This is a genomic window from Arthrobacter oryzae (assembly GCF_037911235.1).
Taxonomy (GTDB): domain Bacteria; phylum Actinomycetota; class Actinomycetes; order Actinomycetales; family Micrococcaceae; genus Arthrobacter; species Arthrobacter oryzae_E.
Map to the genome: position 1 here is coordinate 1 of NZ_JBBLYW010000024.1, position 56,436 is coordinate 56,436.

The 56,436-nt window shown below is 66.5% G+C and carries 53 protein-coding genes (1 of these 53 only partly in view); 25 read left to right on the forward strand and 28 right to left on the reverse strand.

The annotated features are described in order from the left end of the window. Positions 1-374 (forward strand): DUF3516 domain-containing protein (locus WMN78_RS07755; RefSeq protein ID WP_340533077.1); only part of this gene is annotated, 374 nt, incomplete at its 5' end. A gap of 14 nt (positions 375-388) precedes the next feature. On the opposite strand, the gene WMN78_RS07760 is transcribed toward WMN78_RS07755, so the two are convergent. Beyond that, on the reverse strand, positions 389-1,189 hold the full coding sequence (locus WMN78_RS07760) for an SGNH/GDSL hydrolase family protein (RefSeq protein ID WP_340533078.1): 801 nt from the start codon (positions 1,187-1,189) through the stop codon (positions 389-391). A gap of 145 nt (positions 1,190-1,334) precedes the next feature. Between WMN78_RS07760 and WMN78_RS07765 the strand changes: the two genes are divergently transcribed. Together WMN78_RS07765 and WMN78_RS07770 are read left to right on the forward strand one after the other, a co-directional pair. Next, positions 1,335-1,835 carry a GNAT family N-acetyltransferase gene (locus WMN78_RS07765; RefSeq protein WP_340533079.1) on the forward strand — a complete coding sequence of 167 codons (501 nt, stop codon included), beginning with the start codon at positions 1,335-1,337 and terminating at the stop codon, positions 1,833-1,835. Between the two features lie 31 nt (positions 1,836-1,866). Further along, positions 1,867-3,207 (forward strand): alpha/beta fold hydrolase, encoded by a 1,341-nt coding sequence (locus tag WMN78_RS07770; RefSeq protein WP_340533201.1) that lies wholly within the window; start codon positions 1,867-1,869, stop codon positions 3,205-3,207. On the opposite strand, the gene WMN78_RS07775 is transcribed toward WMN78_RS07770, so the two are convergent. The 4 genes from WMN78_RS07775 to coaE form a co-directional block, all read right to left on the reverse strand. Next, complete coding sequence (locus WMN78_RS07775) at positions 3,193-4,623, reverse strand: MFS transporter (protein ID WP_340533081.1); 1,431 nt, start codon at positions 4,621-4,623, stop codon at positions 3,193-3,195. The genes WMN78_RS07770 and WMN78_RS07775 overlap by 15 nt on opposite strands. 129 nt (positions 4,624-4,752) lie before the next feature. Next, positions 4,753-5,781, reverse strand: coding sequence for a TerC family protein (locus WMN78_RS07780; protein ID WP_340533083.1), 1,029 nt, complete (start codon positions 5,779-5,781; stop codon positions 4,753-4,755). Positions 5,782-5,945: 164 nt separating this feature from the next. Continuing rightward, entirely contained in the window at positions 5,946-8,027 is a 2,082-nt protein-coding gene (gene uvrB / locus WMN78_RS07785) for an excinuclease ABC subunit UvrB (protein WP_340533085.1), read from the reverse strand. A gap of 40 nt (positions 8,028-8,067) precedes the next feature. After that, positions 8,068-9,333 (reverse strand): dephospho-CoA kinase, encoded by a 1,266-nt coding sequence (gene coaE, locus WMN78_RS07790; protein ID WP_340533087.1) that lies wholly within the window; start codon positions 9,331-9,333, stop codon positions 8,068-8,070. 65 nt (positions 9,334-9,398) lie between these two features. On the opposite strand from coaE, the gene WMN78_RS07795 reads away from it, so the two are divergent. From WMN78_RS07795 to WMN78_RS07805, 3 genes are all read left to right on the forward strand, one after another. Beyond that, positions 9,399-10,085 (forward strand): YigZ family protein, encoded by a 687-nt coding sequence (locus WMN78_RS07795; RefSeq protein WP_340533088.1) that lies wholly within the window; start codon positions 9,399-9,401, stop codon positions 10,083-10,085. Beyond that, positions 10,072-10,605 carry a GNAT family N-acetyltransferase gene (locus WMN78_RS07800; protein WP_340533089.1) on the forward strand — a complete coding sequence of 178 codons (534 nt, stop codon included), beginning with the start codon at positions 10,072-10,074 and terminating at the stop codon, positions 10,603-10,605. Before WMN78_RS07795 ends, WMN78_RS07800 begins: the two co-directional genes overlap by 14 nt. 75 nt (positions 10,606-10,680) lie before the next feature. After that, a complete protein-coding gene (locus tag WMN78_RS07805) occupies positions 10,681-11,109 on the forward strand; it encodes a DUF1810 domain-containing protein (protein ID WP_340533091.1) in 429 nt (142 codons plus the stop codon). A 111-nt stretch (positions 11,110-11,220) separates the two neighbouring features. Here WMN78_RS07805 and rpsA read toward each other — a convergent pair whose 3' ends face one another. The 3 genes from rpsA to polA form a co-directional block, all read right to left on the reverse strand. Then, positions 11,221-12,696 carry a 30S ribosomal protein S1 gene (gene rpsA / locus WMN78_RS07810; protein ID WP_011691911.1) on the reverse strand — a complete coding sequence of 492 codons (1,476 nt, stop codon included), beginning with the start codon at positions 12,694-12,696 and terminating at the stop codon, positions 11,221-11,223. 218 nt (positions 12,697-12,914) lie between these two features. Beyond that, entirely contained in the window at positions 12,915-14,204 is a 1,290-nt protein-coding gene (locus WMN78_RS07815; RefSeq protein ID WP_340533093.1) for a GNAT family N-acetyltransferase, read from the reverse strand. A gap of 75 nt (positions 14,205-14,279) precedes the next feature. Continuing rightward, complete coding sequence (gene polA / locus WMN78_RS07820; protein WP_340533095.1) at positions 14,280-17,135, reverse strand: DNA polymerase I; 2,856 nt, start codon at positions 17,133-17,135, stop codon at positions 14,280-14,282. Between polA and WMN78_RS07825 the strand changes: the two genes are divergently transcribed. Next, positions 17,134-17,598, forward strand: a complete 465-nt coding sequence (locus WMN78_RS07825; protein WP_340533097.1) for a hotdog fold thioesterase — start codon at positions 17,134-17,136, stop codon at positions 17,596-17,598. The genes polA and WMN78_RS07825 overlap by 2 nt on opposite strands. A 44-nt stretch (positions 17,599-17,642) precedes the next feature. On the opposite strand, the gene WMN78_RS07830 is transcribed toward WMN78_RS07825, so the two are convergent. From WMN78_RS07830 to WMN78_RS07865, 8 genes are all read right to left on the reverse strand, one after another. Then, positions 17,643-18,185, reverse strand: a complete 543-nt coding sequence (locus tag WMN78_RS07830; protein WP_317781746.1) for a dihydrofolate reductase family protein — start codon at positions 18,183-18,185, stop codon at positions 17,643-17,645. A 13-nt stretch (positions 18,186-18,198) separates the two neighbouring features. Then, complete coding sequence (locus WMN78_RS07835; RefSeq protein WP_305940973.1) at positions 18,199-19,068, reverse strand: hypothetical protein; 870 nt, start codon at positions 19,066-19,068, stop codon at positions 18,199-18,201. Further along, on the reverse strand, positions 19,065-19,847 hold the full coding sequence (locus WMN78_RS07840; RefSeq protein ID WP_340533103.1) for a hypothetical protein: 783 nt from the start codon (positions 19,845-19,847) through the stop codon (positions 19,065-19,067). Before WMN78_RS07840 ends, WMN78_RS07835 begins: the two co-directional genes overlap by 4 nt. Positions 19,848-20,276: 429 nt before the next feature. Continuing rightward, a complete protein-coding gene (locus tag WMN78_RS07845; protein WP_305940971.1) occupies positions 20,277-20,498 on the reverse strand; it encodes a hypothetical protein in 222 nt (73 codons plus the stop codon). Next, positions 20,499-21,707 carry an inorganic phosphate transporter gene (locus WMN78_RS07850; protein WP_340533105.1) on the reverse strand — a complete coding sequence of 403 codons (1,209 nt, stop codon included), beginning with the start codon at positions 21,705-21,707 and terminating at the stop codon, positions 20,499-20,501. Positions 21,708-21,878: 171 nt separating this feature from the next. Next, a complete protein-coding gene (locus tag WMN78_RS07855) occupies positions 21,879-22,373 on the reverse strand; it encodes an HAD domain-containing protein (RefSeq protein ID WP_340533107.1) in 495 nt (164 codons plus the stop codon). 209 nt (positions 22,374-22,582) lie between these two features. Continuing rightward, positions 22,583-23,833 (reverse strand): FAD-dependent oxidoreductase, encoded by a 1,251-nt coding sequence (locus WMN78_RS07860; RefSeq protein WP_340533109.1) that lies wholly within the window; start codon positions 23,831-23,833, stop codon positions 22,583-22,585. Beyond that, complete coding sequence (locus tag WMN78_RS07865; RefSeq protein WP_340533111.1) at positions 23,826-25,166, reverse strand: aromatic acid/H+ symport family MFS transporter; 1,341 nt, start codon at positions 25,164-25,166, stop codon at positions 23,826-23,828. Before WMN78_RS07865 ends, WMN78_RS07860 begins: the two co-directional genes overlap by 8 nt. A 12-nt stretch (positions 25,167-25,178) precedes the next feature. On the opposite strand from WMN78_RS07865, the gene WMN78_RS07870 reads away from it, so the two are divergent. From WMN78_RS07870 to WMN78_RS07885, 4 genes are all read left to right on the forward strand, one after another. Then, on the forward strand, positions 25,179-26,048 hold the full coding sequence (locus tag WMN78_RS07870) for an IclR family transcriptional regulator (protein ID WP_425341133.1): 870 nt from the start codon (positions 25,179-25,181) through the stop codon (positions 26,046-26,048). A 155-nt stretch (positions 26,049-26,203) separates the two neighbouring features. Further along, a complete protein-coding gene (locus WMN78_RS07875) occupies positions 26,204-27,346 on the forward strand; it encodes a cupin domain-containing protein (protein WP_340533115.1) in 1,143 nt (380 codons plus the stop codon). Then, positions 27,346-28,173 carry a fumarylacetoacetate hydrolase family protein gene (locus WMN78_RS07880; RefSeq protein WP_340533116.1) on the forward strand — a complete coding sequence of 276 codons (828 nt, stop codon included), beginning with the start codon at positions 27,346-27,348 and terminating at the stop codon, positions 28,171-28,173. The genes WMN78_RS07875 and WMN78_RS07880 overlap by 1 nt, the downstream gene beginning before the upstream one ends. Then, on the forward strand, positions 28,173-28,976 hold the full coding sequence (locus WMN78_RS07885; RefSeq protein WP_340533118.1) for a maleylpyruvate isomerase family mycothiol-dependent enzyme: 804 nt from the start codon (positions 28,173-28,175) through the stop codon (positions 28,974-28,976). Before WMN78_RS07880 ends, WMN78_RS07885 begins: the two co-directional genes overlap by 1 nt. A gap of 108 nt (positions 28,977-29,084) precedes the next feature. Here the strand turns inward: WMN78_RS07885 and WMN78_RS07890 are convergent, their stop codons facing one another. Next, entirely contained in the window at positions 29,085-29,954 is an 870-nt protein-coding gene (locus WMN78_RS07890; protein ID WP_340533119.1) for a universal stress protein, read from the reverse strand. Positions 29,955-30,097: 143 nt separating this feature from the next. Here WMN78_RS07890 and WMN78_RS07895 point away from each other — a divergent pair, with 143 nt between their 5' ends. Continuing rightward, positions 30,098-30,751: a hypothetical protein gene (locus WMN78_RS07895; protein ID WP_340533121.1), complete on the forward strand. Its 654-nt coding sequence runs from the start codon at positions 30,098-30,100 to the stop codon at positions 30,749-30,751. Next, the gene (locus WMN78_RS07900) at positions 30,748-31,389 is read left to right on the forward strand and encodes a hypothetical protein (RefSeq protein WP_340533123.1); all 642 of its coding nucleotides are present in this window, start codon (positions 30,748-30,750) and stop codon (positions 31,387-31,389) included. The genes WMN78_RS07895 and WMN78_RS07900 overlap by 4 nt, the downstream gene beginning before the upstream one ends. A 96-nt stretch (positions 31,390-31,485) precedes the next feature. Here the strand turns inward: WMN78_RS07900 and WMN78_RS07905 are convergent, their stop codons facing one another. Both WMN78_RS07905 and WMN78_RS07910 read right to left on the reverse strand, forming a co-directional pair. Further along, the gene (locus tag WMN78_RS07905; protein ID WP_340533124.1) at positions 31,486-32,817 is read right to left on the reverse strand and encodes an erythromycin esterase family protein; all 1,332 of its coding nucleotides are present in this window, start codon (positions 32,815-32,817) and stop codon (positions 31,486-31,488) included. Continuing rightward, positions 32,814-34,199, reverse strand: a complete 1,386-nt coding sequence (locus tag WMN78_RS07910) for an MBL fold metallo-hydrolase (RefSeq protein ID WP_340533125.1) — start codon at positions 34,197-34,199, stop codon at positions 32,814-32,816. Before WMN78_RS07910 ends, WMN78_RS07905 begins: the two co-directional genes overlap by 4 nt. Before the next feature lie 216 nt (positions 34,200-34,415). On the opposite strand from WMN78_RS07910, the gene WMN78_RS07915 reads away from it, so the two are divergent. Together WMN78_RS07915 and WMN78_RS07920 are read left to right on the forward strand one after the other, a co-directional pair. Then, on the forward strand, positions 34,416-36,050 hold the full coding sequence (locus WMN78_RS07915) for a helix-turn-helix transcriptional regulator (RefSeq protein ID WP_340533127.1): 1,635 nt from the start codon (positions 34,416-34,418) through the stop codon (positions 36,048-36,050). Positions 36,051-36,250: 200 nt separating this feature from the next. Continuing rightward, positions 36,251-37,360 (forward strand): class I SAM-dependent methyltransferase, encoded by a 1,110-nt coding sequence (locus WMN78_RS07920; RefSeq protein ID WP_340533129.1) that lies wholly within the window; start codon positions 36,251-36,253, stop codon positions 37,358-37,360. Between the two features lie 26 nt (positions 37,361-37,386). On the opposite strand, the gene WMN78_RS07925 is transcribed toward WMN78_RS07920, so the two are convergent. Next, positions 37,387-37,815, reverse strand: coding sequence for a VOC family protein (locus WMN78_RS07925; RefSeq protein ID WP_340533131.1), 429 nt, complete (start codon positions 37,813-37,815; stop codon positions 37,387-37,389). A gap of 189 nt (positions 37,816-38,004) precedes the next feature. On the opposite strand from WMN78_RS07925, the gene WMN78_RS07930 reads away from it, so the two are divergent. Further along, positions 38,005-38,625, forward strand: coding sequence for an L-threonylcarbamoyladenylate synthase (locus WMN78_RS07930; protein WP_305940955.1), 621 nt, complete (start codon positions 38,005-38,007; stop codon positions 38,623-38,625). A 39-nt stretch (positions 38,626-38,664) separates the two neighbouring features. Here WMN78_RS07930 and ligD read toward each other — a convergent pair whose 3' ends face one another. Beyond that, positions 38,665-39,687 carry a non-homologous end-joining DNA ligase gene (ligD, locus tag WMN78_RS07935; protein WP_340533133.1) on the reverse strand — a complete coding sequence of 341 codons (1,023 nt, stop codon included), beginning with the start codon at positions 39,685-39,687 and terminating at the stop codon, positions 38,665-38,667. A 159-nt stretch (positions 39,688-39,846) separates the two neighbouring features. On the opposite strand from ligD, the gene WMN78_RS07940 reads away from it, so the two are divergent. Together WMN78_RS07940 and WMN78_RS07945 are read left to right on the forward strand one after the other, a co-directional pair. Beyond that, complete coding sequence (locus tag WMN78_RS07940) at positions 39,847-41,763, forward strand: alpha-amylase family glycosyl hydrolase (RefSeq protein WP_340533135.1); 1,917 nt, start codon at positions 39,847-39,849, stop codon at positions 41,761-41,763. Positions 41,764-41,791: 28 nt separating this feature from the next. Continuing rightward, positions 41,792-42,469, forward strand: a complete 678-nt coding sequence (locus WMN78_RS07945) for an alpha/beta family hydrolase (protein ID WP_340533137.1) — start codon at positions 41,792-41,794, stop codon at positions 42,467-42,469. 4 nt (positions 42,470-42,473) lie between these two features. Here the strand turns inward: WMN78_RS07945 and WMN78_RS07950 are convergent, their stop codons facing one another. Together WMN78_RS07950 and WMN78_RS07955 are read right to left on the reverse strand one after the other, a co-directional pair. Then, positions 42,474-44,654 (reverse strand): elongation factor G-like protein EF-G2, encoded by a 2,181-nt coding sequence (locus WMN78_RS07950; RefSeq protein ID WP_340533138.1) that lies wholly within the window; start codon positions 44,652-44,654, stop codon positions 42,474-42,476. 403 nt (positions 44,655-45,057) lie between these two features. Next, the gene (locus WMN78_RS07955; protein WP_340533140.1) at positions 45,058-45,672 is read right to left on the reverse strand and encodes a PadR family transcriptional regulator; all 615 of its coding nucleotides are present in this window, start codon (positions 45,670-45,672) and stop codon (positions 45,058-45,060) included. Positions 45,673-45,807: 135 nt separating this feature from the next. Here WMN78_RS07955 and WMN78_RS07960 point away from each other — a divergent pair, with 135 nt between their 5' ends. Together WMN78_RS07960 and WMN78_RS07965 are read left to right on the forward strand one after the other, a co-directional pair. Beyond that, positions 45,808-46,089: a hypothetical protein gene (locus tag WMN78_RS07960; RefSeq protein ID WP_340533142.1), complete on the forward strand. Its 282-nt coding sequence runs from the start codon at positions 45,808-45,810 to the stop codon at positions 46,087-46,089. A gap of 58 nt (positions 46,090-46,147) precedes the next feature. Next, positions 46,148-46,687, forward strand: coding sequence for a hypothetical protein (locus WMN78_RS07965; protein WP_340533144.1), 540 nt, complete (start codon positions 46,148-46,150; stop codon positions 46,685-46,687). 22 nt (positions 46,688-46,709) lie between these two features. On the opposite strand, the gene hrpB is transcribed toward WMN78_RS07965, so the two are convergent. Further along, positions 46,710-49,394 (reverse strand): ATP-dependent helicase HrpB, encoded by a 2,685-nt coding sequence (gene hrpB / locus WMN78_RS07970; protein WP_340533146.1) that lies wholly within the window; start codon positions 49,392-49,394, stop codon positions 46,710-46,712. 56 nt (positions 49,395-49,450) lie between these two features. Between hrpB and WMN78_RS07975 the strand changes: the two genes are divergently transcribed. Beyond that, a complete protein-coding gene (locus WMN78_RS07975; protein WP_340533148.1) occupies positions 49,451-49,915 on the forward strand; it encodes a DUF6278 family protein in 465 nt (154 codons plus the stop codon). A 9-nt stretch (positions 49,916-49,924) separates the two neighbouring features. Here WMN78_RS07975 and WMN78_RS07980 read toward each other — a convergent pair whose 3' ends face one another. Further along, positions 49,925-50,686: a VOC family protein gene (locus WMN78_RS07980; RefSeq protein ID WP_340533150.1), complete on the reverse strand. Its 762-nt coding sequence runs from the start codon at positions 50,684-50,686 to the stop codon at positions 49,925-49,927. A 168-nt stretch (positions 50,687-50,854) separates the two neighbouring features. Between WMN78_RS07980 and WMN78_RS07985 the strand changes: the two genes are divergently transcribed. From WMN78_RS07985 to WMN78_RS07995, 3 genes are all read left to right on the forward strand, one after another. Next, positions 50,855-51,511 carry a class I SAM-dependent DNA methyltransferase gene (locus tag WMN78_RS07985; protein WP_340533152.1) on the forward strand — a complete coding sequence of 219 codons (657 nt, stop codon included), beginning with the start codon at positions 50,855-50,857 and terminating at the stop codon, positions 51,509-51,511. 301 nt (positions 51,512-51,812) lie between these two features. Next, positions 51,813-52,670, forward strand: a complete 858-nt coding sequence (locus WMN78_RS07990; protein WP_340533154.1) for an SDR family oxidoreductase — start codon at positions 51,813-51,815, stop codon at positions 52,668-52,670. Positions 52,671-52,751: 81 nt separating this feature from the next. Further along, positions 52,752-53,336 (forward strand): hypothetical protein, encoded by a 585-nt coding sequence (locus WMN78_RS07995; RefSeq protein ID WP_340533155.1) that lies wholly within the window; start codon positions 52,752-52,754, stop codon positions 53,334-53,336. Positions 53,337-53,349: 13 nt separating this feature from the next. Here the strand turns inward: WMN78_RS07995 and WMN78_RS08000 are convergent, their stop codons facing one another. Beyond that, on the reverse strand, positions 53,350-54,234 hold the full coding sequence (locus tag WMN78_RS08000) for a helix-turn-helix transcriptional regulator (RefSeq protein ID WP_340533157.1): 885 nt from the start codon (positions 54,232-54,234) through the stop codon (positions 53,350-53,352). A gap of 193 nt (positions 54,235-54,427) precedes the next feature. On the opposite strand from WMN78_RS08000, the gene WMN78_RS08005 reads away from it, so the two are divergent. Then, entirely contained in the window at positions 54,428-54,835 is a 408-nt protein-coding gene (locus WMN78_RS08005; RefSeq protein ID WP_340533158.1) for a hypothetical protein, read from the forward strand. Positions 54,836-54,939: 104 nt separating this feature from the next. On the opposite strand, the gene WMN78_RS08010 is transcribed toward WMN78_RS08005, so the two are convergent. Further along, positions 54,940-55,524 carry a dihydrofolate reductase family protein gene (locus tag WMN78_RS08010; RefSeq protein ID WP_340533159.1) on the reverse strand — a complete coding sequence of 195 codons (585 nt, stop codon included), beginning with the start codon at positions 55,522-55,524 and terminating at the stop codon, positions 54,940-54,942. A gap of 63 nt (positions 55,525-55,587) precedes the next feature. Next, on the reverse strand, positions 55,588-56,436 hold the 3' end of the coding sequence (gene ribA / locus WMN78_RS08015; protein ID WP_340533160.1) for a GTP cyclohydrolase II RibA. Its footprint extends 990 nt past the window's final position; the window shows 849 of its 1,839 coding nt (coding positions 991-1,839); its start codon lies beyond the right edge, outside the window — the gene reads right to left on this strand; its stop codon occupies positions 55,588-55,590.

Below are 56,436 nucleotides of genomic sequence, written 5' to 3' on the forward strand. Positions count from 1 at the left end.
CGTCGCTGACCTCCAACATCAGGGCGTTCCGGGTGATGGTCCGGAACGAAATGTTCCGGCGCGTGGAACTTTTCGCCGACGAGGCCGCTACCGAACTTGGAGAGCTCGACGGCGGCACCGGCTGGGATGCGGACCGTTGGGAGGAAGTCCTGGACGACTACTTCGACGAACACAACGACATCGGCACCGGGCCGGGCGCCCGCGGGCCGGGCCTGCTGATCATCACCGAGGAACCAGGGATGTGGAAAGTCCGGCAGATCTTCGACGATCCTGCCGGAAACCACGACTGGGGTATATCGGCGGAGGTGGACCTGGCGGCGTCGGATGAAACCGGCACCGCCGTAGTACGGGTGACCGACGTCAGCAGGCTCTGACCGGAGGCCGGCCGTCAGCCCAGGGCGGCACGGACCGTGTCCGCCCACAGCTGCTGTCCCGCGGAATTCGGATGGACGTCGTCTGCCAGCAGGCCTGGCAGGCCTCCGCGTGCACGAAAGGCCGCGTTGACATCGATCAGCGGGTAGCCGGCGCCCGGCGCCCACCCGCGAAGCGCGGCCACGCTGCCCGCCGTCTGCTCCTCCCACAGCCCCAGCGAAGGGTTCTGCAGCACGATTGCTCCCGGAACCGGCTCGGCCCACGTGGCGTCAGAGGCCGCCAGCAGCTCCGCCGCCCCCTCGTCAGCCCGGTCCGGGGACGGGTTGTGCCCAAAGTTCAGCACCGTGAACGAGGGCCGCACGGGCTGCATCCGGTGCAGGTGCTCGAGCGGATAAGCGTAGGAGGCGCCCGCCCGGGAGCCGTTCCAGACTGTGATGGCGCGGTCCGGGCCCGGGTAAACCGTCGGATGCGCATTCCAGTCGGCTGCGGCACCGTCCCAGAAGTGCAGGGTAACGGTTCCGCGAGCCGCCAACTCCCGGGCCCACAGGTCGACCCATTCGCCCGGTTCATCCCCGGTGGAGTCCCCCAGGACGCTGATGGTCAATGCCTCAGGGCTGCTGACCATCGCCCGGATGTCCGTGAGGGTCGCGGCCATCTCCGGAGCGGGAGCTTCCGGAGCAGCTGTCACGGCTGCCGGTTGTACCGGATCCGGGGGCGCGGCGGTCAATTGAAGAAGCATTCCGCCGGCAAGCGCGGCCGCTCCCACTACCAGCGCAATAATGAGCAGGAGTTTCGCCCGGGTGTGCTGCCCCGTCACGCCGTCCATTGTCCACCGCCGGTCATCTAGTAGGTTGGCACCGCCTGCCTCCCGCCGCATCGAGCAGGGCGGCAGGATTCAGTAGAGTGGACATCAAGCCCGAGCTTCAAAACACCCTCCAGCAGGGAGAGACGAGAACCACATCATGAGTGTAATCCGGCCAGCCACCGTAGACGACGTCCCCGTCATCCTGCAGATGATCCACGACCTGGCCGTCTACGAAAAGGAACCCCACGCCGTCCGGAACACCCCGGAAATGCTCACCGGGGTACTTTTCGGCGAACATCCGCGCGTGTACGCCGCGATGGCGGAGAACGAACCCGGTGACGTCCGGGGCTTCGCACTCTGGTTCCTGAACTATTCCACGTGGGAAGGCGTCCACGGCATCTACCTCGAGGACCTCTACGTGGCTCCGGAAGCACGCGGCGAGGGCCACGGCAAGGCGCTGCTGCAGCACCTCGCCGCCACCGCCGTCGAACACGGCTACGCCCGCGTTGAGTGGAGCGTCCTGGACTGGAATGAACCGTCCATCAACTTCTACAAGAAGCTGGGCGCGTTCCCTATGGAAGAGTGGTCCACGTTCCGGCTGACGGGGGAAGCCCTTCAGTCTTTCGGCACCGCCCGTGAGGCGCAGGTCCTTGGCTGATCTTCCGATGACCGGACTGGCCGCCGTGGGAATGCTGGAGGCCGCCGCCGTGCCGCACAAGGCCGTCCTGCATACTGTCAAGGCGCGGCACGAATACCGCGGAATGCGCACGGCCGAACACTTTTTCGAGGTGCCGCTGGACCACTTCGGTGACGGGTCCGGGGAGACGACCACGGTGTTTGCGCGGGAATACGTCTCCGCCGACCACAGCGAGGAAGAAGCCGCCGAACTCCCGTGGCTGCTCTACCTGCAGGGCGGCCCCGGCGGACGCGGTAACCGGTTCCCCTCGCTCGGCGGCTGGAGCAAGGCGGCGGCCAAGGACTTCCGCATCCTCATGCTGGACCAGCGCGGGACGGGGCTGTCCACCGTGATCGACCGCAACACGCTCCCGCTGCGCGGGAACGAAACGGACCAGCTGGAGTACCTGGCCCACTTCCGCGCGGACTCGATTGTGGCTGACGCCGAAGCCATCCGGCATGCCCTCGGGTCCGCCCCATGGACCATCTACGGACAAAGCTACGGCGGCTTCTGCGCGCTCAGCTACCTCTCCTTCGCCCCGGAGGGCCTGCGCGAGGCGCTGATCACCGGCGGACTCGCGCCGCTGCACGGCCCGGCGGACAGGGTGTACCAGGCCACCTACCGCCGCGTCGCCGCCCGCAACGCCGAATACTTCGCCTGGTACCCCGAGGACCGCGCCGCCGTCAGCCGGATTGCACGGCACCTTCGCGACACGGAGGAACACCTGCCCGACGGCGGGCGGCTCACCGTGGAGCGCTTCCAGATGGTGGGGTCGTTCCTTGGCGGCAACACCCGGGTGGACACCCTGCACCACCTCCTGGAGGACGCCTTTGTGGCCACGCCCGACGGTGAACGCCTCTCGGACGCGTTCCTGGAGCAGGTCCGTGGAATTGTCACGCGCGCCGGAAACCCGTTGTATGCCCTCATGCATGAATCGATCTACGGCCAGGGCGAGGCGACGGACTGGGCCGCGCTGCGGGTGCTCCAGGACTTCCCGGAATTCCGCCCGGACGCCGCCGAGCCGCTGCTGACCGGCGAAATGGTCTACCCCTGGTACTTCGAACAGGACCCGGCCCTGCGTCCGCTGCGGGACGTTGCACAGCTGCTGGCGGAAAAGCCCGACTGGAAACCGCTGTACAACCCGGAACGGCTGGCGTCGAACACCGTTCCCGTTGCCGCGGCGGTGTACAGCGAAGACATTTACGTTGACCGGGACCTCTCGCTCGAAACGGCCTCGGCGGTGCGCGGGCTCCAGGTCTGGGAGACGGCGGACTTCCACCACGACGGCATCGCGGACGACGGCGAAGGCATCTTCGGGCGCCTGCTGGGAATGGTGCGCTCAGTCCGCAAGTGAGCGGCCCCGGGCCGTGCGCGACATCCTGCCCGTGCGGCCGCCCGCCCGTCCGGGCAGTAGCGCGACGACGGCTGCGGCAAGGACGGCTCCAGCAACCAGGCCTCCCGCCAGGTTGAGCCCCGGGTAGCCCGCCCAGCTGAGGATGACGCCCGAGATGGCGCCGCCCGCCGCTCCGGCTGCTCCCATCAGCATGTCCGATACGCCCTGCACCACCACACGGTCTTCCTGGCGGACGCTTTCCGCCAGGAGCGTTGATCCTGCGATCGTTGCTGCGGACCAACCGAGCCCCAGCAGGACGAGTCCAACGGCGACTCCGGCGGTTGACCGCTGTCCCAGGCCGGCCACGGACACTGCCGCGAGCAGCAGGCCGAATCCGACGACCATGGTCTGCTTCCGCCCGGCTTTGTCCGTCAGCCACCCCATGACTGGCGACAACGCGAACATCCCGGCAATGTGCAGCGAGATAGTGAAGCCAATGATCACCAGGACGTCGCCGGAGGCGGTGTGCCCGTCGTGGGCGGCCGTGCCGGGACCGGCCACCAGCTCCTGAAGGTGCAGCGGGGTCACGGACATCACGCCCACCATGACGGCGTGGGCTCCCACGACGGCGGCAAGGGCCAGGACGGCGCCCTGCGAGCTGCGGGCCGCCCGCAAACCCCGGCCAAGGGCCCGCCCGCCGGGTGCGGCGGGCTGTGCTCCGGCTGAACCGCTCCCGGCTGACCCACTCCCGGCCGGCTGGCTCCCGGCCGCTGCGAGTTGCCGTGCGAACAGCAGCGGGTCCGGGCGGAGCCCTGCATGCAGCAAGGCGCAGGCCAGCACGAGTCCTGCGGCCGAAATGATGAACGGGCCCGCGATGGGCGGCAGACCCACCGCCTGGCCCACTACCGCGCCGGGCTGGATGAGGTTGGGTCCTGCCACGGCACCGATGGTGATGGCCCAGACGACGGCAGACAGGGCCCTCCCCCGGTGTTCGTCGTCGGCGAGGTCCACGGCCGCAAAGCGTGACTGCAGGCTTGACGCGGTGCCGACCCCCACGCCGGCCGTGCCCAGGAGCAGTAACACAAAGCTCCCTGACACCACGGAACCCACGATGCACACCATACCGGCGAGGGCTGCCGTGAGACCGGTCACCAGGCCGGCACGGCGGCCGCGGCGCTCGGCCAGCGAAGCGAGCGGCAGCGCCGAGAGGGCGGCGGCGAGTGTCATCACGGTGGCGACGGAGCCGGCCCAGACGCCGGACCCGGAAAGGTCCACTGCCAGCAACGAGCCGATGGCTACGGTGGCACCCGTGCCGATTCCGCTCAATAGCTGCGCGGCCCCCAGGAGGATGACGGTGCGCCGCTGGACGGCATGGCGTTGCAGGAGAAGCCGCTGCACGTGGCTAACTCCGGGCTCCGCCCCGGGAGTGTTTGCCATCTTCAGAGCATAGCCCCGCGTGGTCCGGGCAAACAGGGCCGCTGGACCAAGGATAGCCCGCAGAGGCAAACAACCCCGGCCAACGTCGTGACCGGGGTTGTTTGGTGCTTGTTCGAAGCGGTGCGAGACTTACTCGGCGTCGCTCATGCTCTTGCGGGCGTCCTCTTCGAGGCGGGCGTCCACCTTCGCCTGGGCAGCCTTGGAGCTCACCAGGCTGGCGATCACGGCGACAATGATGGTGCCCACGATGACCGCAAGTGAGACGAACGTGGGGATCTCGGGAGCCCACTCGATGTGCTTGCCGCCGTTAATGAACGGGAGTTCGTTGACGTGCATCGCGTGGAGGACCAGCTTGACGCCGATGAACGCCAGGATGAAGGACAGCGCGTGCTTCAGGTAGATCAGGCGGTTCATCAGGCCGCCGAGCAGGAAGTACAGCTGGCGCAGGCCCATGAGGGCAAAGAGGTTTGCGGTGAAGACGATGAACGGACTCTGCGTCAGGCCGAAGATCGCCGGAATGGAGTCAACGGCGAAGAGCAGGTCGGTCAGGCCGATTGTGACAAAGACGATCAGCATCGGGGTGAAGACCTTCTTGCCGTCAACCGTGGTGCGCAGCTTGCCGCCGTCGAACTTCTCCGACATCGGAATCACCTTGCGGAGCTTCGCGATCAGCGGGTTTTCCTTGTCCTCTTCGTCTTCGCCCTCGTCCTGGGCCTGCTTCCAGGCGGTCCAGAGCAGGAAGGCACCGAAGATGTAGAAGACCCAGCTGAACTGCTCGATCACGATGGCGCCGAGCAGGATGAAGATGCCGCGCAGGATCAGCGCGATGATGATGCCCACCATCAGCACTTCCTGCTGGTACTTACGGGGCACGGAGAAGCGCGCCATGATGATGATGAAGACAAAGAGGTTGTCGATGCTGAGGCTGTATTCCGTCACCCAGCCGGCAACGAATTGCCCGCCGTACTCCGGGCCTGTGAAGGCAAACATGGCGCCCGCAAAGACCAGGGCGAGCGTGACGTAGAACGCCACCCAGAGGCCTGCTTCCTTCATGGAAGGTTCGTGGGGGCGCCGGACAACCAGCAACAGGTCAATCAGGAGGATGAGGCCGAGGACGACGAGTGAGCCGACCTCGAACCAGACGGGTAGTTCGAGCACAGGGATACCTTTCGCAGGGTACAGAGATGCGGTGTAAGTCTCTCCGGCTTGCCTGCGCACTTGGTGCTGAAGCGGCAGCCCGCTACGCCCGGCAGGGCATCTATGCCGTGCGTGTTGACGATCGTAGCGCTTGGGATACTCCCCTACGTGACAACAACTTTACCCTAGGCGTGGCCGGCGGCCTGCATCTGCCGCAGTTCCTTCTTCAATTCCCCTACTTCATCGCGCAGCCGGGCGGCCAGTTCGAACTGCAGTTCGCCGGCCGCGGCATGCATCTGCTCCGTCAGCTGCTCGATCAGGCCCACAAGGTCCTCCGCCGGTGCGGCCGCCAGGCCGTCCTGGCGCACCTTGGAAGCTCCCTTGCCCTTGCCTCGGGTTTTGCCTGCGGTGGCCAGCAGTTCGCGGGTGTCCGCGTCCTCCTTGGCCAGCTGGTCGGTGATGTCCGCGATCTTTTTCCGCAGCGGCTGCGGGTCGATGCCGTTTTCGGTGTTGTAGGCCACCTGGATGGCGCGGCGACGGTTGGTCTCGTCGATGGCGTGCGCCATGGAATCGGTAATGCGGTCGGCGTACATGTGCACTTGTCCCGACACGTTACGGGCGGCGCGGCCGATGGTCTGGATCAGCGAGGTGGAGGACCGCAGGAAGCCTTCCTTGTCCGCGTCCAGGATGCTCACCAGCGAAACCTCGGGGAGGTCGAGGCCTTCCCGGAGCAGGTTGATGCCCACCAGGACGTCGAAGACACCCATGCGGAGTTCCCGCAGCAGCTCCACCCGGCGGAGCGTGTCCACGTCGGAGTGCAGGTACTCCACCTTCACGCCGTGGCCCAGCAGGTAGTCGGTGAGGTCCTCGGCCATCCGTTTGGTGAGCGTGGTGACCAGGACACGTTCGTTCTTCTCCGTGCGGGTCTTGATCTCCCCCAGCAGGTCATCGATCTGGCCCTTCGTGGGTTTGACCACAACCTCGGGGTCAATCAGGCCGGTGGGCCGGATGATCTGCTGCACGAAGCCGTCGGACTTGCCGAGTTCGTATTTGCCGGGCGTGGCGGACAGGTACACGGTTTGGCCCACGCGCTCCTGGAACTCGTCCCACTTAAGCGGCCGGTTGTCCATGGCGGAGGGCAGCCGGAAGCCGAAGTCCACCAGGTTCCGCTTGCGGGACATGTCGCCCTCGTACATGGCGCCGATCTGGGGCACGGTGACATGGGACTCATCGATCACCAGCAGGAAGTCGTCCGGGAAGTAGTCGAGGAGGCAGTGCGGCGCAGTTCCGCGGGCGCGGCCGTCGATGTGCGAGGAATAGTTTTCGATGCCGTTGCAGAAGCCCATCTGCTGCATCATTTCGAGGTCGTAGGTGGTGCGCATGCGGAGCCGCTGGGCTTCCACCAGCTTGTTCTGGCTTTCCAGCACCTGCAGCCGCTCAGCGAGTTCATCCTCGATCCGCTTGATGGCCCGTGCCATGCGTTCCGGTCCGGCAACGTAGTGCGAGGCCGGGAAGACGTACATCTCCTCTTCGTCCCGGATCACCTCGCCGGTCAGGGGATGGAGGGTGTGGATGTTCTCGATCTCATCGCCGAAGAATTCGATCCGGATGGCCAGTTCCTCGTACATCGGAATGATCTCCACGGTGTCGCCGCGGACCCGGAACGTGCCGCGGTGGAAGTCCATGTCGTTGCGGGTGTACTGCATGGAGACGAATTTCCGGAGCAGATCGTCACGGTTCATCTCCGCGCCTTTACGGAGCGTCACCATGCCCGCGATGTACTCTTCCGGCGTGCCCAGGCCGTAGATGCAGGACACGGTGGCCACCACAATCACGTCGCGCCGGGTCAGCAGTGCGTTGGTGGCGGAGTGGCGGAGGCGTTCGACTTCCTCGTTGACGGATGAGTCCTTCTCGATGAAGGTGTCCGTCTGCGCCACATAGGCTTCCGGCTGGTAATAGTCGTAGTAGGACACGAAGTACTCGACGGCATTATTGGGGAGCAGTTCGCGGAATTCGTTGGCCAGCTGCGCGGCGAGGGTCTTGTTCTGCACCATCACCAGGGTGGGGCGCTGGACCTGCTCAATGAGCCAGGCCGTCGTCGCGCTTTTACCGGTACCGGTGGCGCCGAGCAGCACCACGTCTTTTTCGCCGTTCTTGATGCGCTCGGTCAGTTCGGCGATGGCGGCCGGCTGGTCGCCTGCCGGCTTGAACTCACTGATGACCTCGAACGGAGCCACGACACGGTTGATTTCCTGGGCAAGACTCATGAATCTAATCTACCGCCGGGCTCTGACATCGTGACCTGATTCAGCTTTGGGCGGTACTGCCGGCAGGGCCGGCTGTTGGACCGGTGGCTGCCGCCCTCCCGTACGACGGCGGCAGCCAGCCTGTGCGCTGCACCCACGCGTCCATCCGGCCGGCGGCATGCTCCGTGAACCATGCTTCCTTGTCCGCGGCATAGGCCGCCGTCGACTTGTCCACGCTGTGGAGGGCTGCCACCCTCCGCTTTTCCGCCAGGTAGTCGCTTCTGGCCGCAGCGTCGTCACGGAGCCAGTCGCGGAAACACAGGGCAAAACACCAGCCGGGTGAACCCGCAGGACGGACATGCAGGTTGACCGGCCGGCCGGGGTCAGCATTACCATGCAGGCGCTTGGCCCAGTCCGCCGGATCAGGGTGCGACGGTTTGGGGCTGTCAGAAAACACCCCGGGCCAGAGAGGAAAGCCCGCCGCGGCCAGGAGCGGCGCGATCCGGTCCGCCGTCGCCAGGTCCGCCACGGTCAGCTGGAGGTCGATGATGTCTTTGGCGTCAAGCCCCGGTACGGCGGTGGAGCCGATGTGGTCCACCGCCACGATGTCCGCCGGGACCGCAACCTCCAGCCTGGCGGCCAGGCGGGCAGCCTGGGCTTCCCACGTCGGATCGGACGCGGCAAGTACCGGCCCGCCCGTTCGGGGGGCCGCCCGCTGCTTGCTGATGTTGTCCGCAAAAGGTGCCAGCCGACGGGCCCACAGCAGGTCAACGCCAGCTCTTAGTTCATCCACGGTTCCGGAGTTGTCCAGCACCACGTCCGCGGCGGCCAAGCGGTCCTCCCTCGCGGCCTGCGCCGCCATCCGGGACCTGGCCTGTTCCTCGGTCATGTTCCGCTGTTCCACCATGCGCCGCACCCGCACCTCATCGGGCGCATCCACCACCAGCACGAGATGGAAGTTAGGTCCCTGGCCAGTTTCCACCAGCAGCGGAATGTCCTGTACGACGACGGCGCCGGCCGGGGCGGCGTCGATCATCGCGGCGGCCCGCTCCCGGACCAGGGGATGAACGATGCCGTTGAGCATCGCGAGCCTGTCCGGGTCGCCGAACACCAGCGCGCCAAGCCGCGCACGGTCCAGCCCGCCGTCCGCAGCCAGCATGTCCTCCCCGAAAGCTTCCACCACGCGGGCCAGTCCGGGGGTGCCCGGCTCCACCACGTCACGCGCGAGGGCGTCGGCATCGACCAGCACGGCCCCCAGCTCCCGCAAGCGCGAGGCGACAACTGACTTCCCCGAGGCGATGCCGCCCGTCAACCCGATCTTCAGCACCCCACCAGACTAGTCCCCGCCGTCCCCCTGGCAGCGTGGGCCCATGCCCGAACTAGACTTGGGCGGTGCAAGAGCAAGAGAGTCGGGCCACGGCCTACACCACCCTGGCTGCCGGGCCGGACTTTCGCCACGAACTGGAGATCAAACGGTCGAGGTTCATCACCGTGATCCGGCGTACCGGGGACGAAGACGGTGCGAGGGCCCTGGTGGCCGGACTGCGCAAGGAATTCCACGACGCCCGGCACCACTGCTCGGCCTTCGTACTAGGGCCGGACCGTGACATCCAGCGTTCCAGCGACGACGGCGAACCGTCCGGGACCGCCGGCATCCCCATGCTCGAAGCCCTCCTCCGGCGGGAGACAGCGCCCGGGGTGACGGACCTCAGCGACATCACCGCCGTCGTCGTCCGCTATTTTGGCGGTATTCTCCTTGGGGCCGGCGGACTGGTGCGCGCCTATTCCGAATCGGTGTCCTCCGCGCTGGAACTGGCACCCCTGGTCCGGCGCAGCCGGCTGCGGATCTGTTCGGTGGAAGTTCCGCATTCGGCGGCCGGGCGGCTGGAAAACGACCTCCGCACAGCAGGCTATGTGATGGCGGATACCAGCTACGGGGCCAGCAACACTGTCCTCAGGATGGCCCTGGCTGACCAGCCTGACGAACTCGACCGGGCCGCCGCACGGCTTGCGTCCCTGACAGCCGGCAGCGCCGTCCTGCGGCCGGAAGAAACGGAATGGATCGATGTCCCCTTCTGAACAACCACCCCTGACGGGCCGGGTGGAACTGCTCGACGTCACCGGGGAAGTCCTCGAGGCCCTGCTGGACCTCGCCCTGACGGACGCCGCGGCCGACGATGTCACTCCCCCGCTAGGCGCCACTCCCGGCTGGAACGAGGACCGGGTCAGCTGGTTCCGCGACTATCATCGCGCCGCGGCAGCCGGCCTCGACGGGCCGGGCGGCCAGAAGTCCTGGGCAATCAGCTGTGGCGGGCAGGTTGCCGGGTCGATCCGGCTCAAGCGAACCGGAACAGCGCCGTCCGGTATCCCTGCCCTGGAAACGGGCCTGTGGCTGGGCCGGAGCTTCCGGGGACGGGGAATTGGCCGGGAGGCGTTGAAAATTGTCTGTGCTGTGGCGTTAGGCTCAGGCGCTGCGTGGCTGCAGGCAGAAACCACTGCCGGAAATTCGGCAGCGCAGGCACTCCTGCGCTCCGCGGGCGCCGAGCTGGCCCCGAACGGTGCGGGTTCCCAAGTGACTGCGCGGATCAAGCTGCGATGAGGCTGCCCTCGCCACGCGGCCGGGTCCGGTGGTTGGATGGATGGAAAGTGTTGAACTCTATGGAGGAGGCACCCGGTGGAAGATCCCTTCGACCTTGAACGGTTCGTGCAGGCCCAGGACACGAACGGGACATACCAGAGGGCCCTCGAAGAGCTAATAGACGGGGAGAAGCAGAGCCACTGGATGTGGTTCATCTTCCCGCAGATCGCCGGCCTCGGACAGAGCGCCACCTCCCGGAAATATGCCATCACCTCGCTGGCCGAGGCCAACGCCTACCTGCGGCACCCCGTACTTGCTCCGCGGCTCCGCGAGTGTGCAGGGGCTGTTGCCGCCCACACCGGGCTCAGCGCCGTCCGCATCTTCGGCGGGATCGACGCCCGGAAGCTCCAGTCCTCCATGACGCTCTTCCTCCGGGCCGCACCGGACGAGCCCGTGTTCCAGGAGGTCCTTGACCTGTACTTCGACGGTTCCCCGGATCCTGCAACCGACCGGTTACTGGGCTAGACAAAGGCTCCCGGGTAAACAAAAAGGTGGCCGCCCCCTTTCGGGGACGGCCACCTTCAGCTAGCTAACTGCCTGGACCCTAAGGAATTACGTCCTCAGGAAACCGGGAAATTAGTTGCCGGTCAGCTTCTCACGCAGTGCTGCAAGAGCCTCGTCCGAAGCAAGCGTGCCTGCACCGGTCTCGGCTGCAGCAGGCTCGGAGGAGTAGCTGGTGGTGCCGGAATCGCTGTCACCGGACGTTGCAGCTGCAGCGTCGTCGGCAGCGTGCTGGGCAACCTGCTTCTTGTGTGCTTCCCAGCGGGTCTGGGCGTCAGCGTACTGCTGCTCCCAGGCTGCGCGCTGGTTCTCGTAGCCTTCAAGCCACTCGTTGGACTCCGGGTCGAAGCCCTCCGGGTACTTGTAGTTGCCCTCTTCGTCGTACTCAGCGGCCATGCCGTAGAGAGCCGGATCGAATTCGGTGCTGTCGGCGTCAACGCCCTCGTTAGCCTGCTTGAGGGAGAGGGAGATGCGGCGGCGCTCGAGGTCGATGTCGATGACCTTGACGAACAGCTCGTCACCAACGGAGACAACCTGCTCAGCCAGCTCCACGTGGCGGACAGCCAGCTCGGAGATGTGAACGAGGCCCTCGATGCCGTCTTCGACGCGAACGAACGCACCGAACGGAACGAGCTTGGTGACCTTACCCGGAACAACCTGGCCGAGGGCGTGGGTGCGGGCGAAGGTCTGCCACGGATCTTCCTGCGTAGCCTTGAGCGACAGGGAAACACGCTCGCGGTCCAGGTCGACCTCGAGAACCTCGACGGTGACTTCCTGGCCAACTTCGACAACCTCGGACGGGTGGTCGATGTGCTTCCAGGACAGCTCGGAAACGTGAACCAGGCCGTCTACGCCGCCCAGGTCCACGAAGGCACCGAAGTTGACGATGGAGGAAACGACGCCGGGACGAACCTGGCCCTTTTCCAGCTTGTTGAGGAACGTGGAGCGGACCTCGGACTGGGTCTGCTCGAGCCATGCACGGCGGGACAGCACAACGTTGTTGCGGTTCTTGTCCAGCTCGATGATCTTGGCTTCGATCTGCTGACCGATGTACGGAGCAAGGTCGCGCACACGGCGCATCTCGACGAGGGATGCGGGCAGGAAGCCGCGCAGACCGATGTCGAGGATAAGACCACCCTTGACAACCTCGATGACGGTACCGGTGACGACACCGTCTTCTTCCTTGACCTTCTCGATGTCGCCCCAGGCGCGCTCGTACTGAGCACGCTTCTTGGAGAGGATCAGGCGGCCTTCTTTGTCTTCCTTGGTGAGCACCAGGGCTTCGACCTGATCGCCAACGGAGACAACGTCTCCGGGATCAACGTCGTGCTTGATGGACAGCTCGCGGGAGGGGATGACACCTTCGGTCTTGTAACCGATGTCGAGCAGAACTTCGTCGCGGTCGACCTTGACGACGGTACCTTCGACGAGATCTCCGTCGTTGAAGTACTTGATGGTGGCGTCGACAGCTGCGAGGAAGTCCTCAGCGGTACCGATGTCGTTAATCGCGACTACGGGGGTACCGGGCTTCTCGGTGGAGGTGATGGTCATGTAGTAGGGGCTCCGTTGTGGATAGTTAGTCGGTCAGGCGGACCGCCGCCCACCCGTATTGACGAGTGCGCGGATGATGGCAGAACACATGGATCTGCCAGGTTCATCCTGATTTGTGGATTCTAGATACGCGCACGTAGTACACGCCCGTTTATTCTAGTCGTACCCTCCAACGCCGGTCAAAGCGGCGGGCGCGGGAACGACGGCCTGAAACCGCTTTAGAAATGCGTCAGGCAGTGGGGCGCCCGCTCGACTTCGAACATGAGCCTCGCCCGCAGTGCGGCACCGGACGTGTGTTCCCGGATCCGCCCCGCCGCCTTCAACGTCACCGGACACACCGCGCCGAGGTAGATGGAGGCGAGATCAGCCACGTCCATCAACAGGTCCGGGTGCGCCCCTGCCGGTGCCGCCGAAACACTGGCCGCGCCGCCGCTGACGTCGAGGATGTACGTCCCGCCGGCGAATCCCAGGGCGTCCTCAACAGCAAGGACCAGCCTGCCGTCCGCGGAGTAGCGCCGGGCACCCAGCGCCCGGACGCTGTCGAGCATCCGGAGCCAGAGCATATCCCGGTGGTCGGACGCCTCGACGCAGCGCGGATCCTCGAGGGCCCACACCAGCGGATCGTCCACCGGTGCGTCCGCCCAGCTGACGCGCTGGATGAGGTCGATGCTGCCCAGGAACTGCCAGAGCTCCAGGTACGCGTCATCCGTTGCTGCCACCAGGTCCACGACTTCCACTGTGTAGGGCTTGGTGTCCCAGCCGGCGAATTTGTACGAGACGTAGCCGTCCACCGTTCCGGCAGCGTCGTAATGCAGCGCGCACTTGATGGCTTCATCTTCATTGCCGTCGCGGCCCACGGTTCCGGAGATGTTCTGCCGGTAGGCGTCCTGCCGGACGATGGAACCGGGAGTGTGGCGGTGCACGCGCTTGAACACTTCAGGGGCCAGTTCGAGGAGCACCTTCCGGTCTGCGATCTCCACCGTGCCGGAAGGCTGGTGGCGGAGGTTAAACCGTGGTCCGGTATCCACCTTGATGCTGCGCTCAAACGTGGCAACGCCGTAGCCGAACCTGCCGTAAATGGAGCCCTCGGAAGCGGTCAGCGCCGCCATCGCCAGGCCGTCCGCCTTCGCCGCGGCAAGGTCTTCCGTCATCATGCGGCGCAGGAGGCCCTGGCGCCGGTGCGTTCCGCGCACGGTTACCGCCGTCACCATGTGCGCGAGGAGCTGACGGCCGTACCCCACATTCAGGTCCCTGCGAAGGGTGCCGAATGTTGCTACGGGGATGCCGGCGCCCAATGAATGCTGTGCCACCGCACCCGTCTGGTAGACACCGGTCAGCTCGCGTCCGTCCGTCCGGTACATGGCCATGATCTTGTCAACGTAATCGTCGTTCCGGCGGGTGTCGTGGAATCCGAAGCCCACGGCCTGGATCCAAGCGGTTCCCTGCTCATAGCCGGACACACCCTTCTCAGCTGCCCTGAAACGCCGGATCTCATACTTGTCTGCCACGTGCTGCTCCCCCTTGAACCGAATATGTGACCGCGCAGGACGCCGGGTCAGCGGCGTCCTGCGTGTCCTGAACTGCTAGTGCCCGGCGTCGTACCAGCTCGGACCCACACCTATCTGGACGTCCAGCGGAACGCTGAGATCCGCGGCGGAGCCCATCTGCTCGGTGACGAGCTTCTCTACCGCGGCCCGTTCGCCGGCAGCCACTTCAAGCACCAGTTCGTCGTGGACCTGCAGGAGCATGCGCGACTTCAGTCCCTGGGCCTTCAGTTCCGCGTGCACTCCCAGCATGGCGCGCTTGATGATGTCCGCTGCCGATCCCTGGATGGGAGAGTTCAGCGCAATGCGTTCCGCGTTTTCCCGGAGCTGCCGGTCCGTGCTGGTGAGGTCAGGGAGGTACCGGCGGCGGCCCTCGATGGTGGCGGTGTAACCGTCGATCCTTGCCTGGTCCACCACACCGCGGAGGTAGTCGCGCACGGCTCCGAACCGGTCGAAGTACTCCTTCATCAGGGTTCGGGCCTCGTCCACGGAGATCTCCAGCTGCTTGGAGAGCCCGAATGAGGTCAGGCCGTAGGCAAGGCCGTAGGACATCGCCTTGACCTTCGAGCGCATGGCACTGGTGACCTGGTCCGTGGGGACGTGGAAGATGTTGGATCCCACGAACCGGTGGAGGTCTTCGCCGTCCCGGTATGCCTGGATCAGGCCGGCATCACCCGAGAGGTGTGCCATGATGCGCATCTCGATCTGCGAATAGTCCGCGGACAGGAGGCATTCGTAGCCGTCGCTGACCACAAAGATGCCCCGGACGCGCCGGCCTTCTTCGCTGCGGATGGGGATGTTCTGCAGGTTGGGGTTGTTGGAGGAGATCCTGCCGGTGGCCGCCACGTTCTGCGCGTACGTGGTGTGGATCCGGCCGTCCTCGGCGACCGACTTCTTCAGCGATTCCAGCATCTGGCGAAGCTTCGACGATTCCCGGTGCGCCATCAGCTGGACAAGGAATTCGTGCCCCGTCTTTTCGAGCAGGTTCTTCAGCGAAGCAGCGTCAGTGGTGTAACCGGACTTGATCTTCTTGGTCTTCGGCAACTGCAGTTCGTCGAAGAGCACCGTTTGCAGCTGTTTCGGTGATCCCAGGTTGACCTCGTGGCCGATTGCGGCGAAGGCAAGATCCTGGGCGTTGTCGATCACTTTGGCGAGGTCGGCCAGCTGCTCATCCATCCGCGCCATGTCGATGGCGATTCCGGCGAGCTCCATATCGGCCAGCACCCGGCTGACCGGAAGCTCGAGGGTGGAGAGCAGTTCCTCCGCTTTGCGCTCCTTCAGCTCCGCCTCGAAATAGCGGCTGAGGGTCTGGACGACGGCGGCAGCGTGGACGAGTTCGCCGGCGGCGGCGGCGTCATCGCCGTCGAACGCCAGTTCCAGCTGCCCGGCCTTCGCAACGGCGGTGGAGATTTCGATGTTGAGGTGGTGCTGCGCCAGCTCCGCGAGCTCGTAGGTGCGGCGGTCGGGCTGAATGAGGTAGCCGGATATCGACGTATCGTCGACGACGCCTTCCAGTTCCAGGCCGCGGGCAGTCAGGGCCTTAAGTGCCGCCTTGAAGCCATGCATCACCTTGGGCGCTTCCGGGTCGCGCAGCCACGCTGCAAGGACGTTTTCGGCCTCGGCATCCTGGCTGGAAAGATCGATGTAAACCGCGGCTCCGTCCCGGACGATCGCCAGCGCAGCGGCGTCCTCGCCGATGCGCCCCGGAACGAGGTCGACGGCGACGGCGGACCGTTGACCGGCGCCTGCGGCGAGGAAGGCACTGAGCTCGGACGCACCGGCGGGCGTGACGTAGTCAGGAACATCAAGGCTTTCCCGCTCGGCGAGGTCAACGTCTTCGCTGCCGTAGAGGGCAAAGAGGCGGCTGCGGATGGTTTTGAACTCAAGCTCATCGAACAATTGCTCCAGGGCGGCCTGGTCCGGCCGCGGCTCTGCAAGATCGTCCAGTGTCACGGGAAGTTCCAGGTCTGTGTGGAGCCTGTTGAGCCGGCGGTTCCGCTTCACGGCCTCAACGTTCTCCCGGAGGGCGTCGCCAACTTTGCCGCCGATCGCGTCGAGGTGTTCCAGCACGCCTTCCAGACCGCCGTAGAGGTTGATCCACTTGGCGGCTGTCTTGGGACCGACACCGGGCACGCCCGGGAGGTTGTCCGCCGTCTCGCCTACCAGGGCTGCCAGGTCGGAGTACTCGGCCGGGCTGACAAAGTACTTTTCCTGGATGGCGGGGGCATCCAGCCGGGGAATGTCGCTGACGCCCTTCCTGGGGTACAGCACGAACACATTGTCCGTAATCAGCTGGAAGGCATCCCGGTCGCCCGTCACCAGCAGCACTTCGTAGCCTGCCTTTTCCCCCATGGCGGCGAGCGTGGCCAGGATGTCGTCCGCTTCATAGCCGGGCAGCTTGATGGTCTTGATGCCCCAGGCGTTCATGACCTTGTCGATGAGGTCGATCTGGCCGCTCATTTCACGGGGAGTCTCGTTGCGGCCCCCCTTGTACTCGCTGTACTCGGCCTTACGGTGGGTGGTTTCATCGGAAACGTCGAAGGCCACGGCGATGTGGGTGGGCTTCTGCTCCTTGATCAGGTTGATGAGCATGGACGTGAACCCGTGGATCGCGTTGGTGTGCTGTCCCGAGGCAGTGGAGAACTTGTCTGCCGGAAGGGCGAAGAACGCCCGGAACGCCATGGAGTGACCGTCCAGCACCAGGAGTCGGGGCTGGTCGGTGATGGGAATCACGGGGGCCACGGTGGCGGAAACCGGCTCCGCGGTGCGTGTGGTTTTCCGGGCGGGCTTGGCCGCAGTCGCTGATGCGGACTCAGGTGCCGGGAGGATGTCTGCTGCAGATGGGGCAAGGGCCGGTTTGGTAGTTTCGCTCACAGGTGCCAGCCTAGTTCCCATGATGGACAATTTCACGCCCGGGCAGTTCGCTGGCGAACTGGCGGCCGCTGGCGTCCCCGAAGAAATGCACGAGTGGCTTGGCGAATACGGTGTTGGCGCCCTGGTGGTGAAGATGGGCATCCACTTCCTCGAAATGAGCCCGGAACGCACCGTCGCCACCATGCCGGTGGAAGGCAACACACAGGTGGCCGGGATCCTGCACGGCGGCGCCCACGTGGTGCTGGCAGAGACGCTCGGTTCGTTTGCCGCAGGGATGCACGCCGGTCCGGGACGGCAGGCGCTGGGAATTGAGGTGGGAGCCACGCACCACCGTGCCATCACCGCCGGCACGGTGACAGGAACCTGCACGGCCATCCACCTTGGCCGCACGCTCACCACGCACGAGGTCGTGATGACCGACGAGAAGGGCCGCCGCCTTTCGACGGCTCGCATCACCAACCTGATCAGGGACGTCGCTCCCTGACGGAGCTCCTGAGGTGTCAGCGCCCGACGTTCAGCGCCTACGGTTCAGCTGAGCCGGTACCGCAGCTCGACGATCCCCCTGCCCATGGTGGTGGACGCCGCAAGTTCCAGCGGCCGGGTGGGACCTGTCCTGATGGGCAGCACGGGCTTACCTGCGCCGAGCACCACCGGAATGATGGACACGATGATTTCGTCCAGCAGGCCGGCATCGGCGAATTGGGCCGCGAGCTCTCCCCCGCCAACCAGCCAGATGTTCTTGCCGTCCGCCTCGGCCGTAAAGTCATCCATGAATTCACGCACGTCGCCGCGGACGAAAGTGATGTCAGCGCCCCGGGGCGCTGAATGTTCATGGTGGGTGAAAACCCAGCATGGCGTGTCGGGGTACGGCCAGTTGCCGGGCTCGTGCTCCATCAGCCAGGCGTAGGTTTCCCCGCCCATCACGATACAGCCGACGTCTGCCATGAATGATTCGTAGCTTTCGCGTCCGCCCTCGAACCCGTCGAACTGGAGGAGCCAGGCCAGATTGTCATCTGACGTGGCGATGAATCCGTCGAGGGATGCGGCCACGAAGTATTGGAGACTGGACATGGCCACAGCCTAGTCATTTCGACTCAGGGTTCCCATACTCCACACGCATGCCGGGATCGTCACGGAGCACCACTACTTTGCCGCTCCGGAGCGTCCAGCCCTCATTAAGCAGGAAGATCCGTCCGCCGCTGACCACCAAAAGGCGGAGGCCGCTGTACTGGTAGACCGGATTCTCCGCCGTGCCGCTGGACTGTTCATGGACGTTGGGCGCACTGATGCCCAGACGGTCCTTGCTGAAGACAACCGCGGTGGGCAGGAGCGCGGACCGCTCCTCGTAGCTCACCGCCAGTCCCCGTCCCAGCGCCTGGGCGAAGTCCGAGGTGCCCCAGAAAAGCAGCAGGGTGACCAGGCAGAAGATGAGCGTTTTTTCCGATCCCCGCGAAAGTGCGGCCAGGCTGCGGCCTGGCTCTGGCGCGGAGCGCCGCCAGAGGCTCAGGCCCCAGGCGGCCAGCAGGACGCCTCCGGCCATGATGTACGGCACGAACAGTACCGTGCGTTCAGGCTGCAGGATCACTACAAGCCACATCGCTGCTGCACAGGCCAATCCGGCTATCAGGATCACCGCGGCGAGCCGCCGGATGCCTGCGGTGCGGCCGGCGGCCAGGTGCCTTGCCAGGAACCGGTCCAGGGAGAGCCAGCCGACAGCCACAATCAGCAGCCAGACAAGCGGGATGAATAGTGAAGGGATGCTCCGGAGGACGAAGTCCTGCACGGTGTATCCAAAGAGGCTCACGTCCAGCCCCATGGCCTTCGCCTGGGCATCCGTCCGGGCCCAGCCGAAGTAGACCAGCAATGCCGTGGCAATGGTCAGCGGCGGGCCGATGACCGCCAGCATGTCGACGGCGCGTTTCCAGCGGGGATCTGCCTCCGGGTCTCCGCTCATGGCTGCGGCGCCGCCGGCTCTGCGGTCGACTCTGTCTGCGGCGGCGCGGACGTGGCGGGGCCTGACGTTGTCGTTTCGGTCGGCGTGGGCCCGGGACCGGGGGGCGGCGGATCGGAGTAGAACAACACAGCTTCACCGGACACCGGCGGCGTTGCCTCCACCGTGACCCTTACGGAGGAGGCGCCTGCGGCCGGCGGAGCGGAAAAGATAAACGGACCAAACTGCGGCCCGAACTGCTGGCCGCCGTTGTCGACAGGTATGCCCTCCACCAGGATTCTGTCCACGGTCACGAAGAACCCCTCCAGCCGCACCTGGGTGCCGCCGGTGGAGGGAACGGTGGGGGCAGCCGCGCCCGCATGGGGTCCGTCCAGGACCGTCAGGCCGGTCAGCCGCCGCGGGCAGTCATCACCCGCCCCTGCAGCATCCAGACGGAGCTGGACGCCGGGGAATGCGCCCCGGACGTCCTGTGCCTGGCGAAGTGATTCCGTGACTTTGATCTCCCAGCACCGCTGTGGCGGCAGGCCGGTGACACCGGCCAGCGCAGCCTCCGCCCGTTGCCAGTCCTGCGGCAGGTCCGTGGCCAGCGCCTGGCACGTGGCTTCCGCAGCCGCCCACACCTCAGGGAACCCTGTGTTGAGGGTTGACTCGCGCAGACCTGCACAGTCGCGGTTGCGCAGGAGCTCGTAAAGCGCTCCCTCCGGCGGGTCGGAGGGAGCCGCCGGTCCGATGGGGATCCAGCGGATAACGGGGGCGCCGGCCGCGGGCGGGGGGCCGTCCACCGGTCCCGGCAACGGCCCGGCCGTTGGCAGGCCGTTGTTGACATCGGAGGAGGCAGTGGCGGAGGTGTCGGCGGCCGCGGGGGGCGCCGCCGTCGTCGTGCTTGTCCGGGGCTCAGGTGGCGGGGACGGCGGAGCGAAGCATCCACTGGTGAGAAGCAGCAGGCAGACAGCCGCCGCGGTTCCTGGTAGCCGGGCCGCTAGCCGGGCTGCAGCCCCGGTTTGACTGTGCATGACAGACCCACCTGCTCGCGGTTCCCGGCTGGGGAACCGGCCTGGATAGAACCCCTCGGGATGGCTCCCGGAATCGGCCGGCGGCGCCACCGGACCAAACACGCTGAAACAGTGTTAACTATTCCCCCGATGGGCCATATCCGCCAGAGCAGCACCGCGCGTTCCAGAGGTGGCGCCGGCAAGGCGCTGACTGCTGAGCTATTTGCTGAAGTACGGAATGATCAGGTAAAGCCCGAACAGCACCGCCACGCCGCAGAGCCCGAAGCAGGCGTAGGCAAGCGATTTCATCCACCGCGGCGTAGCCTGTTCGGGGTCACCGGCGATCGCGGTAAAGCGGACTCCGATGGAGTACAGGACCACTACCGTCACGGCGGCGAGGAGCGTGGCGCCGGCCACCTGGACCAGTTCCAACCATTTCATTTATTTTCCACCGTTCAGCTTGTGGGCGCGGCTGGCGGCCAATGCCTTTTTCTTGCGGAAGCGGACGGCCTGCCCTGCTTCCTCCACTTCCACGGCGTTGTGGTGGCCCACATGGGACTTGCGGGACTGGAAGAACATGAACAGCACTGCGCCGGTCCCGGCCACGGCGGCAATGACAACACCGACAACGCCTGTCTTGACCAGCAGTGCGGTCAGCGCGCCGACGATCCCGGCGGCGGGCAGCGTGAACAGCCAGCCGACGGCGATCCGGCCGGCCGTGCCCCAGCGCACCGAGGTGCCCTTGCGGCCCAGCCCGGAACCGATCACTGATCCGGAGGCCACCTGGGTGGTGGACAGCGCGAAGCCCAGGTGCGAGGACGCAAGGATCGCTGAGGCCGTGCTGGCTTCCGCAGCGAAGCCCTGCGCGGGCTTGACGTCCGTCAGGCCCGAACCCATGGTGCGGATGATCCGCCAGCCGCCGGCGTAGGTGCCGATCGCAATGGCGAAGGCACAGGCTGCGATCACCCAGAACTGGGGGCCGGAGCCCGGCTGCTGCGTGCCGGCGGCGATCAGCACCAGGGTGATGATGCCCATGGTCTTCTGCGCGTCGTTCGTGCCGTGTGCCAGTGCTACGAGGCTGGAGGTGAAGATCTGGCCCGTGCGGAAACCGCCCCGCTTTTGCGTGAGCTTGCTGCCGGTCTCCGGATCATGCCGGGAAGTGAGTGCATAGGCGAGGCGGGTGCACACGTACGCGACGCCTCCGGCGATGACCGGAGCGAAGATGGCGGGCAGGATGACCTTCTGCATGAGGGACTCGAAGTTCACCGAGTGGATGCCGATGCCGGCGATCGCTGCGCCGATGAGGCCGCCAAAGAGGGCGTGCGATGAACTTGACGGAAGGCCCTTGAGCCAGGTGATCATGTTCCAGAGGATGGCGCCCATCAGTCCGGCAAAGATGATGTCCGGGGTGATCTGGATGCCGTCGGATCCCTCCTTGATGATGCCGCCGGAAACAGTCTTGGCAACTTCAGTGGAAAGGAACGCTCCGATCAGGTTCAGGACTGCTGCCAGGGCAACCGCCGTCTTGGGTTTGATGGCACCGGTGGCGATGGGCGTAGCCATTGCGTTTGCGGTGTCATGAAAGCCATTGGTGAAGTCGAAAAAAAGTGCCAGCGCTATTACCAGCGCCACCATGAAGGTGATTTCCACCTGTTGCCCAATCTGCAGAGTCGACGGTCAGCAGTTCCACTTCCCCGTGCCCCCTGTCCGCACGCAGCGTCACCCGGGCGTTTGCCGGAAATTCACGTGGTGTTGTTCGGAAGGGGCTTGAAACCCTAACGATCGTACGCGTCAACGCCCTGAGGACAAAACAACCGGCGGTCAAAGGAAAGCACGCACGGCCTCCAGTTCAGCGCGGGACAATCCTCGCCTGGGATGCGGTGAAATCAGCAGCAGGCGCGGGCCAAGGATGGATGCCCAGGCGCGGGCCTCGGCTTCGAATTCAAGCTGGTCGTCGATCCACACGGCCCGTTCCGGCGCCGTCGTTTCGAGGTCACGCTGGATGGCCTGCAGTTTCCACCAGCTTTCACCGCCGGCCGGTCCAGCGCTGGCCAGGACGGGCCATTCGCGCCCGGCGAGGCCGATTGCAGGGCACAGGTATTCCGGGGCCATCTCCTCCCAGCTGGTGAGCCACACGCACCGGAGGCCGGGTGTCAGGGACAGCGTGTTGAGGGAGTTCACAAGCTCGCCGGCGTACGTCACCTCGAGGAGTCCGGCGTCGGATATCCGCCACCTGCTCCCCCAGTCCGTAACACCGGTGGCCCCGAACGGGCAGAGGACTCCGTCGACGTCCAGATAGAGGGAGACGTTCCTCACGGCGGCGTCCTTTCCTCCGGGAGTTCCACCAAAAACGTTACCGACGGGCAGTTGCGCAGGCAACAGCGCGGGGGCCGACAGGAAGGGCGGCCGCAGAAGTGGCAGACAGGAAAGTGCCGGACGCAAAAAGTGCCGGACACGGAAACGTGTCCGGCACTTCTCAAGGTGCAGTTCTAGGAACCGGTGCAGCCTCAGGTGAGGGTGCAGCCTCAGGCCGAAACCTTAGCCGCGGCTGCCGGACGGCCCTGGGCCGGCAGTCCCTCGCCGGTCTGGCCGTACAGCCAGTCGTTGTACTGGAAGTCGTTGTCCTTCCGGCTCTTGAAGAGCAGGTTGCGCAGCGTCCGGGCCAGACCGGAGACGTGCCAGGACTCGCCCCACACGCGGGCGGTGCGCTGGACCCGGGCGGTGCGGCCGGCGCGGAGGTTGTTGAATTCCCTGATCGCTCCGTCCCAGGCGTCCGGGTTGACGCCTTCCGCTGTGAAGACGGTTCCGCTGCTGACGTCCTGCAGCACGGCGGCGTCCTCGAGGGCCTGGCAGGCGCCCTGCGCGAGGTACTGGAGCATCGGGTGCGCGGCGTCGCCCATCAGCACCATCCGGCCGGCCACCCAGTTCTCGATCGGGTCGCGGTCGTACATGGGCCAGCGGATGCCGGTGGCCAGGTTCTTGAGCGCATCCTGGACGGCCGGGACGCAGTCCTTGTAGGCGGCCTCGAGCTCGTCGACGCCGCCGTACTGCTCGTCGCCGCGCTCGAAGGAGGGGGACTTGAAGACGGCCACGGTGTTCAGCAGCTCGCCCTTGCGCAGCGGGTACTGCACGAGGTGGCAGTCGGGGCCGAGGTAGACAATGACGTCCTCGAGGTCGGCCTTGGGGGTGTTTTCGGTGATCGGAACGGTGCCGCGGTAGGCAACGTAGGCTGAGGAGACGGGCTCGTCGCTGGTCACCAACGGGCGCAGGGTGGACCTGAGTCCGTCGGCGCCGATCACCACGTCTGCCTCGTAGTCCACACCGGACGCGGTGTGGGCCACGCCGCGGCCGTTTACGGTTTCGACACTCTCGACCATGACGTCGTTAACCAGCGTCACGCCGGCCGCTTCACACCCTTCGAGGAGGACCCGGTGGAGGTCGCTGCGGTGGATCACGACGTACGGGGCGCCGTAGCGCTCCTCGAACTCAGCGCCAAGCGTCTGGCGGGTGAGCTCCTCGCCGGTCACGGCGTCGCGGAAGACCAGGTGTTTGGGCTGGACGCCGATTTCCAGCGCCTTTTCCAGCAGGCCCCAGCGGCGGAGGACGCGCGAGGCGTTGGGGGCCATCTGCAGCCCGGCGCCGACTTCACCGAATTCCGGAGCCCGCTCCACGAGGGTGACGTTGGCACCGTTTTCGCGCAGCGCGAGGGCTCCGGCCAGTCCGGCCATTCCCCCTCCGATGACGAGGACATCGGTGGACGTGGCGTGCTCAGACATTGATTGCTCCTGTAGATGAGGGGGTGGATGAGGGTGAAAGTTTTGATTTGAGTTTGAGTCCGACGGCGGCCAGCAGGACCGCTGCGATGGCGGCTGCACCGGCGAAGGCAATGAAATTGGAATTGACGCCCAGCCCGGCGGCCAGCAGGAGGCCGCCCACCTGGGGTGCGACGACGGCGCCGATGCGGCCCGTCCCCAGTGCCCAGCCCAGCGCGGTACCGCGGAGGTGTCCGGGATAGTGGCTCGCGACGGCGGCGATGATGAGGCACTGCGTGCCGTGGGTGCCGACGCCTGCCAGGACCAGCATGAGGTACACCACCGTCACGGACGGTCCGGTCACGAGGACCACCAGCGCACCGGCGGCGACGGCGGCGGCGGCGATGGCGGTTGGTACAGGGCCGAACCGGGTCCCGGCCCAGGCCGTGATGACCGAACCGGCTACCGCCCCCAGGTTGAGGGCCAGGGCGAAGGTCAGCGCGGAACCCAGATTGTAGCCGGCCAGCTGCATGAGGTTAGGCAGCCAGGTTCCCAGTCCGTACCAGGCGAACAGGGTGGCGATGGTCGCCAGGGCGAACAGCATGCTGACCCCTAGGTACGGGGCCCGGAGCAGGGAGGAGAAGCCGGAAGGTTCCCTGACTGCGCGGGCCTTGCCGGCGTCCGTCCCTGCGGCGCTGGCCGGGGCCAGCGTCTCCGGGAGGTATTTCAGTCCCAGCGGCACCACGATCACCAGGGCCAGGACGGCCACGAGGAACATCGACTGCCAGCCGAAGGCGGGAATCAGCTGGATGCCGACCAGGGCGGCGATCGATCCGCCGATCGGCACACCGGACATCATCAGGGTGGCGATGGTGGACCGCCACTTGGTGGGGACGAGTTCGGCAACGAGGGCGTTGGCCGACGGCACCAGGCCGCCCAGGCCGATGCCGGCGAGGAGCCGGAGGGCACCGAAGACGGCGGCGTTGGGGGCGAAGGCGCAGAGGACGGTGAAGATGGAGAACACGATGGCGCAACCCAGGATGGTGCGACGGCGTCCCCACGAGTCCGCCATCCGGCCGGCAAAGATCGCACCGATCATCATGCCGAGGAAGGCCATGGACCCGATGGTCCCGGCGGTGGCCTTGTTCAGGCCCCAGCCGGTCTCGGTAATCAGGGAAGACTGGACAGTGCCGTAGACGATGAGGTCATAGCCATCGAAGACCACTAAGAGCCAGCAGACGAGGACGGCTGCGGCCGAAGCTTTCGAGAACCGCGATGCAGGGCCATCGGCGGTTGTGGGGGCGGGAGCCCCGGGCGAGGACCGTTGCGGCGCTGCAGCGGAAGGTGTGTGATTCATGCCACTACTGTCATGGCCGTTGGAGGTGAACCACAATATAATTCTGATGTGCAGAAAGAGCCAACCCCTAGGCCGTCATCCAAATCAGCCCGGAAACCCGTGCAGAAGCGGCCCACTTACTCGATCGAGGCGGTGGACAACGCGCTGCAGCTCCTGCAGCTGCTCCGCGACGGTGGAGCACTGAGGCTCAAGGATGCGGCCGAGGAGCTGGCCGTTGCCCCGTCCACCGCCCACCGCCTCCTGGCGATGCTGGTCTACCGCGGTTTCGCCGTCCAGGATGAAACCCGCCGCTACGTGCCCGGTCCGGCAATGGGGGTGGGGCCGGCTGGTCTGAGCTGGACCAGGTTGCTCCGATCGCTCGCCCAGCCGCACATGGAGCTGCTCTCCGCACAACTGAACGAGACCGTCAATCTCATGGTGCGGGTGGGCACCAAAGTGCGCTTCCTGGCCACGGTGGAAGGAAACAATGTATTGCGGGTCGGTGACCGGCAGGGAACGGTGATGCCTGCAAACAAAACCTCCGGGGGCAAGGCCATGCTCGCCGAACTGGAACCTCACATGATTGAACAGCTGTTCCGCAGCAACAATGCCGAGATTGGCGGGGACACCATCCCGGCTGCCGAATACCCTGCCTTCCTGCGCGAGCTGGAATCCATCCGCAGCAACGGATTTGCCGCCAACTTCGAAGGCACCGAGGAGGGTGTAAGCGCTCTGGGAATCGCCCTGCACAACCGGCACGGGAACGTCGTCGGCGCGCTCAGCGTCGCCACTCCGGCAACCCGGTTCCGCAGGGTGTTCGACGCCGGACTCGTCCGCGCCCTGCGGGAGACCTGCCGTCAGCTCGAGATCGACATCGCGGCCAATCCGGCCGAGCCGGACTGAGAACCGGGCCGGACTGAACACCGCGCCGGTCGGATCAGGCCGCAGGGCACCGCAGCCGAAGAATTCTGACTAGCAGAATATGTTGGGGGTCACACGGCGGCATCCGTAGAGTCGAACTACGCCAAAAACCGTTCTGACCTATCGAGGAGGCCCACGTGTCCATCAGCGCCGAGAACACGACTCATGAATCAGTGGCCGCGGGGCTTACCGCTCCGGAGCCGACGCCTGAAGAAGCTGCGCAGCTGAAAGAGCTGTACCGGGATTTTGACCGGGAGAACCTGATCCCGTTGTGGACGGAGATCGCGGACTTGATGCCGATGGTCCCGTCCCCGAAGGCTGTGCCGCACGTGTGGCGGTGGAGCGACCTGTATCCGCTGGCTGCCCGTGCCGGTGACCTGGTGCCCGTGGGCCGCGGCGGGGAGCGCCGCGCCATTGCCTTGGCGAACCCCGGCCTGGCCGGTACCCCGTACGCCACCCCGACGTTGTGGGCTGCGATCCAGTACCTCGGCGGCCGTGAGACCGCCCCGGAGCACCGCCACTCCCAGAACGCGTTCCGTTTCGTTGTTGAGGGCGAAGGCGTCTGGACTGTGGTGAACGGGGATCCGGTGCGGATGTCACGCGGCGATTTCCTGCTGACCCCGGGCTGGAACTTCCACGGCCACCACAACGACACCGATGAGCCGATGGCCTGGATCGACGGCCTGGACATCCCGTTCGTTCACTACGCCGACGCCGGGTTCTTCGAGTTCGGCACCGAGCGCGTCACCGACGAGGCCACCCCGGACATCTCCCGCTCCGAGCGGCTCTGGGCCCACCCCGGCCTGCGCCCGCTCTCCGGCCTGGATGACACCACCAGCTCCCCCATCGCCGCGTACCGCTGGGAATACACCGACCGTGCCCTGACCGAGCAGCTCCTGCTCGAGGACGAGGGCCACCCGGCCACCGTGTCCCAGGGCCACGCCGCCGTCCGCTACACCAACCCCACCACCGGCGGGGACGTGATGCCCACCATCCGGGCCGAATTCCACCGCTTCCGGGCCGGCGCGTCCACCGAGACCGTCCGCGAGGTCGGCTCCAGTGTCTGGCAGGTCTTCGAAGGAACCGGCTCCGTGGTCCTGAACGGCGAAACCCGGAACCTGGAAAAGGGCGACCTCTTCGTTGTCCCGTCCTGGGCCCAGTGGTCCCTGCAGGCCGAAACTCATTCACAAACTTCGTTTGACCTGTTCCGGTTCAGCGACGCCCCCATATTCGAACGCCTGAACTTCAACCGCACCTACATCGAAGGACGCAACAAGTAATGAGACTCCTCACCCTCCGCACCGGAAACAGCACGACCCAGGCTGTCCGCCAGGACGGCGATACCCTGACCGAGATCGACGGGTTCGCCGACGTCGGGGAACTCCTGAAGGACTCCGCCTGGGAAGAAAAAGCGAAGTCCGCCACCGGTGCATCGCACCCGCTCGAGGGCGCGGACCTCGCCCCGGTGGTCCCGTTCCCGGGGAAGATCATCTGCGTGGGCCACAACTACCGCAACCACATCAAGGAAATGGGCCGGGAAATCCCGGAGTACCCCACCCTGTTCGCCAAGTACCAGGAATCCCTGATCGGCCCGAACGATGACCTGGCCCTGCCGCAGGAATCGGACACCGTGGACTGGGAAGCCGAACTCGCCGTCGTCATCGGCAAGAAGGGCCGCCGGATCAGCGAAGCCGACGCCAAGGATTACATTGCCGGCTACTCGGTGCTGAACGATGTGTCCATGCGCGACTACCAGTTCCGCACCATCCAGTGGCTCCAGGGCAAGACCTGGGAGAACTCCACCCCGTTCGGCCCCGCCCTGGTGACGCAGGATGAGTTCACCGCCGGCCCGCTGATGACCTCGGCCGTGGACGGCGAAGTCCAGCAGAGCACTCCGACCGGTGACCTCGTGTTCACCCCGGAATTCCTGGTCTCCTACATCTCCACGATCATCACGCTGAACCCCGGCGACGTGATCGCCACCGGCACCCCCGGCGGTGTGGGCCACGCACAGGATCCCAAGCGCTACCTGCAGGAAGGCCAGATCCTGGTCACCACCATCGAGGGCCTGGGCCAGCTGACCAACCGCGTGGTCAAGGAAGCCTGATGGTTGCCCGCCACGACCAGACCACCGACCCGCAGCTGCTCGAGGGTTTGCTGCAGGCGCGGCGGGGCACGGCGTTCTTCGCCCGCAAGCTCAACGAGCTCTCCGACGCGGACCTTGACGGAGATTCGCTGCTGCCGGGCTGGACCCGGCGGCACGTGACGGCCCACATCGGCTACAACGCGCGGGCCATCGCGCGTTTGGTCGAGTGGGCAGCCACCGGCGTGGAGACGCCCATGTATGCCTCCACGTCGGTGCGGGACCACGAAATCGACTTCGGCGCGACCCTTCCGCCGATCGCCTTGCGGCACCTGTTCGACCACTCCGCCGTGCACTTGAACGTCGAATGGCGGGACCTCCCGGCAGAGGCCTGGCACCACAAGGTCAAAACCATCCAGGGCCGCCTGGTACCGGCCGAGGAAACCGTGTGGATGCGGACCCGCGAAGTCTGGGTCCACGCCGTGGACCTGGACAACGGTGCCACGTTCGCCGACATCCCGGCCCCGGTCCTTGCCCGGCTCCTCAAGGACATCACAGGAGCCTGGCACACCCGCGGCACCGACACCGGACTGGTCGTCAAGGTCACCGACCAGCCGGACGCCATGGTCTTCGGGGACACCGACACCGAAACACCGACAGTCATCTCCGGCCCGCTCGCGGCCATCACGCAGTGGGCCACCGGACGCGGCACCCACGGTGTGACAGCAACAAGCACCACAGCCACAGGCGCCACAACAGCGGACACCGCCACACCGCCGTCGGACGCCGACCTGCCCGAGGTTCCTGCAGCACCCAAGTGGATTTAGCGCTCCGGCCCGAGCGCTTAAACCGGCAGGATGGCGGGAGAGACGTCCCGGTGCACAAAGTAGGCCCCCTCCGCGGAGGGGGCCTACTTTGTGCACCGGTGGTGCGCGCTATTCCTCGTGCTTGACCTTGTGCACCCGGGTAACCACCGTGGGGCACGGAACACGCAGCAGGACGGCATGGGCGGTGGAGCCAAGCACGAGCCTGCTGAATCCCCCGCGCCCGCGGCTGCCTATCACCAGGAGCCGGGCGTTCGCGGCGGCCTCCACGAGGGCCTTGGCCGGATCGGTGTCCTTGTCGAGCACTTGGTTCACCACGAGGTCCGGGTACCTGTCCCGCAGGCCGGCGACCGACTCGGCGAGCACGATTTTGTCCTCTTCCTCAATGACTTCAGCCAGGCCGCTGGCAGGCATCCCGCTCTGCACCCAGCGCGCGGGCCGCCGGAAAGCCAGCACTGCCGTCAGCTCGTCCCCCTCGCGGTCCGCTTCTGCGGCGGCGAAGGCAACGGCCTGCAGGGACTCCTCCGAGCCGTCCACGCCCACCACCACGCCACGCCCCTCCGGTCCCTGGTCTGTGGGAATGACCGCCACCGGGCTGTCCGAGGCGGTAACGACCTGGAGGGCCCGGTCCGTCATGGGTCCGCCGTCTGCCCAGTGGCGGTGGTGCGATCCGATGACCACCATCGAGGCTTCTTTGGACATATCCTTCAGTGCTGAGCCGGCGCTGCCATGACGCAATTGCACATCGACGGCAACATCGGGCGCCTTCTTGGCGGCATCTTCCTGCACCTGCCTCAGCAGTTCCATGCCTGATTCCCTGATCAGTTCGTGGTACTGGAAGTCCGGTGACATCCAGCGGTCGTCCACCGCATGGACTCCGATGACCGGCAGCTTCAGCTTGGCCGCCCGGTGAAGCGACCACGACATTGCGGCCTCACTTCCCGTGGAGCCATTGATGCCGACGACGATTGGTTTGCTCATTCTGAATCCTGCTCTTCTCCGTCGCGTTTTCGGATCAGCACGCCGACGGCCGCTGACCCCTTCAGTGTGCTCCGGGGTCCGACGCCGCGGTTAGGGCCTTAAGCCCCTCACCCCGCCGGGGGGCCCCGCGTAGCGTCGGGGCCATGGAGGACACCCGGGCGGCGCTGGCCGCTCCCGTGCGGCCAAAAAGGTTCCTCCTGCGCTGGTTCCTGTGGGTCACCCTCGGCGAAACTGCAGGCTTCCTGGCTCCCGCCGTCGTCGCCGTCTTCGTGATTAATCCGGACGCCGCAGGTGCGCTGGCCTGGCTGACCGTGGCGGGCGCTGCCGAGGGGACGGCCATGGGGCTCGCCCAGGCTCACGTGCTCAAGCGCACGCTGCCCGGACTCCGGGTGCGCTCCTGGACCGTACGAACCGCCGCCGGCGCCGCGCTTGCCTGGCTCATCGGGCTTAGCCCGAGCACCTTCGCCGGGCAATGGCAGGCCTGGCCGCCCGTCCTGCAATTCGCCGTCGCGGTGCCCGCCGCATTACTGCTGCTTTGTTCGATCGGACTGGCGCAATGGCCGGAACTCCGCCGGAATCTTCCGAACGGCGGATGGTGGGTTGCCGGGAGCGCCGTGGCGTGGTGCGTGGGGCTGGGAGTGTTCTTCGCCGTCGCACCTCCGCTGTGGCAGCCGGGACAGCCGCCGACGACGGTCATCGCCATCGGTGTTGCCGCCGCCATCCTGATGGCCGCGGGAATGGCGCTGGTGACCGGCCTTGTGATGGGCCGCCTGCTGGCGGCCAAGGAAAGCGCATGAGCCGCCATCGGCAGGATGCGGCGGATAGTCCGGCTGCCGATCCGCCGTCGGACGGTGAACGCATCACGCTGGCGGGGGCCGTGGCCGGCCTGGCCTCCGCAGCCCTCGGCATTGCCGGCGGTTTCATGGAAGTCCTGCTTACGGGCCCGTGGCCCACGGCCTCGGACACCGGCTACGCGGCCTTCCTGCTGGCCAACAGAACGCCCGTCCTGGCACAGAGCATGCTCTTCGTGTTCAGTTCGGCTGCCCTGATCTGGTTCCTGGGCTACGTGCGTTCGTTACTGCACCGGAGGGAGGGGGAACCGGGGACGCTGGCCGGCATTGCGTTTGCTGCAGGTGTGCTCGGCGCGGGCCTGAACATCCTGGGCCAGGCTGCCCAGATCACCCTGACGCTGCCGTCGCAGGCCGCCGTGGCGCCGGGGGTGGCAGCCGCCGTCGCGGATCTCTGCCTGGTGACGCTGGCCCTGGCAAACCTGCCCGCCGGAGTGATGTTCACCGCCATCGCCGTGGTGGCGCTGCGGAAGCAGGCTTTTCCTGCACCCCTGGGCTGGGTCGCCGCCCTCGCTGCGGCTGCCTGTTCGTCTCCACGCTGTCCGTCATCCCGGATGCCGGGCCACTGTCTCCCACAGGCTGGCTGACCACTGTCCTGCGGCTGGTGCCGCTGGTTTGGTACGTGCCCGCGGCCATTTTCATGTTGCGGCGCCGGTAGACCCACTGCGCCGGCCGGCAGGACGTCAGAAACCTGAGGGTTCCGTTTCGAACTCCGGCTCGCTTGGCGGAGCCTCGTGATGGAGCGGACGGAGCGCTGAGGTCTGTTCCAGCCAGATCAGGGCGTCATAGCGTCCTCCCATCCGCGTGGGAACGTAGTTGCCGTGTTCCCTGGCCGGCCGGTAGACAACGCCGATGGCCCGGTGCCCCAGCCAGGCTGACAGCCACGGCCCGGACCTGTCCCGTCCGAATTCCAGCAGGGCCGGGGCACCCAGCGCCCGGTGCAGCAGGTCTTCGTGGCTGCCGGTGCGGGCGTCCGGGACCGTCAGAACGCGTTCCGGGGAGCCCCACGCGTCCGCAGCCATCACTGTTCCGCTGTACGATCCGATACCCACCAGGGTCACGCCTTCGGGTCCGTGGCGCTCACGGAGCAACTGGCCCACGTTCACCAGCCCGTCCCGCGCCATGTCCGTGGCGCGTGCATCGCCCACGTGCGTGTTGTGCTCCCAGATGATGCCTTTGGATTTTGGGCCGAGATGGGCACTCAGCCGGTCCACCGTGTCCGCCATGTGATGGTCCCGGACGTTCCAGGACTCCCTGTCCCCCCGCACCATGATGCGGTAGTAATGCTCGGCGTTGGCGGCGACTACGGCGTTCTGCAGCGCGTCGAAGGCCTCGTCGCTTTCGGCGCGCGGTTCGTGGTCCCGTGGTGCCAGCGCCCGGTTCCGGACTTCGGTGAGCAGTGCAACCACGTCCGCCTCGCACGATTCGGGCACCAGCCGCGTGCGCCAGGCGTACTCATGCGGATCTTCGTGATGCGGGAGGAAACACTGCCATGCCCGCATGGCCGCAGGAACCGCGTCCGGCTCGTTCTCCTGTAGCCAGCCGATGATCTCCCGCAGGGAATCCCACAGCGAGTAGACGTCCAGGCCGTAGAAGCCCACGCGCTCCTCCATGGGGCGCTCCAGGTTCCAGCCGCGCAGCCAGTCGAGGAAGCCTGCCACTTCCTCGTTCGCCCACATCCAGGTGGGCCAGCGCCCGAACCCGGCCAGCATGGCGTGGACGCCCGTGTCCTGCCCGCTTTGTCCGCGGACCCAGCGGTTGATCCGCCAGCAGTCCGGCCAGTCGCCCTCCACGCCGATCCAGCTGTATCCCTGCTCCTCAATCAGCCGCATGCTCAGCCGGGCACGCATGGTGTAGTACTCATGGGTGCCGTGGGAGGCTTCTCCGATGGCCACAAAGCGCCCGGTGCCCGCCCGGTGGACCAGCCGGTCAAGGTCCCGGATTCCCTTGAGTGGACGGGCCAAGGTTCGGATCTCGTCCAGCATGCTCAGGACGGCACGGTTTCCGTTGGTCACGTCGGGTCCTCGAGCGAGATGCTTTCGAAGTGCTCCGGCACCCGCACCCGCCACCCGAGTTCCCGCTTGATGCGGATGCGGAGGGCATCGGACGCCTCCGGTTCGCCATGGGTGATGTATGTCATCCGCGGTTCCCGCTCGGCCGCCCTCATCCACTCGATCAGGCCGTCGGAATCCGCATGGGCGGAAAGGCTTTCCATCTGGATCACTTCGGCGCGGATCCGGACGTCCTCTCCATAGATGCGGAGCTGCCGTTCGCCGGCGGCTAGCGCGGCGCCGCGGGTTCCGCCGGCCTGGTAACCGCTGAGGATGATGACGTTCTTCGGGTCGGTTCCGTATTCGGCAATGTGGTGCAGGATCCTGCCTCCGGTGAGCATGCCGCTGGCCGAAATTATCACCATAGGCCCGCCGCGGAGGTTGAGCAGCTTCGAGTCGTCCACCGTTCGGGTCATCTTGGCCACCTTGTACATGTCCTCGTATTCCTGCTCCTTGAGCCGGTGTTCATCGGGGTGGCGCTGGTACATTCCTGAGGCGTCGATTGCCATGGGGCTGTTCAGGTATACGGGGATGTCCGGGATTGCGTTCTTGCGGCGGAGGCGGGACAGGTGCAGCATCAGCGTCTCCGCCCGTCCCACGGCGAACGCGGCGATCATGATCACGCCGTTTTTCTTCGCCACACGGGTGATAATCTCCCCCAGCTGCAGTTCCGGATCCAGGCTCGAGTGCTTGCGGTTTCCGTACGTGGATTCGGTGACGAGGATACTGGCGGCGCCAAGTCCGCGGGGCGGAAACATCAGCGGATCATCGGTGCGCCCAAGGTCGCCGGTGAAATGGACGGAGTGCTGGCCCACGTCGAGCCTGATCTGGGCGGCCCCCAGGATATGGCCGGCAGGCACGAACGTCGCGGAGATGCCCCCGCCCAGCTCCAAGGGGGTGTCGAAGCCCTGCGCCCGGAAACTGTCGAGCGACCGGACCGCGTCCGCAGCCGTGTAGAGCGGAACCGGCGGGCTGTGCCTGGACGAACCGTGCTCGTAGGCGTATTTGGCTTCCTCTTCCTGCAGGTGCCCGCTATCGGGCAGGAGCAGGGTGCACAGTTCGGTGGTGCCTTCGGTGGCATACACCGGTCCGGTAAAGCCGTCCCGGACCAGGGCGGGAACGTAACCGGTGTGGTCAAGGTGCGCATGGCTCAGCAGCACGGCGTCGATGGAGCGTGGCTGGACAGGGAACGGGGTCCGGTTGCGGTCGCGGAGCACCTTGTAGCCCTGGAACAGCCCGCAGTCCACGAGGATGCGTTTCCCGCCGGCTTCAACCAGGTACCTGGAACCGGTCACGCTGTCCGTGGCTCCGAGAAACCGGAGTTGCGGGTGGTGTCGGTGTTTCATGGAGCTCCCTGTTCCCGTCGGGCAGCCTTCCCTCGGGCAGCGTTCCCGTTGAGGAGATGTACGTCCTAGCTTCCGCCTCTTCGTGGTGTCCCCGTAGGGCCGAAAGTCATGGCTGCCCGCGCTCACCGCCTTTCGGGAACACCGCCTTTCGGGAACACCGCCTTTTCGGGAGCCTGCGCCCGGCAGTACGCTGGAAGCACCCCTTGGAGACGTCGAATGGCTGCACAGGATTTGATCACGAGCGCCCGCGCGGCCTATGCCCGCAGGGACTGGCCCGCGGTGCGGAACGGGCTGCTCGCCGCCAGGACCACCACGGGTTTGGAGCTCCAGGACTTGAATGCCCTGGCTGACGCCATGTGGTGGCTGGGCAACATTCCCGAATCGCAGTCCGTTGCCGAGGAGCTGTACCGGGGCCTCACCGCGGGCGGAGACCGGCCCGCCGCCGCAATGAAGGCAATTGTTTTGTCGCTGCAGTGGGGCATGCGCGGGGATCTTGTGGTTGCCTCGGGCTGGCTCAACCGGGCACGGCGCCTGCTGCAGGGCCTGCCGGAACGGACTGAGCACGGCTACCTGCTCTATCTCGAAAGTGCCATGTCCCTGGACTTGGAGGAAAATCCCGGACCGGCTCAGGCCGCCGCTGACAAACTCGACTCCCTGGCCCGGCGGCTGGCGGACCCCACCTTGGGCTGTTTCGCCCGCGTGCTGGCGGGCCTGGCCGGCGTCCGAGCCGGGCGGACCGAGGACGGGTTCAGCGACCTGGACGAGGCCATGCTGCCGGTCCTGGCCGGCGACGTTGCACCAGTGTGGTCAGGGGACATCTATTGCACGGTCATCCACCTCTGCCATCAGCTCGGGGACCTTGCCCGGATGCGCGCCTGGACCGATGCCTTGGAACACTGGACCGCGGGCCAGTCAGCCGACTTTGTGTACACCGGCGTGGCCCGCGTCCACGAGCTGCAGCTGGTCAGCGCCGAAGGCGGCTGGGATGCCGTGGAACGGGAAATTGGCCTCCCCAGCGACAACCTGGTTGATTCGCACGGCTGGATGGCCGGTGCGGGCTACTACGAACTGGGCGAGATCCGGCGGCTCCGCGGCAACACCGCCGGTGCGTTGGCCGCCTACCGGCGTGCACGGGACGTCGGCGTGGACCCCCAGCCGGGAGAGGCCCTGCTGCGCCACGCTGCCGGGGACACCGCGCTGGCGCTCAACCAGTTGCGCGCCGCCCTGGGCGAGAGCCGGCTCCTGGACCGGGCACGGCTGCTCCTGCCGGCCGCCGAACTGGCCTTGGACCAGAGTGACCTGGCGCTCGCCGAGGCCTTGACCGCCGAGCTGGAACGGACAGCCGCACGCTTCACCTCCGCCGGCATCCAAGCATGGGCATGCCAGGCCCGCGGCGCGGTCCTGCTGTCCGCCGGCCGGGCGGAGGACGCCCTGCCCTTCCTCGACGCAGCTGCCCGCACCTACCGCGGCCAGCGTGCACGCTACCGCACGGCCCGGATCCATGAGCTGCTGGCCGGCTGCCGCCGCGCACTGGACCAGGCCGGTGCTGCCGACGCCGACCTCGCCACGGCGCTGGCCATCTACCGCCAGCTCGGCGCCGGCCCGGACATCGCACGGCTGGAACGCGGTGCCGGCGGCGCCACCGGCACCTCGGACAGGGGCGGCCTGACAGCCCGCGAATGCGAGGTCCTGGCACTCATCTCCACTGGTGCAAGCAACCGTCAGGTGGCGGAGGCCCTGGTCATTAGCGAAAAGACGGTGGGGCGGCACCTGGCGAACATCTTCGGCAAGATCGGAGTCTCCAGCCGGACAGCCGCGGCCGGCTGGGCAAGGGAACGCGGACTGACCTGACGGACGACGACGGCGGCACACGCCGCCGTCGTGCGTCCGCTTCGGTGCCGGTTCCGGCCGCTTCCAGCCGGTTCCCCTGCATCATTCCCCCCACGGCCCCCGCGAAAGATGCATCATCCGCCCGACGCGGCGCCCCCGGCCGCGAAAGTACTTTCGAAGTAGCCGGACAACGAGGTCCGGGAACGACGAAAGGAAAGACCATGACCACCACCGATATCGGCCTCACGGCAGGCACCGGAATTGCCACCGATGAGGCCTCAACAACAGAGGAGGCCATTGAGGCGGCCGCGGCCCGGCTGCTGGGCATCCTCAACGACAGCTCGGCCGCAGTCCTGGCCAGCATCGGCCACCAGACCGGGCTGTTCGAAGTGATGGCCGGACTGCCCCCGGCCTCGAGCGAGCAGATCGCCGACGCCGCGGGTCTCCACGAGCGCTACGTCCGCGAATGGCTCGGCGGCATGGTGACGGCCCGGTTCGTGCAATACCAGCCCGCCGCAGGCACCTACCGGCTGGACCCCGCGCTGGCACCGTCCGTCTCCGGCCCCGGAGTCGACAACCTGGCCCGGACGTTGCAGTACATCACCCTGATGGGCGAGGTGGCCGGCAAGATTGCGCAGAAATTCCGCACCGGCGGAGGCCTGGGGTATGAGGACTACCCTGATTTCCTGGACATCCAAGCCGGTGACAGCGCCTCGGTCCACGACGCATCCCTGGTGTCCGCCATACTGCCGCTGACCGGCTGCGTGGACAGGCTCCGGGCGGGAATCGACGTTGCTGACGTCGGCTGCGGAGCGGGCCACGCCGTGAACCTCATGGCCCGTGCGTTTCCCGCAAGCCGGTTCACCGGGTACGACTTCTTCGAGGACGCCGTGCTTGCCGGCCGGAACGAAGCCCGGCGGCTCGGGCTGACGAACGTCCGGTTCGAACTCCTGGACGCAGCTGCCCTGGACATCAAGGAAGGGCTCGACCTCATCACCGTCTTCGACGCGATCCACGACCAGGCCCGGCCGGCAAAAGTGCTGCAAAACATCCACCGTGCGCTGCGCCCGGACGGCACGTTCCTCATGGTCGACATCAAGGCCTCAAGCAACCTGACCGACAACGTTGGGCTCCCGTGGGGGACCTTCCTCTACGCGATCTCCACGTTCCACTGCATGTCAGTGTCCCTGGCGCAGGGCGGCGAGGGACTCGGGACGGTGTGGGGGGTGCAGCTTGCCGAGTCCATGGTCCGCGCCGCGGGCTTCGGCTCCGTGGAGGTGAGGGAACTCGAGGAGGATCCGTTCAACGCCTACTTCGTGGCCCGCAAATAGGCGCCGAACGGGGCTTCCGCCGCTTGCTACTGGGGACCGCCCTGCTGGGGACCTGCAATGTTCACGAGCCAGGCAACGCCGAACTTGTCCGTGCACATGCCGAAGGTGTCGCCCCACGGCGCTTGTTCGAGCGGCACCGTTACGGTGCCGCCGTCGGACAGCTTCTCCCAGTACCCGCGCAGTTCGGCGTCGTCCTCGCCGCTGAGGGAAACGGAGAAGTTGTCGCCGGGCTTGTAGCTCATGCCGTTGGGCGTGTCGGCCCCCATCAGGACCATGCCGGATCCGGTGGTCAGCATGCCGTGCATGATTTTGTCCTGCTCCGATGCGTCCTCGCTGGCGTGGAACTCGCCAAAGGTGCTCAGTGCCAGTTCGCCTCCAAATACGGACTGGTAAAAGTTCATGGCCTCCCGGGCATTGTCCCGAAAGCCGAGGTAGGGATTAAGTGTCGTGGTCATCGTCAGGTGTGTCCTCTCGTACCGGTCGGTACCCGGACCGCCCGTGGATCCGGCGGCTGCCCGGGCTTGGAACACTTCATATGTTGCCCCAGACCTGCGGAACTGCATAGGGGCGGCGCATCCCGGGCCACTGGTCAGGGCGCGGGCCTTGCGAGTGCAGAAATCAACGCAGGGCCCTAAGCTCAGGGCATGGCCAGATATTTTGACGTGCACCCCGATGATCCCCAGCCCCGCGCGATAGGCCAGATAGTGGAGTTGCTACGGTCCGGCGGACTGATCGCCTATCCCACCGATTCCTGCTACGCCCTCGGTGCGCAGCTGGGTAACAGGGACGCCCTGGACCGCATCCGTGCCATCCGGCAGCTGGACAGCAAACACCACTTCACCCTGGTCTGCAAGGATTTTGCCCAGCTGGGCCAGTTCGTCCAGATCGACAACGACGTGTTCCGCAGCATCAAGGCGGTCACGCCGGGCAGCTATACGTTCATCCTTCCCGCCACCAAGGAAGTGCCCAAGCGTCTCCTGCACCCGAAGAAGAAGACCGTGGGCGTCCGCATTCCGGACAACGCCGTGGTCCAGGCGCTGCTGGCCGAACTGGGCGAGCCGCTGCTCTCCAGCACGCTGCTGCTGCCGGACGAGGAGGAACCGCTCACCCAAGGCTGGGAAATCAAGGAACGGCTGGACCACGTGGTGGACGCCGTGGTTGATTCCGGTGACTGCGGTGCGGAGCCGACGACGGTCATTGACTTTTCGGGCGGCTCGGCAGAGGTGGTGCGGCGTGGCATGGGCGACCCGTCGCGGTTCGAGTAGTAGGAGCCTTCCGCCTGCGAACGCCCGGCCCGGCCGGGCCTAGTCCTTCTTGCGCGCCCTGCTCGGCTGGACCCGCGGAGGTTCGCCCGGCATCTTGGGGTAGTCCGGCGGGAACGGAAGTTCCCCGAGCCCGGCGCCGACGTCGCGCTCCCACCACTCGAGCAGCACGTCAATCTTTCCGGATGTGGCGTTCATGTCCGCCCAGGGGTCCCCGACGGTTTTCAGCCGCTCCGGGACGGTGAGGATTGTGAAGTTCTTCGGGTCCGCGCTGCCCAGTTCGTCCCAGGTGATGGGGCAGGACACCGGCGCGTGGCCCAGTGCTCGGGGGCTGTACGCGCCGGCTATGGTCCGGTCCCGGTTGGCCTGGTTGAAGTCCACGAACACCCGTTCGCCGCGCTCTTCCTTCCACCAGGCCGTGGTGACCTTGTCCGGCATCCGCCGCTCCAGTTCACGGGCGGCCGCGATGACGGCGTGGCGGACGTCCAGGAACTCGCGGGTGGGCTCCACCGGCGCGTAGACGTGAAGACCGCGGTTCCCCGAGGTCTTGATGAACGTGGTGAGGCCCGCTTCCGCGAGCACCTCCTTCAGCTCCAGGGCTGCGGGGATTGCGTCGTCGAAGTCCGTTCCCGGCTGGGGATCCAGGTCGATCCGCAACTGGTCCGGGTTGTCCGTGTTTTCGGCGCGCGACGGCCAGGGGTGGAACACCACGGTATTCATCTGGGCGGCCCACACGGCGGCGGCCGGTTCGTCAAGGACCAGCATGGGATGCGAGCGCGCACTCGGAAAGACCACCTTCACCGAGCGGATGAAGTCCGGCGTGCCCTTCGGGGGGTTCTTGGAAAAGAACTGCTCGCCGTCGATGTTGTCCGAAAACCGCTGCAGGGCCACCGGGCGGCCGCCGTTCGCCGCAATGAAGGCCTCCCCCACGTCCGCAAGGTAGCGCGCGAGGTCCAGCTTGGTCAGGCCGATGTCCGGCCACAGGACACGGCCGGGACTGGAGATCCGCATGTCGCGGGGGCCGTTGGGCCCGTCGACGGTGAGGGTGGTGGATTCGCTCGCCATGGTGACAACCTACCCCGGCCGGTCCGCCGCGTCAGCACTTGGCCCCCGAATGGAAGAAACTTGGGCCTGTCCACTGGGCACGTGCCTGCCGGTCTGTAAGGATGTGAACTGGCCGGATGCCCCGCGGTGCCCGGGAAATCGTCGAAGGAGACCCGTTCCATGGTTGAAGCCGCTGGTGTGGACCAGACACCGAGGGAACATGCCCTGAACGCGCTGGCTGCGCAGGCGGGCCTCCTGCCGCAGGGACAGGACAGCGCCGACTTCCGCGAGCGCCTCGACCGTCATTTCCCTGACCTGTACCGGCTCTTCCATACGCTGTACGGCACACAGCCGGACTTCCAGGACCAGCTGACGTCGCTGGTCCTCCAGACTGCCCGCTCGTGGAACGACCGCCCGGCGGAGCTCAAGGCGCTGGACGCGGAACGGGAGCACAACAGCGGCTGGTTTCTCGACAACAGCATGCTGGGCGGCGTCTGCTACGTGGACCGCTACGCGGAGGACCTCGAAGGAGTCCGCGCCCGGATTCCGTATTTCAAAGAGCTCGGCCTCACCTACCTGCACCTCATGCCGCTGTTCCTGGCACCTGAACCGCATTCCGACGGCGGCTACGCCGTCTCCAGTTACCGCCAGGTCAACCCGAAACTGGGGACCATGGAACAACTGCGTGAACTGGCCGCTGAGCTGCGGTCCAACGGCATCAGCCTGGTGGTTGACTTCATTTTCAACCACACCTCGGATGAACACGACTGGGCAAGGCGCGCGGCCGATGGCGACCCGGAGTACAGCGACTACTACTGGATCTACCCCGACCGGACCATGCCGGACGCCTTCGAGCAGAATGTGCGCGAGATCTTCCCGGAGAACCACCCGGGTTCCTTCATCCGGATGGAGGACGGCCGCTGGGTCTGGGCCACGTTCCACACCTACCAGTGGGATCTGAACTACTCCAACCCGGACGTCTTCAGGGCCATGGCCGGCGAGATGCTGTTCCTGGCCAACCAAGGGGTGGACATCCTGCGGATGGACGCTGTCGCCTTCATCTGGAAGCAGCTCGGAACCCCGTGCGAGAACCTCCCTGAGGCCCACACCCTGCTACAGGCCTTCAACGCCGTCTGCCGCCTGGCCGCGCCGTCGCTGCTGTTCAAGTCCGAGGCGATCGTCCACCCCGACGAAGTGGCGCTGTACATCGATCCGGCAGAGTGCCAGCTTTCCTACAACCCGCTGCAGATGGCGCTGATCTGGGAGGCAATGGCCACCCGGGACGTGGCCCTGCTGTCGCAGGCCCTCGAGCGCCGGCACAACATTCCGGAGGGCACTTCCTGGGTGAACTACGTACGGAGCCATGACGATATCGGCTGGACGTTCGCGGACGAGGACGCCGCGGAGCTGGGCATCAACGGCTTCGACCACCGCCGCTTCCTCAACTCCTTCTACGTCAACCGGTTCCCGGGCAGCTTCGCGCGCGGCGTCCCCTTCCAGGACAACCCGCGGACGGGTGATTGCCGCATCTCCGGCACGACGGCGTCGCTCTGCGGGCTTGAGGACGGAACCGGGCAGGCGATAGACCGGATCCTGCTCGCCCATTCGGTGATTTTCAGCACCGGCGGGATCCCCCTGCTGTACCTTGGCGATGAGGTGGCGCAGCTTAACGACTACGGCTATGCGCTGGAGGAAGGCCACGGCGCGGACAGCCGCTGGGTGCACCGCCCGCACTACCCTGCCGAGAGGTACGCCAAGCGCCACGAGCCGGGCACCCCGGAGGCTGCGGTGTTTGAAGGCCTTCGCACCATGATCTCGGTGCGGTCAGCAACCCCGGAATTCGCCGGAACACGGCTGGTCCATTTCGACACGAACAACCCGGGCGTCCTGGGCTACCAGCGGCCGGGCGAAGGAACCCACATCCTGGTCCTTGCCAACTTCAGCGACGGAAACCAGACCGTCACGGCGCAGACGCTTTCCGGATTCGCGGCCGGGGCAGTGGACCTGCTGACCGGCAACCCGGTGCGAATCGAAGGAGGGGTCGTCCTCCGGCCACAGGAGTTCCGCTGGCTGCGGGTTACTCCGGACCGCGGCTGAGCCCTGGCAGATCGGGCATCATGGACTTATGCCCGCACCCGATTCCCCCGTAACCATCAGCGTCGGCGATGTCCAGGTCTCCGGCGTCTACGCCCGGCCCGACAACCCGTCCGCCACGCTCGTCCTTGCGCACGGCGCCGGCGCCGGCATGGAGCACCCTTTTATGGTCGGCTTCACCAACGCGCTGAATGACGACGGCGTCGCCACCTTGCGATTCAACTTCCCCTACCGCGAGGCCGGACGGAAGTTCCCGGACCGGCCGCCCCTTGCCATAGCCACGTGGCGTGCGGCCATGCAGGAGGCCGTGGCCAGGGCGGCCGCACACTCCGACTCGGGTCCGGTGTGGGCGGCCGGCAAGTCGTTCGGCGGAAGGATGGCGTCCATGGCCGTGGCCGCGGGAATGCCGGCGGCCGGGCTGGTGTACCTCGGCTATCCGCTGCATCCCCCGGGCAAACCGGAGAAGCTGCGCGATGAGCACCTCTACGGCATCACCCTTCCCATGCTGTTCATGCAGGGTACGCGCGACACCTTCGCCACCCCCGATCTGCTGGAGGGCGTGGTTGCCCGGATCGGGCCGACGGCCACGCTCCACTGGTACGACGGCGGGGACCATTCGTTTGCGGTCGCCGGCAGGAAGCGGGCTGCCGACGAGATCGGTGCGTCCGTGGCGGCCCCGGTCGCGGCCTTCCTGCGCTCGCAGGGCTAGGAGTTCACTGCCTCGGTGCTGTGTGGGCCATGTTGGGCGGGACCGGCTCGTGGCGAAGGTAAGAACGCCGGAACCGGCCGGTGCCCGCGGTCAGTGCCCTCAGATCCACGGCATAGCGCAGCAGTTCCTGTTCCGGTATTTCCGCGTTGATCTCGGTTCCGCTGCCGTCGGCCGAGGCGGTTCCGGTCAGCCTGCCGCGCCGGGACGAAAGGTCGCTCATCACCGCCCCCACATAGTCGTCAGCGACGCTGATCGTCACCGCCAGGACCGGTTCGAGGAGCTGTATCCGCCCTGCTGCCGCCGCCTCCCGCAGGGCCAGGGCACCCGCGGCCTGGAACGCCGCATCCGAGGAATCGACGCTGTGCGCTTTGCCGCCGGTGAGCGTCACCCGGATGTCCACCACCGGGAACCCGGCCGACACGCCCTTCTGCATTTGCGCCCGGACTCCCTTCTCCACTGAGCCGATGTACTGCCCCGGGATGACCCCGCCCACGGTCTTGTCGACGAACTCGAAGCCGGCGCCGCGCTGCAGGGGCTCCACTTCGATGTCACAGATGGCGTACTGGCCGTGGCCTCCGGACTGCTTGACGTGACGCCCGTGGCCGGAAGCGGGCGCCGCGAAGGTTTCCCGCAGCGGTGTGATCACGTCCACGGTCTGCAGTTTGACCCCTTGTTCCCGGAGCCTGTCCAGCACCACTTCGCCGTGGGCCTCGCCCATGCACCACAGGATCAGCTGATGGGTTTCGGAGTTCCGCTCCACGCGCAGGGTCGGGTCGCCGGCGGCCACCTTTCCCAAGGATTTGGCGAGGGCGTCCTCGTCACTTCGGGAGGCCGCTTCCACGGCCACGGGCATCAATGGCTCCGGCATGTCCCACGAAACCACCAGCAAGGGGGCCTCCTTGGCTGAAACGGTGTCGCCGGTCTCGGCATTGGCCAGCTTGGCAATCGCGCAAATATCCCCTGCCACGCAGAACGGCACCGGCCTGAGGCTCGACCCCGACGGGGAGTAAAGGTGGGTGAGCCGCTCGTCGCTGTCGTGGTCTTCGTGACCCCGCTCGGCCAGGCCCCGTCCGCTGACGTGCACGGCTGAGTCGTCGCGCAGCGTGCCGGAGAAAACCCGCACCAGGCAGACCCGGCCAAGGAACGGGTCGATGGTGGTCCGCACTACCTCCCCGGCCAGCGGTCCTGCAGGATCGCATTCCAGCGGCGGGGTGGGTCCGCCGGTGAGGCTGGTCACCTGCGGCAGGCTGCGCTCCAGCGGGGAGGGAAAGGCTCGGGTCAGCATTTCCAGGAGTTCGGCCAGTCCAAGTCCGGTTTCGGCGGACGTTGCCAGGACGGGAAAGAAGGTTCCACGGGCGACGGCGGTTTCCAGGTCGCTGACGAGGGCGTCGACATCGATCTCCTCACCGCCGAGGTAGCGGTCCATGAGGGTCTCGTCCTCGCTCTCCGAGATGATTCCCTCGATGAGGGTACCCCGGGCGCCTTCGGCTGCCGTGAGTTCCTCCGTGCTGGCTTCCCGCACGTGCGGGGTCGGTGTGCCGGCCGAATAGTCCGACACTTTTGCGGAGAGGAGTCCCAGCAGCCCGGTGGTGGCTTCCCCGGTGCGCACCGGCAGGTAGGCGGGCACCACTGATTCACCGAAAGCTCGTTGGCACTCGGCCACCGTTGCCTCGAAGTTCGCGCGCGGGTGGTCGAGGCGGCTGATCACCACCGCCCGGGGCATCCCCACCTGGTCGCACTCGGCCCACAGCGCCGTGGTGGCAGCATCAATACCGTCGATGGCAGACACCACGAACAGGGCCGCGTCCGCTGCCCTCAGGCCCGCGCGGAGTTCGCCGGTGAAATCGCCGTAGCCTGGTGTGTCCAGGAGGTTGACCTTGATGCCCTCCACCACCAGTGGGGCCACGGAGAGCACCACGGAGCGCTGTTGGTGCACCTCGGAGGGTTCAGCGTCGCTAACGGTCGTCCCGTCCGCGATCGATCCCATCCGTGAGATCACACCGGTCGCCGCCAGCAACGCTTCCACCAGCATGGTTTTCCCTGCACCGGAGTGGCCCACCAGCGCCACATTGCGGACTTTCTCTGGCGCGTCCGCCGGTGCCCCGGCGGAGGCGTCCGTCCTCCGGGAATCAGAGGTGCCGCGGGCCGGGCTCTTGGCCCGGCCATTTGAGCCTTTTACCGACATGAGCAACTCCAGGCGTCTTAGTCGTGAGCCGCCATGCGGCCTCTGTAAGACGATTCGACACCCTGAAGCCGCTGAACTTCAAGAGGGAGAGTGGTGGCCCCTGCCTGACGGGCTAGGGTTCGTCGTGCCACCACCCTTCCCAGGGCGAGGATGAGAGTTGCCCGCTGGGGAAAGCGCTGAGGGAACCTGGCCCGCCGGCATGCGGATCCCTGTCCTTCCAGCCGGAATGAAGGGAGAGTGTCAAAGTGCTCAAGAGAGTCATCATGGTGTGTCCTTCCGTTCGCTGCGTGGACCGCTGTGTCCAGGTAGGAATGAGCGTAACGGTGCAATGTTTCGCGGCAACGTCGCAAGGTTTCCGGTGTGTATCAGTTACCTCACTGGGCCAATTCGAGGCCCTGCCGGCTCACTCCGCAAGGATGAGGTACAGCGCGCGCCGGGCCTCATCAATCTTTTCGACGGCGGCCAGGCGCTGTTCGTCGGTTGCCGCCACCCTGAACTGATGAATGACGCCCATGAGCTTCCCCACGCTCTGATGAAACGCGGGTCCTGTGCCTTCCGGGTCGGTGTTCCAGGCGCTGCCCAGCTCCTCAGCGTGGTCCGCCACGTAAGCTTTGCCGGCTTCGGTGAGGGTGAACTCGGTGCGCCTGCCCTCACCAACAGGTGTGATCAGATCTTCGTCGACGAGTTGCTGCAGCGTCGGGTAAACCGAACCCGGGCTGGGACGCCAGGCCCCGGAAGTCTTTTCGGCGATTGTCTTAATCAGCCCGTACCCGTTGGAGGGGGCCTCGGCGAGGAGGGCAAGAATGGCGGAGCGGACATCGCCCCTGTTGGCCCGGCGTGGGCCGCCCGGCCCGAAACCCGGTCCGAATCCCGGCCCAAAGCCTGGCCCGAAACCCGGTCCAAAGCCCCGCCCGAACCCGCCACCGCCGTGGCCATGGGGCCCCCGGTGGCTCCGGCCGCGCTCGAAACGTCCCCGTCCCGGCCCGTTGTGTGCAAATTTGTCGTGAATGCCTTTCATGGTGGCATCGCCTTTCAATCCAGCTATTCGCCGACCATCGGCGATACTTAACGATATATCGGTAGCTATCGCCGGTCAATGGTTTTGTCCGGGACCGGTCGTTGACCTGCGCAGTAATACGGCTAGCCTGAGGAGATGACGCGGACCCGAGACGGACGTGCGGTGAGGAACTGGCCCTGGTCCGAATGGTGGCTCTGGGCCGTTGCCATTTTTGTTGTGGTGGCATTCTCCTTTCCCCTGCTGACATACCGCGTGGGACGGTGCGTGGACTACATGGAAGGGTACGGGGAGAGCACATGTTGGGTGGAGTCCCCGCTGGGGCCTGAGGCCACATGGGGCCTGGGAATTGCCGCAGCCATCGCCGGACTGTATTTCGCCTACCGGCTTGTCCTGGCCCTGCTGTCGCGTCGCGTGTGAACCCGCCACCCGGACCGGGCTGACTTGCCTTTCAGCGAACGGACCGTAGACTCGGCCCATGTCTGGTCATGGGGGAACAGGACGGGGCCGCTGTACTGCGGCGCTGCTGGTGGTCGGCGCGTTGCTGGCCGGGTGTTCGTACGATGACGCCAGCGATCCCCCGCCAGCTGCAGCCCCGGTGTATAGCGGCCGTCCTGCACCGTCCGTCCCGACGAAGGGTCAGGAGATTCTGGACACGGAAGCGGGCAACTACACCGAACTGGAAGAGCGCCTCGCAGTGGCGGCCGGGTCTGTGCTTCTTGACGAATCGGGCCCGGCAGATGGCCCCGGGGTTGGCTTCAGCAAGACCGCAACAGTGAAGACTGCCGGCGCGTACACCGTCACGGCGTCCTGTGTGGGCATCCACGATGCCCAAATCTCGATCTTCCAGGATCCAGGGACCGGGGTCGAGCTGCCGGCACTCAATCTTGACTGCGCAGGCGTGTTGTCGCAGGTGGTCGAGCTACGGCCCGGATACGTCGGAGTCCAATTGATGCGGCACGACCCCACCGGCCCTTGGACAGGGGCAGTCGCCGGGATACGTATCACCGTCGACTGACGCCGGACTGCCGGCGGCGGCGCTACATCCTGCTCTTCGTCCGGGCCGTCGCAGGCGCCGTCCACGGGTCTTCCGGCCAGGGATGCTTCGGGTAGCGGCCGCGCATCTCGGCCCGCACCTGGGCGTAGGGTCCTGACCAGAACGAAGCGAGGTCATCCGTCACCGCGAGGGGCCGCCGTGCCGGCGACAGGAGGTGGAACAGCACCGGAACCCGACCGCCCGCCAGCCGCGGCGTTTCGGCCCACCCGAAGCACTCCTGGAGCTTGACCGCCACCACCGGGCGGCCGTCGTCGTGCTCAGCGTCCGGGTAGTCAATCCGGACGCGCGAACCGCTCGGTACCTCCAGCGTCTCCGGAGCCAGTTCTCCCAGCCGGGAGGCGTCGGGCCACGGCAGCAGCCTGCGGAGGGGTTCGGTGAGGTCCACGCCGGCCGTGGCCTTCCCTCCGGCAAGCGCTTCGAGTTCGGGCGCCAGCCAGTCGTCCAGCCGGGACAGCAGCGCCTGTTCGGACACGTCGGGCCAAGGACCGCCCAGTTCCCGGTGCAGCAGCGCGAGGCGGCGGCGCAAGGCGTCCGCCGACGTCGACCATCCAATGGTTCCCAGCCCCTCCTTCGCCAGCGCGCGGGCCACTGCGCCCCGCCCCTCTGCGGCTGATGGACGGACCGGCGTCGAGGAAAGCAGGATGGCGCCCAGGCGGCGTTCCCGCCGGGCCGTGACGCGTCCCTGGGCGAACCCGGCTTCCACGGTTTCGCTGAGCAGGTGCCGGGCGGCAGCTTCAGCCGTGTCAGCAGAGATCGGTGCCGCGGAGCGGATGACGGCGCCGGTTCCCGCCGCGTCGCGGCCTTCCGCGCGTGAGACCTCGGCGACCGCCAGCCACTCATGGCCTGACAGCGGGCTCCCGGCCGGAAGGCCTGCCCGGGTGCCCGAGGACAACAGGTAGCGCTCCCCCGCACCGGGGACGCGGCGTGCCACCCGGTCCGGGAACGCGAGCCCGACGACGAACCCCACAGCCTCCGCGGAGGCCACCGGGGGCATTGTGTGGGTTTGTTCGACGGCGGCGATCTCCTTGCGGACGATCGCTTCCATCCGCCGGACGTCGTCCTTCCACCGGCGGGCCGCCGGATCGTTGCCCGGACGCAGCGCAGCCAGCAGCCGGGTAAGGTCCGCACCGGGAGCGCGCTGGTCACCGGCAACGACGGCGACGGTCTCTGCCGCGGTCCGGTGGCCGACGGTTGCGGCGCCGTCCAGCAAGGCGCGGGCCAGGCGGGGGTCGGCGGGAATCCTGGCGAGGGTCTTCCCCAGTCCCGTGGCCAGGCCGTCGGGACCAACGGCGCCCAGCTCCCGGAGGACCTCAACGGCGTCGGTCATTGCGGCCGCGGGCGGGGCGTCCGGAAGGACCAGGCCTTGCCCTCCCGGTGATCCCCAGCAGGCCAGCACCAGCGCTGCACCGGTCAGGTCGGCGACGGCGATTTCCGGGGTCTGGTGGGCCGGGGCGGCACCGAACGTCCTCTGGTCATAGCACCGGACCACCCGGCCCGGGCCCTGGCGGGCCGCGCGTCCGGCGCGCTGTTCGGCGGACGCGCGCGAGCAGGATACGGTCACCAGGCCGGACATGCCGCGGTTGGTGTCGCGCCTCGGCTCACGGGACAGGCCGGAGTCAACGACCAGCCGGACTCCCGGGACAGTCAGGGAGGATTCGGCCAGCGCAGTGGAGACGATCATCCGGGCACGTCCGCCGGGTTCCCGCCCCGATACGGCACGGTCCTGTTCCGCCGGTCCGGCCTGGCCGTGCAACTCCAGCACCTCGGCGTCAGTCCGGCCCCGGAGGCGGTCAGCGACGTGCGAGACCTCCCGCGCACCCGGAAGGAAGACCAGGGCGTCGATGCCCGGGTCGGCTGCTAATGCCTCGGCATGCGCTGCCGCGGCAGTGTCCGCCACGTGGTCAAGGAACGCGCGGGTCACGCCCCGCGTGTCCAGCCGCGCGACAGCCGCCGGCGCCCACTCCGTCTCCAGCGGGAACAGCGCGGACGGACAGTCGACGACGGGAGCCGGGCCGCCGCCGTCGTGGTTTCCGTCCTGTCCTGCCCCGAGCAGGGCGGCGAAGCGCGGTGCATCCAGCGTGGCGGACATCGCTACGAGCATGAGGTTGCCGCGCAACTCGCGGACCTCCGTCAGCAGGCCGAGGAGCAGGTCGGTCTCAAGTCCGCGCTCGTGGACCTCGTCCAGGATCACGGCGTCCACGGTCTCCAGGCCCGGGTCGGAAAGGAGACGCTGCAGCAGGATTCCGGGCGTGACGAACTCGATCAGGGTGCCCGCACCGGAGACGCGCTCGCCGCGGACCGTGTAGCCGACCCGGTCCCCGAGCCGGCTGCCGTCCAAAGCTGCGAGGCGGCGGGCGGCCGATCGCGCAGCGACGCGGCGCGGCTGGGTCACCACGACGCGCGGGCCGTGGCCTGTCCTTCCGGCGGTAACCGCTGCGTCCGCGGGCATTGCGGAGGACGCAATGTTGGCCAGCAACGGCGGAACGAGGGTGGTTTTGCCTGTCCCTGGAGGCGCCTGGACCACGGCGGTTCCGCCCGTTCCCCCCGCACGCAGGACCTCCTCCAGCCCGCCCAGCGACGCCGCGAATGCCAGGCCCGCGCCGACGACACCCAAATCGAAGGGTGCGTCGGAGCGTGCGGGGACCGGCGGGAGGTGCTGAGAAGTCACGCCTCCATTGTGCCTACAAAGTTAACCGGGTCCGCTCCGAGGCGTAGGCTGCCGCTATGACCGATCCTGAGGATTCCGCCGAACCGTTGCAGAAGCTTCCCCCGGGAATCCCGAGGAGGTACGCCGAATACCGGCCAGCCGACCTGCGAACGTCCGGCCCTCCGCCAACGAATGTTGGCGGCTACGACGAACTGATCGCGCACTTCCGAGCCAACGGAATGCAACTCCCCCGGTCAGCGGACGGCCTGGCCGCCATCGATAGGCTTATCGATTCCAAGGCCGGGCAAACCTCGCTCACAGCGCTGGTCCGATCCATCGGGATGTTCTACGGCGACGTCCTCACCCACACCATTCCCGGCGCCCATTGGGAGGTTACCCAGGAGGAACGCCCTCTGGTGCGGGTCACCGCCAGGACCGCAGTTGATGTAGTGGGGGTCGCTATTCGACGTCTGGCAACGGCGGAGCCAACGCTCCTGCAAAACTTCTCCCACGTCCAGGAACTTGTAGGGCAGGGGCCGTAACCACGGCGGTCAGCCCGCGGCTGCGCTGACGGCGATGAAACCACCTTGGGGGTCGCCGATCACGGCACTTCGAAATCCGGGCGTGCTCATCGGCGCCATCAAGATGCTGCCGCCCAGGGCGACGGCGTGGCGGGCCGTGGAGTCCGCATCACGAACGGCAAAATTGACGCTCCAGTGGGGAGGGACCGCCGTGCCGTCCGTCGCTGTCACAGCAGCCACGACGCGGCCTGACCGTCGCCACAGCGCGAAGGCCGCACCCGGCACCGATTCAAGTTCCCAGCCGAACATGGCACCGTAGAACGCCTGCGCCCGTTCAACATCCGTGGTGTGCAGCGAGCTCATCGCCCACGAGTTTGGCTCATCGGCCAGCTCGGCGCCGTCGCTGTCATCCGCCTGGCGCAGGAAAAACGGGATTCCGGTGGCGTCCGCGACCACAGCAAGCCCGCCACCTGACCCCGCGCCGAACGGGCCTGCCAGGAGCCTTCCTCCAGTTTCCTCAGCACGGGCGACCGCCTGCCCGACGTCGTCGACACGAACATGGGTATTCCAGGTCGGCCCTGACTGCGCCGGCGCCTGGCCGATCCCGGCCACCCGCCGCCCACCGAGGCGCGCAGCAAAGTAGTTGCCCTCGAGCCCAACCGGCATCGGAACGGGTTCGTCGAAACTCCAGCCGAAGAGGGGTCCGTAGAAGTCCATGGCGGCGCGGGGATCGGGCTGGAAGGTGTCGACGAGGCAAGGAGCGCCGACTGAGTGTGTATCCCGGATTGCCATGGAGATGCCCTTCTTCCTCATTAGTTGTTTTCGTCGCGCTGCAGCGGAGCCGGAACGACGTCGAAAATCTATTGCAGAGATGCCGGATTTGCCTCCAAGGTTGTCATATACGGCCGGCTGAAACCTTATTTTGCCGGAGCCGGGGCATTCCCGCGATAGCCTTTCCGGATGCCTGTTGACGATCGTCTTGCCCGCGTCCGGTCGGCCTACGACGTGGTCGCAGAGAGTTATTCAAGGCTGCTGCCCGACGCCAGTTTCGAGGCTCCAACGGACCAGGGGATGATTGCAGCGTTCGCCCGCCACGTGAAGGACGGAAACGGACGGTTTGTGGTGGATGCTGGCTGCGGCACCGGCCGAATGACCGATTTGCTGGCGTCCCTGGGACTGGAACCGGTGGGGATTGATCTGTCCGCCGGAATGATTGAGGTGGCCCGGAGGAACAATCCCGGATTGAAATTCGATGTCGGAGAGCTTGCGAACCTCCCCCACGGCGACCAGCAGCTGGACGGGATATTCGCCTGGTACTCCATCATCCATTTGGAGCCCGGGGATCTACCCGGGGTCTTTGCGGAGTTCTTCCGGGTCCTCGTGCCCGGAGGATATGTGCTCGTCAGCTTCCAGGCGGGTGAGGGCCGTCGGCACATCTCCCGCGCCTACGGACACGACGTCGCCATGGACGCGCAACTTTTCCTACCTGCGCGGGTTTCCGAACAGCTGGCCGACGCCGGATTCACCATGATCGCCCGGATGACACGCGAACCTGGCCGCCTTGAGCGGACGCCGCAGGCAGTGGTCCTCGCACAACGGCCGCCGTTGCGGCCCTGACAGCACATGCTGGCTCCCGGTGGCTAACTGAGCGAGCCGCGGTGCGTCAGGAAACTCACATAGATCTGCAGCGCCGTCATGGGCACAGCATAGCGGGCACCATCATCCCGGGCACGCTCTGCCGGGTGGTTTCCGCCTGTGCAATGTGGAGCACGAGTCGGCCGCCCTCGCCATTGCTTACCTGAAGGTGCCTATTGCACTTCAAAGTGCGTCATCCGGTGACGGAATTGTTGCCTCTCGAGGCCGGTTGGCCATAACGGTAGGCGCTCACCCGGGGCGCCCGGATATCCAGGAGAATCTCATGTCCATTGTCATTGCAGGGGCCACCGGTCAGCTGGGACGTCTCGTCGTCAGGGAATTGCTGGGCCGCGGGGTACCGGCCGGCCAGATCGTGGCCGCGGGCAGGTCCGCCGAGCAGCTCGCCGAACTGTCGGGCCTCGGCGTCAACACCGCGACGGTGGATTACGACGATCCGGCCAGTGTTGATTCTGCCCTCCACGAGGGCGACACCCTCCTTCTGATCTCCGGCAGCGACATCCAGAATCGGACCACCCAGCACGAGACCGTCATCGAGGCGGCCGTCCGGGCGAAGGTCGGCCACATCCTGTACACCAGCGTCCTGGCGGCTGACACCACCCCGTTGGTCCTGGCACCGGACCACGCGAAAGCCGAAGGGCTCATCCGAGCTAGCGGCCTCCCCTTCACCTTCCTGCGCAACGGCTGGTACACGGAGAACTACGCCGCGGCCCTGCTCACGGCCCGCGAGACCGGCACGCTCCTTGCTAGCGCAGGTGAGGGACGCGTGGCCAGCGCCACCCGTGCCGACTACGCCGCTGCCATCGCCGCCGTCCTGAGCACCGGCGGACATGAAGGCCAGGTATACGAGCTGTCCGGCGACTACGCCTGGACATTCGGGGAACTGGCATCCGCCTTCTCCACGGTTCTGGGTCGCACCGTCAGCTATCGTTCGGTCAGTTCGGCAGAGCACGTCAGCGCCCTGCAGGCAGCCGGGCTTGACCCCGCAACGGCCGGATTCCTCGCAGCCCTGGACGGTAACATCCAGCAGGGTGCACTCGCACTGACGACCGGAGACCTCGCACGGCTGGCCGGGCGGCCCACCACTCCCCTGTTTGACGGCCTGCGCCCTCTGGCTGGGTAAGCTCCTGCGCAGGCGCGGAAGCGCGTCCCGGCGGATAATGGCATCCACAGGCTAGGATCGGCGCGGTCAGGAGGGGCCGGAATGCACACTATTCCGCGGATTACGGTGGAGGTGCCGGTGCTCAGCATCGGATCCGGCCCCTCGGACTACGAGGGCCTTGGCAGCTATGTCCGAGCCCTGCGCAAGCCGCGCGGTCTGCATATGACGCTGCTGCACCTCGGTGTACTGGACGACTTCTCCCAGGACGTCTCCGAATGGACCAAAGGCATAACCAGCCCTGATGACGCTGTCCGCAGCACAGTTACCTGGCTGGACGGCCTGCCGGCGCTGCACGGCTTTTCCGGCAGTGCTGGGCGGTTGATCACGCTGGGCGGCGGCAACGTGACCGGACTGGAAGTGGAAGTCCCGGAGCAGGTCCAGGCGTACCAGGTCCATCTCGTCCAGGCCCTCCACGAACTGCTGGACGGCCTGTTGGTGGACAACGTTGATGACTTCATCCTCAGCTCCCACGCCCTCGGCTTCAGGTCGCCACACTGGTTACCGCACGTTGCCGTGGGCAGCCCCAGGACCAGGGGCGCCGGGGCTCGGGAGATTGAACCCCTCACCATAGAGTTCGGCGAATCGCGGATCAGGAACCGCCAGTTGCTCCCCGGCGCGGGGCAATAGCGCCGGAGCGCGCCTATTGCGTCTTTTCCGGAGCAGGCACGGCTTCTTCACTGGCGGTGGTGGCCGCCCAGCTGGCCAGCAGCTTCAGGCGTTCGTCGCTGGCAGAACCGGGTTCGGCGGTGTACGCGAACATGGTCCAACCGGGATTGGCCGGCAGTTCCATCGCCTCATAGGCGAGTTCAAGGTCACCCACCACCGGGTGGTGAAGCTTCTTCATCCCGGTCCGGTGGAAACGAACGTTATGGGCCGCCCACCGGGTGCGGAACTCCTCGCTGCGGGTGGCGAGTTCCCCTACCAGGTCGGTGAGGCCCTTGTCGTGCGGGCGCTGGCCGGCGTAGCTGCGCAGGATAGCGACGACGTCGTTCGCCACCTGTTCCCAATCCGGGTAAAAGGAGCGCGCCTCCGGATTGAAGAACACAAAGCGTGCACTGTTGGCGGGCCGCACCGGATCGGCGAGGATCGGCGCGTACAGCGCGCGGCCGAGCGCATTGGCGGCGACGAAATCCATGCGTTCATTGCGGATCCAGGTCGGGGCGCCTGTGACGGCGTCCAGGAACCGCTGCAGCCCGGGGCGCACCTGTTGCGGAGGTGCCGGACGACGGCGGCGGGCAGGCCGCTGCTGCGCCGCGCGGGCCAAGGCAAAAAGGTGGGCTGTTTCGGCTTCGTCCAACCGCAGCGCGTGGGCGATCGCTTCAAGGACCTCGTCCGAAACACCGTTGAGGTTGCCGCGCTCCAGCCGGGCGTAGTAGTCCACACTGACCGAGGCCAAAGTGGCCACTTCCTCGCGGCGCAGCCCGGGTACGCGCCGGTTGGTGCCCACGATCAGGTTCACCTGCTCAGGGGTGACTTTGGCCCGGCGGGACCGGAGGAACTCACGTACGTCGCTTTGGCTGTCCATGGAATCAGGCTACGTCGGGTGACGCGGCCGCGGGAGGTTCTGCCAGTACACCGTTCGCGGATGAGGCTGCTGAAGGGTGGTCTGCCAGTCCATGGAACAGCAGGAACTCCCGCGCGGGTGCCGTAGGTGGTGAGGTTGATCAAACGGGCCTGAGCACAGCTGCCGCCCATCCCCTCCAAAGGACGGAATCTCAATGATTGCTGGCAAACCGCACCGCGCCTCTGCCGTCGTCGCCGGCTTCGCGGCATGCGCCGCGCTCGCCGGGTGCACGTCCACACCGCCACCCGCAGCGCAGGTAACCGGCGCGCCACAATACACCGATGGCGAATACAGTGCCGACGGCGAGTACGGCAGCCTTCCCTCCAGCATCGGGGTGACCATAACCCTCGTCGACGACGTCATAACTGACCTCACCGTCGCCCCGCACGCCACCGATCCGACGTCGCTGGATCTGCAAAGCCGATTCGCCGACGCCGTGCAGGCGGTCGTCGTCGGCCGTGACATCGATGAGGTGCACGTCGACAAGCTGGCCGGCTCCAGCCGGACCCCCGACGGGTTTAACGCAGCCCTGGAACAAATCAAAGCCGAAGCCGCCAAATAGAAATCCCGCACAAACGACAGCAGAATCATGGCTAAGCGCACCCTCGGCACCAACGGCCTGGAGGTTTCCGCCATCCGCCTGGGCTGCACGAGCATGACGGGCGGCTACAGCGACAGGCCGGACCTGAGGGAGTATTCGAGCTCAACCAGCCCCGAGTCGTAAGTCGTTGCGGCCAGCGTGCTCAGGAGGACGGGATCCTGGCCGGCAGGGAACACGCCCCGGCCCGCGCCAATCGCAACGGGCATGACCACCAGGCGGACGCGGTCAACCTCGCCCGCGGCAAAAAATACCTCGCTCAGGGTCAGGCTGCCCCAGAGCACGATAGTGCCTTCGATTTCGCCCTTGATGCGGCGGATCGCCTCAACCGCATCACCGGATTCGACGGTGCACTCGGGAAAGTCGCCCCACGGTGCGTTCTTCAGCTTCCGGGAAAACACAAAGCGGCGCAGCGCGTTGAGGGCCGGCGCGACGACCTCCCCCTCGGATGCCGGAGTCGGCCAGAATTCGGCGAACATCCGGTAGGTGGATGCCCCGAGGACCATGGCATCGACGGTATCGAGCCACGCCAACTGGCTGCGGTCGAATTCGGCGGTGCCCCCTTCGAGCATCTCGTAGGCCGTAAATTCGTTATTGGCGTCGGCGGCGAACCCGTCAGCGGTAACGAACTCCTGGACAATCAACTGCCCCATAACCGACACCTCACTTCCGTGGTCGGATGGACTCTACGCCGGGCCGGGGCACCCTTCAACCCGTTAGAACGAGGGAACCGTAAACCCCAGGCCCAGCAGGCCGCGGCCCGCCTGTTCGAGAATCGGGTCCAGGGTCAACGTCGGGTGGTTGAGCAGAACATCCACGTCGCGCTGGATGCGCTGGAGCGGATGGGACAGGCGGTGTGCACTGCCGCCCGATCCTGCCATGATGTGACGAACCGCGTCGGCCGATGCCTTGCCACTGAGAGCGAGCGCGAGCCGGAACTGTGCCCGCTCCTCGTCCGTCATCATCACGGGCCGGTGCTGATACGAGGCGGTAACCACCCGGATCGCTTCGTCCCACTGCAGGCGTGCCATCGCAACGAGCCCGTAAGCGAGCGAGAACCGGGCCTGAGCGAGGGGGGAATCCGCCTGGCGGTCTTCCGCCGTGTTCTTGACTTTGCGTACCAGAATTCGTTCACGGAACAATTCGACGGCGTGCTCGGCGGCTCCCAGCGCGGCGGCGGGTGCCACCAGATTGAGCAGGGCGGCCATGGGGGTGTGGATGATCGGCTCCTGATGGATCCGGCTGCCGGGATTGTCAGCAGCGCTCAGGAGGGCCCAGTCAAGCGTTCGATACTCAGGCACGAAAAGGTTCTCTGTCCGGACGTCGTTGCTGCCCGTTCCCCTCAAGCCGGCGGTATGCCAGACGTCCAGCAGCTCGACGTCGGACATCGGCACCAGGCATTGGAGGCGGACGTCCCCGTGCTGCACGGCGAGCAGTGCCCAGTCCGAGTGCATCACGCCCGAGGCAAAGGTCCAGCGGCCCGAAATGGAGTATCCTCCCGGGACTTTGACAGCCTGCCCCACCGGGGCGCCGGTGGCGGCGGCCAACGGAGCCGGTCCGTTGGC

What these genes read in the sequence shown, in the direction of transcription:
- WMN78_RS07765 (WP_340533079.1), top strand. Translation starts at nt 1,335, where the DNA reads ATGAGTGTAATCCGGCCAGCCACCGTAGACGACGTCCCCGTCATCCTG.
- WMN78_RS07770 (WP_340533201.1), top strand. Translation starts at nt 1,867, where the DNA reads ATGCTGGAGGCCGCCGCCGTGCCGCACAAGGCCGTCCTGCATACTGTC.
- WMN78_RS07775 (WP_340533081.1), bottom strand. Translation starts at nt 4,623, where the DNA reads ATGGCAAACACTCCCGGGGCGGAGCCCGGAGTTAGCCACGTGCAGCGG.
- uvrB (WP_340533085.1), bottom strand. Translation starts at nt 8,027, where the DNA reads ATGAGTCTTGCCCAGGAAATCAACCGTGTCGTGGCTCCGTTCGAGGTC.
- WMN78_RS07800 (WP_340533089.1), top strand. Translation starts at nt 10,072, where the DNA reads ATGTCCCCTTCTGAACAACCACCCCTGACGGGCCGGGTGGAACTGCTC.
- rpsA (WP_011691911.1), bottom strand. Translation starts at nt 12,696, where the DNA reads ATGACCATCACCTCCACCGAGAAGCCCGGTACCCCCGTAGTCGCGATT.
- WMN78_RS07825 (WP_340533097.1), top strand. Translation starts at nt 17,134, where the DNA reads ATGATGGACAATTTCACGCCCGGGCAGTTCGCTGGCGAACTGGCGGCC.
- polA (WP_340533095.1), bottom strand. Translation starts at nt 17,135, where the DNA reads ATGGGAACTAGGCTGGCACCTGTGAGCGAAACTACCAAACCGGCCCTT.
- WMN78_RS07830 (WP_317781746.1), bottom strand. Translation starts at nt 18,185, where the DNA reads ATGTCCAGTCTCCAATACTTCGTGGCCGCATCCCTCGACGGATTCATC.
- WMN78_RS07835 (WP_305940973.1), bottom strand. Translation starts at nt 19,068, where the DNA reads ATGAGCGGAGACCCGGAGGCAGATCCCCGCTGGAAACGCGCCGTCGAC.
- WMN78_RS07845 (WP_305940971.1), bottom strand. Translation starts at nt 20,498, where the DNA reads ATGAAATGGTTGGAACTGGTCCAGGTGGCCGGCGCCACGCTCCTCGCC.
- WMN78_RS07860 (WP_340533109.1), bottom strand. Translation starts at nt 23,833, where the DNA reads ATGTCTGAGCACGCCACGTCCACCGATGTCCTCGTCATCGGAGGGGGA.
- WMN78_RS07865 (WP_340533111.1), bottom strand. Translation starts at nt 25,166, where the DNA reads ATGAATCACACACCTTCCGCTGCAGCGCCGCAACGGTCCTCGCCCGGG.
- WMN78_RS07870 (WP_425341133.1), top strand. Translation starts at nt 25,179, where the DNA reads ATGGCCGTTGGAGGTGAACCACAATATAATTCTGATGTGCAGAAAGAG.
- WMN78_RS07880 (WP_340533116.1), top strand. Translation starts at nt 27,346, where the DNA reads ATGAGACTCCTCACCCTCCGCACCGGAAACAGCACGACCCAGGCTGTC.
- WMN78_RS07885 (WP_340533118.1), top strand. Translation starts at nt 28,173, where the DNA reads ATGGTTGCCCGCCACGACCAGACCACCGACCCGCAGCTGCTCGAGGGT.
- WMN78_RS07890 (WP_340533119.1), bottom strand. Translation starts at nt 29,954, where the DNA reads ATGAGCAAACCAATCGTCGTCGGCATCAATGGCTCCACGGGAAGTGAG.
- WMN78_RS07895 (WP_340533121.1), top strand. Translation starts at nt 30,098, where the DNA reads ATGGAGGACACCCGGGCGGCGCTGGCCGCTCCCGTGCGGCCAAAAAGG.
- WMN78_RS07900 (WP_340533123.1), top strand. Translation starts at nt 30,748, where the DNA reads ATGAGCCGCCATCGGCAGGATGCGGCGGATAGTCCGGCTGCCGATCCG.
- WMN78_RS07910 (WP_340533125.1), bottom strand. Translation starts at nt 34,199, where the DNA reads ATGAAACACCGACACCACCCGCAACTCCGGTTTCTCGGAGCCACGGAC.
- WMN78_RS07915 (WP_340533127.1), top strand. Translation starts at nt 34,416, where the DNA reads ATGGCTGCACAGGATTTGATCACGAGCGCCCGCGCGGCCTATGCCCGC.
- WMN78_RS07920 (WP_340533129.1), top strand. Translation starts at nt 36,251, where the DNA reads ATGACCACCACCGATATCGGCCTCACGGCAGGCACCGGAATTGCCACC.
- WMN78_RS07925 (WP_340533131.1), bottom strand. Translation starts at nt 37,815, where the DNA reads ATGACCACGACACTTAATCCCTACCTCGGCTTTCGGGACAATGCCCGG.
- WMN78_RS07930 (WP_305940955.1), top strand. Translation starts at nt 38,005, where the DNA reads ATGGCCAGATATTTTGACGTGCACCCCGATGATCCCCAGCCCCGCGCG.
- ligD (WP_340533133.1), bottom strand. Translation starts at nt 39,687, where the DNA reads ATGGCGAGCGAATCCACCACCCTCACCGTCGACGGGCCCAACGGCCCC.
- WMN78_RS07940 (WP_340533135.1), top strand. Translation starts at nt 39,847, where the DNA reads ATGGTTGAAGCCGCTGGTGTGGACCAGACACCGAGGGAACATGCCCTG.
- WMN78_RS07945 (WP_340533137.1), top strand. Translation starts at nt 41,792, where the DNA reads ATGCCCGCACCCGATTCCCCCGTAACCATCAGCGTCGGCGATGTCCAG.
- WMN78_RS07950 (WP_340533138.1), bottom strand. Translation starts at nt 44,654, where the DNA reads ATGTCGGTAAAAGGCTCAAATGGCCGGGCCAAGAGCCCGGCCCGCGGC.
- WMN78_RS07955 (WP_340533140.1), bottom strand. Translation starts at nt 45,672, where the DNA reads ATGAAAGGCATTCACGACAAATTTGCACACAACGGGCCGGGACGGGGA.
- WMN78_RS07960 (WP_340533142.1), top strand. Translation starts at nt 45,808, where the DNA reads ATGACGCGGACCCGAGACGGACGTGCGGTGAGGAACTGGCCCTGGTCC.
- WMN78_RS07965 (WP_340533144.1), top strand. Translation starts at nt 46,148, where the DNA reads ATGTCTGGTCATGGGGGAACAGGACGGGGCCGCTGTACTGCGGCGCTG.
- WMN78_RS07975 (WP_340533148.1), top strand. Translation starts at nt 49,451, where the DNA reads ATGACCGATCCTGAGGATTCCGCCGAACCGTTGCAGAAGCTTCCCCCG.
- WMN78_RS07980 (WP_340533150.1), bottom strand. Translation starts at nt 50,686, where the DNA reads ATGGCAATCCGGGATACACACTCAGTCGGCGCTCCTTGCCTCGTCGAC.
- WMN78_RS07985 (WP_340533152.1), top strand. Translation starts at nt 50,855, where the DNA reads ATGCCTGTTGACGATCGTCTTGCCCGCGTCCGGTCGGCCTACGACGTG.
- WMN78_RS07990 (WP_340533154.1), top strand. Translation starts at nt 51,813, where the DNA reads ATGTCCATTGTCATTGCAGGGGCCACCGGTCAGCTGGGACGTCTCGTC.
- WMN78_RS07995 (WP_340533155.1), top strand. Translation starts at nt 52,752, where the DNA reads ATGCACACTATTCCGCGGATTACGGTGGAGGTGCCGGTGCTCAGCATC.
- WMN78_RS08000 (WP_340533157.1), bottom strand. Translation starts at nt 54,234, where the DNA reads ATGGACAGCCAAAGCGACGTACGTGAGTTCCTCCGGTCCCGCCGGGCC.
- WMN78_RS08005 (WP_340533158.1), top strand. Translation starts at nt 54,428, where the DNA reads ATGATTGCTGGCAAACCGCACCGCGCCTCTGCCGTCGTCGCCGGCTTC.
- WMN78_RS08010 (WP_340533159.1), bottom strand. Translation starts at nt 55,524, where the DNA reads ATGGGGCAGTTGATTGTCCAGGAGTTCGTTACCGCTGACGGGTTCGCC.